The sequence below is a fragment of the Dactylosporangium sp. NPDC000555 genome (assembly GCF_040300025.1).
Taxonomy (GTDB): domain Bacteria; phylum Actinomycetota; class Actinomycetes; order Mycobacteriales; family Micromonosporaceae; genus Dactylosporangium.
The window spans coordinates 2,089-48,322 of the sequence record NZ_JBEPDB010000073.1 but is presented as its reverse complement, the minus strand read 5'-3'; the positions used below and the strand labels follow the sequence as shown (position 1 = coordinate 48,322).

The 46,234-nt window shown below is 72.0% G+C and carries 43 protein-coding genes and 2 pseudogenes; 18 read left to right on the top strand and 27 right to left on the bottom strand.

The features are described from left to right. Positions 1–371: 371 nt before the first annotated feature. Positions 372–1,118, bottom strand: coding sequence for an SDR family NAD(P)-dependent oxidoreductase (locus ABT297_RS32705; protein ID WP_350556274.1), 747 nt, complete (start codon positions 1,116–1,118; stop codon positions 372–374). A gap of 121 nt (positions 1,119–1,239) precedes the next feature. After that, on the bottom strand, positions 1,240–1,824 hold the full coding sequence (locus ABT297_RS32700) for a TetR/AcrR family transcriptional regulator (protein WP_350556273.1): 585 nt from the start codon (positions 1,822–1,824) through the stop codon (positions 1,240–1,242). A gap of 71 nt (positions 1,825–1,895) precedes the next feature. Between ABT297_RS32700 and ABT297_RS32695 the strand changes: the two genes are divergently transcribed. Then, positions 1,896–2,756 (top strand): DUF72 domain-containing protein, encoded by an 861-nt coding sequence (locus ABT297_RS32695; RefSeq protein ID WP_502885686.1) that lies wholly within the window; start codon positions 1,896–1,898, stop codon positions 2,754–2,756. A 65-nt stretch (positions 2,757–2,821) separates the two neighbouring features. Here ABT297_RS32695 and ABT297_RS32690 read toward each other — a convergent pair whose 3' ends face one another. The 6 genes from ABT297_RS32690 to ABT297_RS32665 form a co-directional block, all read right to left on the bottom strand. Next, complete coding sequence (locus ABT297_RS32690; RefSeq protein WP_350556272.1) at positions 2,822–4,012, bottom strand: glycosyl hydrolase; 1,191 nt, start codon at positions 4,010–4,012, stop codon at positions 2,822–2,824. Between the two features lie 70 nt (positions 4,013–4,082). Further along, on the bottom strand, positions 4,083–4,871 hold the full coding sequence (locus tag ABT297_RS32685; protein ID WP_350556276.1) for a carbohydrate ABC transporter permease: 789 nt from the start codon (positions 4,869–4,871) through the stop codon (positions 4,083–4,085). Positions 4,872–4,894: 23 nt separating this feature from the next. After that, a complete protein-coding gene (locus ABT297_RS32680) occupies positions 4,895–5,803 on the bottom strand; it encodes a carbohydrate ABC transporter permease (RefSeq protein ID WP_350556271.1) in 909 nt (302 codons plus the stop codon). Further along, positions 5,803–7,224 carry an N-acetylglucosamine/diacetylchitobiose ABC transporter substrate-binding protein gene (ngcE, locus tag ABT297_RS32675; protein WP_350556270.1) on the bottom strand — a complete coding sequence of 474 codons (1,422 nt, stop codon included), beginning with the start codon at positions 7,222–7,224 and terminating at the stop codon, positions 5,803–5,805. Before ngcE ends, ABT297_RS32680 begins: the two co-directional genes overlap by 1 nt. Positions 7,225–7,240: 16 nt before the next feature. Continuing rightward, the gene (locus ABT297_RS32670) at positions 7,241–7,993 is read right to left on the bottom strand and encodes a sugar isomerase domain-containing protein (protein WP_350556269.1); all 753 of its coding nucleotides are present in this window, start codon (positions 7,991–7,993) and stop codon (positions 7,241–7,243) included. Beyond that, a complete protein-coding gene (locus tag ABT297_RS32665; protein WP_350556267.1) occupies positions 7,990–8,907 on the bottom strand; it encodes a MurR/RpiR family transcriptional regulator in 918 nt (305 codons plus the stop codon). Before ABT297_RS32665 ends, ABT297_RS32670 begins: the two co-directional genes overlap by 4 nt. Positions 8,908–9,003: 96 nt before the next feature. Here ABT297_RS32665 and ABT297_RS32660 point away from each other — a divergent pair, with 96 nt between their 5' ends. After that, on the top strand, positions 9,004–9,909 hold the full coding sequence (locus tag ABT297_RS32660; RefSeq protein ID WP_350556266.1) for an N-acetylglucosamine kinase: 906 nt from the start codon (positions 9,004–9,006) through the stop codon (positions 9,907–9,909). A gap of 16 nt (positions 9,910–9,925) precedes the next feature. On the opposite strand, the gene ABT297_RS32655 is transcribed toward ABT297_RS32660, so the two are convergent. Both ABT297_RS32655 and ABT297_RS32650 read right to left on the bottom strand, forming a co-directional pair. Continuing rightward, positions 9,926–11,173, bottom strand: coding sequence for an RNA polymerase sigma factor (locus ABT297_RS32655; RefSeq protein ID WP_350556265.1), 1,248 nt, complete (start codon positions 11,171–11,173; stop codon positions 9,926–9,928). A gap of 22 nt (positions 11,174–11,195) precedes the next feature. Further along, positions 11,196–11,549: a YciI family protein gene (locus ABT297_RS32650; RefSeq protein ID WP_350556264.1), complete on the bottom strand. Its 354-nt coding sequence runs from the start codon at positions 11,547–11,549 to the stop codon at positions 11,196–11,198. A 101-nt stretch (positions 11,550–11,650) separates the two neighbouring features. Here ABT297_RS32650 and ABT297_RS32645 point away from each other — a divergent pair, with 101 nt between their 5' ends. Then, positions 11,651–12,733 carry a glycosyltransferase gene (locus tag ABT297_RS32645; RefSeq protein WP_350556263.1) on the top strand — a complete coding sequence of 361 codons (1,083 nt, stop codon included), beginning with the start codon at positions 11,651–11,653 and terminating at the stop codon, positions 12,731–12,733. Positions 12,734–13,015: 282 nt separating this feature from the next. On the opposite strand, the gene ABT297_RS32640 is transcribed toward ABT297_RS32645, so the two are convergent. After that, on the bottom strand, positions 13,016–13,693 hold the full coding sequence (locus ABT297_RS32640; RefSeq protein WP_350556262.1) for a TetR/AcrR family transcriptional regulator: 678 nt from the start codon (positions 13,691–13,693) through the stop codon (positions 13,016–13,018). Between ABT297_RS32640 and ABT297_RS32635 the strand changes: the two genes are divergently transcribed. Together ABT297_RS32635 and ABT297_RS32630 are read left to right on the top strand one after the other, a co-directional pair. Next, complete coding sequence (locus tag ABT297_RS32635) at positions 13,692–14,030, top strand: rhodanese-like domain-containing protein (protein ID WP_350556261.1); 339 nt, start codon at positions 13,692–13,694, stop codon at positions 14,028–14,030. The two genes, ABT297_RS32640 and ABT297_RS32635, sit on opposite strands and share 2 nt — an antisense overlap. Before the next feature lie 358 nt (positions 14,031–14,388). Then, positions 14,389–14,772 carry a hypothetical protein gene (locus tag ABT297_RS32630; RefSeq protein ID WP_350556260.1) on the top strand — a complete coding sequence of 128 codons (384 nt, stop codon included), beginning with the start codon at positions 14,389–14,391 and terminating at the stop codon, positions 14,770–14,772. Here the strand turns inward: ABT297_RS32630 and pepN are convergent. The 5 genes from pepN to ABT297_RS32605 all read right to left on the bottom strand — a co-directional run bounded on the left by pepN (position 14,754) and on the right by ABT297_RS32605 (position 21,923). Beyond that, complete coding sequence (gene pepN, locus ABT297_RS32625) at positions 14,754–17,228, bottom strand: aminopeptidase N (protein WP_350556259.1); 2,475 nt, start codon at positions 17,226–17,228, stop codon at positions 14,754–14,756. The genes ABT297_RS32630 and pepN overlap by 19 nt on opposite strands. A 166-nt stretch (positions 17,229–17,394) precedes the next feature. Continuing rightward, positions 17,395–18,060 carry a DUF2306 domain-containing protein gene (locus tag ABT297_RS32620; protein WP_350556258.1) on the bottom strand — a complete coding sequence of 222 codons (666 nt, stop codon included), beginning with the start codon at positions 18,058–18,060 and terminating at the stop codon, positions 17,395–17,397. 71 nt (positions 18,061–18,131) lie between these two features. Further along, positions 18,132–18,794 (bottom strand): response regulator, encoded by a 663-nt coding sequence (locus tag ABT297_RS32615; RefSeq protein WP_350556257.1) that lies wholly within the window; start codon positions 18,792–18,794, stop codon positions 18,132–18,134. Then, positions 18,766–20,163 (bottom strand): MFS transporter, encoded by a 1,398-nt coding sequence (locus tag ABT297_RS32610; RefSeq protein WP_350556256.1) that lies wholly within the window; start codon positions 20,161–20,163, stop codon positions 18,766–18,768. The genes ABT297_RS32615 and ABT297_RS32610 overlap by 29 nt, the downstream gene beginning before the upstream one ends. A gap of 281 nt (positions 20,164–20,444) precedes the next feature. After that, a complete protein-coding gene (locus ABT297_RS32605; protein ID WP_350556255.1) occupies positions 20,445–21,923 on the bottom strand; it encodes a multicopper oxidase family protein in 1,479 nt (492 codons plus the stop codon). A gap of 153 nt (positions 21,924–22,076) precedes the next feature. Here ABT297_RS32605 and ABT297_RS32600 point away from each other — a divergent pair, with 153 nt between their 5' ends. After that, positions 22,077–22,748: a permease prefix domain 1-containing protein gene (locus tag ABT297_RS32600; protein WP_350556254.1), complete on the top strand. Its 672-nt coding sequence runs from the start codon at positions 22,077–22,079 to the stop codon at positions 22,746–22,748. Positions 22,749–22,755: 7 nt separating this feature from the next. Here ABT297_RS32600 and yidD read toward each other — a convergent pair whose 3' ends face one another. After that, complete coding sequence (gene yidD / locus ABT297_RS32595) at positions 22,756–23,157, bottom strand: membrane protein insertion efficiency factor YidD (RefSeq protein WP_350556253.1); 402 nt, start codon at positions 23,155–23,157, stop codon at positions 22,756–22,758. 32 nt (positions 23,158–23,189) lie between these two features. Further along, positions 23,190–23,771: a TetR/AcrR family transcriptional regulator gene (locus ABT297_RS32590; protein ID WP_350556252.1), complete on the bottom strand. Its 582-nt coding sequence runs from the start codon at positions 23,769–23,771 to the stop codon at positions 23,190–23,192. Between the two features lie 117 nt (positions 23,772–23,888). Between ABT297_RS32590 and ABT297_RS32585 the strand changes: the two genes are divergently transcribed. Continuing rightward, the gene (locus ABT297_RS32585) at positions 23,889–25,262 is read left to right on the top strand and encodes an MFS transporter (RefSeq protein WP_350556251.1); all 1,374 of its coding nucleotides are present in this window, start codon (positions 23,889–23,891) and stop codon (positions 25,260–25,262) included. An 82-nt stretch (positions 25,263–25,344) separates the two neighbouring features. On the opposite strand, the gene ABT297_RS32580 is transcribed toward ABT297_RS32585, so the two are convergent. Further along, positions 25,345–25,767, bottom strand: coding sequence for a hypothetical protein (locus ABT297_RS32580; RefSeq protein WP_350556250.1), 423 nt, complete (start codon positions 25,765–25,767; stop codon positions 25,345–25,347). A 401-nt stretch (positions 25,768–26,168) separates the two neighbouring features. Here ABT297_RS32580 and ABT297_RS32575 point away from each other — a divergent pair, with 401 nt between their 5' ends. Beyond that, a complete protein-coding gene (locus ABT297_RS32575) occupies positions 26,169–27,452 on the top strand; it encodes a helix-turn-helix domain-containing protein (RefSeq protein WP_350556249.1) in 1,284 nt (427 codons plus the stop codon). Continuing rightward, positions 27,449–29,854: a VIT domain-containing protein gene (locus ABT297_RS32570; RefSeq protein WP_350556248.1), complete on the top strand. Its 2,406-nt coding sequence runs from the start codon at positions 27,449–27,451 to the stop codon at positions 29,852–29,854. The genes ABT297_RS32575 and ABT297_RS32570 overlap by 4 nt, the downstream gene beginning before the upstream one ends. A gap of 118 nt (positions 29,855–29,972) precedes the next feature. Here the strand turns inward: ABT297_RS32570 and ABT297_RS32565 are convergent, their stop codons facing one another. The 4 genes and pseudogenes from ABT297_RS32565 to ABT297_RS32550 form a co-directional block, all read right to left on the bottom strand. Then, a complete protein-coding gene (locus ABT297_RS32565; protein WP_350556275.1) occupies positions 29,973–30,446 on the bottom strand; it encodes an HIT family protein in 474 nt (157 codons plus the stop codon). 122 nt (positions 30,447–30,568) lie between these two features. Next, positions 30,569–32,590, bottom strand: a pseudogene (gene thrS, locus ABT297_RS32560) (threonine--tRNA ligase); the annotation flags it as partial. Positions 32,591–32,643: 53 nt separating this feature from the next. Then, a complete protein-coding gene (locus tag ABT297_RS32555) occupies positions 32,644–33,225 on the bottom strand; it encodes a phosphatase PAP2 family protein (RefSeq protein WP_350556247.1) in 582 nt (193 codons plus the stop codon). Beyond that, positions 33,222–34,073, bottom strand: coding sequence for a sigma-70 family RNA polymerase sigma factor (locus ABT297_RS32550; protein ID WP_350556246.1), 852 nt, complete (start codon positions 34,071–34,073; stop codon positions 33,222–33,224). Before ABT297_RS32550 ends, ABT297_RS32555 begins: the two co-directional genes overlap by 4 nt. Before the next feature lie 84 nt (positions 34,074–34,157). On the opposite strand from ABT297_RS32550, the gene ABT297_RS32545 reads away from it, so the two are divergent. Continuing rightward, positions 34,158–34,517 (top strand): DoxX family protein, encoded by a 360-nt coding sequence (locus ABT297_RS32545; RefSeq protein ID WP_350556245.1) that lies wholly within the window; start codon positions 34,158–34,160, stop codon positions 34,515–34,517. A gap of 118 nt (positions 34,518–34,635) precedes the next feature. Here the strand turns inward: ABT297_RS32545 and ABT297_RS32540 are convergent, their stop codons facing one another. Next, positions 34,636–35,670: a DUF695 domain-containing protein gene (locus ABT297_RS32540; RefSeq protein ID WP_350556244.1), complete on the bottom strand. Its 1,035-nt coding sequence runs from the start codon at positions 35,668–35,670 to the stop codon at positions 34,636–34,638. Between the two features lie 216 nt (positions 35,671–35,886). After that, the gene (locus ABT297_RS32535) at positions 35,887–38,055 is read right to left on the bottom strand and encodes an elongation factor G-like protein EF-G2 (protein WP_350556243.1); all 2,169 of its coding nucleotides are present in this window, start codon (positions 38,053–38,055) and stop codon (positions 35,887–35,889) included. Between the two features lie 193 nt (positions 38,056–38,248). Here ABT297_RS32535 and pgsA point away from each other — a divergent pair, with 193 nt between their 5' ends. The 7 genes from pgsA to ABT297_RS32500 all read left to right on the top strand — a co-directional run bounded on the left by pgsA (position 38,249) and on the right by ABT297_RS32500 (position 43,827). Next, on the top strand, positions 38,249–38,908 hold the full coding sequence (gene pgsA, locus ABT297_RS32530) for a phosphatidylinositol phosphate synthase (protein WP_350556242.1): 660 nt from the start codon (positions 38,249–38,251) through the stop codon (positions 38,906–38,908). After that, a complete protein-coding gene (locus ABT297_RS32525; RefSeq protein WP_350556241.1) occupies positions 38,905–39,825 on the top strand; it encodes a phosphatidylinositol mannoside acyltransferase in 921 nt (306 codons plus the stop codon). The genes pgsA and ABT297_RS32525 overlap by 4 nt, the downstream gene beginning before the upstream one ends. A 9-nt stretch (positions 39,826–39,834) precedes the next feature. Then, on the top strand, positions 39,835–40,968 hold the full coding sequence (locus tag ABT297_RS32520; protein WP_350556240.1) for a glycosyltransferase family 4 protein: 1,134 nt from the start codon (positions 39,835–39,837) through the stop codon (positions 40,966–40,968). Between the two features lie 10 nt (positions 40,969–40,978). Next, on the top strand, positions 40,979–41,449 hold the full coding sequence (locus tag ABT297_RS32515; protein ID WP_350556239.1) for a hypothetical protein: 471 nt from the start codon (positions 40,979–40,981) through the stop codon (positions 41,447–41,449). 100 nt (positions 41,450–41,549) lie between these two features. Then, a complete protein-coding gene (gene pdxS / locus ABT297_RS32510; RefSeq protein ID WP_350556238.1) occupies positions 41,550–42,449 on the top strand; it encodes a pyridoxal 5'-phosphate synthase lyase subunit PdxS in 900 nt (299 codons plus the stop codon). Continuing rightward, on the top strand, positions 42,446–43,069 hold the full coding sequence (pdxT, locus tag ABT297_RS32505; protein ID WP_350556237.1) for a pyridoxal 5'-phosphate synthase glutaminase subunit PdxT: 624 nt from the start codon (positions 42,446–42,448) through the stop codon (positions 43,067–43,069). Before pdxS ends, pdxT begins: the two co-directional genes overlap by 4 nt. A 2-nt stretch (positions 43,070–43,071) precedes the next feature. Further along, complete coding sequence (locus tag ABT297_RS32500) at positions 43,072–43,827, top strand: YebC/PmpR family DNA-binding transcriptional regulator (RefSeq protein ID WP_350556236.1); 756 nt, start codon at positions 43,072–43,074, stop codon at positions 43,825–43,827. A 76-nt stretch (positions 43,828–43,903) separates the two neighbouring features. Here ABT297_RS32500 and ABT297_RS32495 read toward each other — a convergent pair whose 3' ends face one another. Together ABT297_RS32495 and ABT297_RS32490 are read right to left on the bottom strand one after the other, a co-directional pair. Beyond that, on the bottom strand, positions 43,904–45,148 hold the full coding sequence (locus tag ABT297_RS32495) for a hypothetical protein (protein ID WP_350556235.1): 1,245 nt from the start codon (positions 45,146–45,148) through the stop codon (positions 43,904–43,906). A gap of 20 nt (positions 45,149–45,168) precedes the next feature. After that, entirely contained in the window at positions 45,169–46,023 is an 855-nt protein-coding gene (locus ABT297_RS32490; RefSeq protein WP_350556234.1) for an inositol monophosphatase family protein, read from the bottom strand. Between the two features lie 95 nt (positions 46,024–46,118). On the opposite strand from ABT297_RS32490, the pseudogene ABT297_RS32485 reads away from it, so the two are divergent. Continuing rightward, positions 46,119–46,234, top strand: a pseudogene (locus ABT297_RS32485) (YebC/PmpR family DNA-binding transcriptional regulator); the annotation flags it as partial.

The window sequence follows — 46,234 nt, the reverse complement described above, 5'->3', positions numbered from 1 at the left end:
GGCGACGCCCGTGGTGTCCCCGCCGCCGCCGGCCCCGCCGCGCGCGTCTGCGGGCGTCTGCGGGCGCTGCGCGCGTGTCCGCGGGTCAGCGCGCCGACAGACGGCAGGACCGCTCCACGAGCCCTCAGCGGCCGCCACCGGGCCCAGCCGCGACAGCGCGAGGCTCGGGACACCCTCGCCGAGGCGTTGCGGTGGTGGGCGCGGGCACCCCAGCAGGCCCAGGAACCGCGCAACCCCACGCCACGAGCACGGCACCACCGAGACCGACGCCATGCGCAACGCAGCGGGCGCGGGCACCCCAGCAGGCCGAAGACCGCGCCACCCCGCGGCACGATCACGACGCCGTGCGCAAGGTGGTGGCGCGGGCGCCGTCAGCGGCCGGGGTCGGCGCCGGCGTTGACCTGGATGATCTGGCCCGTCACGTGGCCGGCCGACGGCGACGCCAGCCAGAGCACCGTGGCTACGACGTCCTCCACCGAGTCGGCCCGGCCGTTCGGTGTCCGGCCGGCCGGCGTGTCGCGGCGCTCGTCGCTCACGCGGCCGGCGAGGAACTCCGTCTCGTCGATGAGGCCGGGGGCCACCACGTTCACGGTTGCGCCCAGGCGGCCCAGCGAGCCGGCCAGGTCGATCGCATACGGGTGCAGCGCGGCCTTCCCCGCCGTGTAGGAGCCCGAGCTCGAACCTCGCATCGCCGCGATCGAGCTGACCAGCACGACCCGCGAGTCGCGGGACAGCAGGTCGCGCAGGGCCTCGGTGAACAGCGCCGCGGTCAGGACGTTGGCGCGGAAGCTCGCGGTCCAGTGCCACGCCGCCCACGCCACCGCGCCGGCGCGGCCATCGCCCTGTGGCAGGCCGTCCGGCGGGCTCAGTTCGGCATTGTTGACGAGCACGTCCACGCGGCCGTATCGGCGCTCGACCTCGTCGGCCACGCGCAGGGCGCCCTCCGGCTCGGCGAGATCGGCCACCACGGGTACCGCATCGATCTCCCTGGCGGCGACGTCGAGCGCCTCCGCGCGCCGGCCGACGACGACTACCTCATCACCCTCTTGGCGGAACCGCCGCGCGACCGCGCGCCCGATGCCTGTCCCGCCACCGCCGACCACCACGATCCGTGCCACGACGCCTCCCCCGTGTCGTCTGGCTCACACGGAGCAAGGCTAGCGCCTGGTTCATGACTGAGGCGGGGCTGCGGCGGGCCAGATTCCGCCTGGCAGCATCCCGCGCAAGATGAACCAGGCGCTAACGCGGTGAGATGCCCTCGACGGCGAGCGCGAGCAGCCGGCGAAGCAGCGCGGGGCCTTCTTTCGACCCGTCGCCGGACCGCTCAACCGAGCGTTCACTGGCCCAGGCGACCCCGCCGGCCAGCGCGATCAGCTCGTTGGGGGTGACGTCGGCGCGCACCTCGCCGGCCGCCTGCGCCCGCTCCAGCAGCCGCGCCCCGGCCGCCCGCATCGCGGCGCACGACTCGTGCAGCGGCGACCCCTCGTCGTGCAGCGCCGCGAGCACCGACTCGGGCAGCCCCCGGTACTCGCTCGAGCCGCTCGCCATGCGCCCCAGCCACTCGACCAGAGCGGAACGGGCGTCGGCGGCGGAGTACAACTGGACCGCCTCCTCGCGAAGACGGTCGAACCCGTCGCGCATCAGCGCCTCGAGCAGCGCCTCGCGGGTCGGGAAGTGCCGGTACAGGGTCCCGATGCCGACCCCGGCCCGCCGCGCGACGTCGCGCAGCGAGGCCTCGGTACCGTGTTCGGCGAAGGCCTCCCGCGCCGCGGCGAGCACGAGCTCGTAGTTTCGCCGCGCGTCCGCGCGCACCGCCTCGCCCACCGCCGTACCCTCCGATCCGGAGCGCCGCTCCGAACATTCAGCCTACCGACCAGCACCCCGGAGACGACACCGTGACCCCACCGCCGCTCCACGTCGGCTGCGCGATGTGGACCCTCAAGGCCTGGCAGGGCCGCTTCGTGGCGCACCCGCTGCCGGCGGGCGAACGCCTGCGAGCCTATGCGGGCTGGTGCAACGCGGTCGAGGGCAACACGACGTTCTACGCGACCCCGTCCCGCGAGACCGCGGCCTCGTGGGCGCAGCAGACCGATCCGGCCTTCCGCCTCCTGCCCAAGCTGCCGAGGGCCGTCACGCACGAGCACCGGCTGGCCGGGGCCGAGGAGGAACTGCGCGCCTTCCTGCACGCGATCGAGCCGCTGGGGCCGCGCGCCCACGCACTGTGGATCCAGCTGCCGGGCTCATTCGCCCCGGCGGATGTGCCCGCGCTGTCCGCCTTCCTGCGCCGGCTCCCGGCGTCGTACCGCTACGCCGTGGAGGTCCGCCACCCCGCCTTCTTCGCCGACGCGCGGGCGACGCGGGAGCTCGAGGCGGTCCTCACCGCCGCCGCGGCCGAGTGGGTCCCGTTCGACACGACCTCGTTCTTCCAGACCCCGCCGACCAGCGACGCGGAGCGCGACGCCTGGACCAAGAAGCCGCGCACGCCGCTGCGCGAGGAGGCGCTGACCGGCCATCCGATCGTCCGGTACCTCGGCCGCGACGATCCCGCGCGGACCGTCGAGGGCTGGCGGCGCTGGGTGGGCGTCACCGCGGCGTGGCTGCTCGAGGGCCGCTCGCCGACGGTCTTCATCCACACCCCGGACAACGCCGACGCGCCGGAGCTGGCTCGCCGCTTCCACGACGAGGTACGCGCCCGCGTGCCCGGTCTCCCGCCACTGCCCGACCCGGAGCCGATCGAGCCGCTGACGCTCTTCTGAACCGATCCGCGAAGGGGCCGGCGCCCCGGGTGAGGGGCGCCGGCCCGGTCGGGGTTACCGCGGACTCAGCAGTGGCCGAGGTCTTCCCAGTTGGCGGTCCAGCCGGGCTCGGAGCCCTGGGTCCACCACTTGGCGCGCCACAGGTGCTTGCCCTGGCCCGATGGCGGGCCGTTCGGGTCGCCGTTGGCGCTCTTCTCGTGCTTGACCGTCTGGCCGGCCGGGTACGCCGCGCTGATCGACCACTCGGGAGCGGTGGAGCAGTCGGTGGCCGGCGGGTTGGACACCGACGGCGACGCCGACGGGGAACTGGACGGCGACGCCGAGGTCGACGGCGACGCGGAGCCGGACGGGGTCACGCACGGGCCGGACGAGTCCACCGTGTCGGTGAACGTGTTGCCCGCGCTGCGGTAGGCGGCCGCCTGGGCCGTCGCCTGGCTCGGGGTGAGGACCTGGTTCTTCGCGTACAGGACCCAGTCGACCTGCTGGATGTAGGTGCTCAGGCCGCCGGTGTGCGCCGCGGTGTCGATGAACCACAGGTTCCAGTTGATGGTCATCGTCTGGCGCGGGTAGAACTTGCCGGAGTGGTCGCCGACCTGCCGGCCGTCGATGTAGTAGATGACGTGACCGTCGGAGACGGTGGCGACCAGGTCGTGCCAGCCGTCGAGGCTCTGCCGCTGCTCCGAGTGCACGTTGTCGGCGTACCACGGTTCGTTGCGGTACGTGTACCAGGTCGTCTGGTAGTTGATCGGCCCGGTCTCGCCCCACCCGCCGTTGGGCAGGTACTCCGAGAAGTCCAGCTCGCTGTAGGTCGGGTCGAGATCGCCGTTGAGCGGGCTGATCGTGAAGAACGTCTCGTTGATATGGTCGCCGTCGTTGCCGCTCTGCGGCGTGTCGGTGAAGCGGATCCGGCTGGCGTAGGTGCCCTCGAGGTACCGCTTCTGGCTGCTGTAGAGCTCGGCCTGGTTGGTTCCCCCGCCGGTGCCGTCCGTGGACGCGGTCAGCTGCATGACCTTCTGACCGCCATTGGTCGGGAAGGAGATGCTGTTGGCCGACCAGGTGGCGCCGGGCACGCCCGGGCCGCCGGAGTAGGTGCGCGGCACCCACCCGTGCGCGGTCAGCGCCGGGTCCGCGGACGAGCTGTAGTTGAAGTCGTCGAACAGGTATCCGCAGTTGTTCGCGGCGGCGCTGGCGGTGCCGACCGTCGCCGCGGTGATGGCGGCCGCGCCGATCGCGCCGACGAGCGCGATGCCGGACACAGCCGCCAAAGATCGACGTTTACCGATTGACATGAGCGGAGTCCTCCCAATTGCGAGGGGATGGGGGGAGTTACTTGACCGCGCCGGCGGTCATACCGGCTCGGATGTGGCGTTGGAAGGCGACGTAGGCGGCGAGCACCGGCAGCATGGCGATCGTGAGGCCGGCGAACAGTCCGCTCCAGTCGCTGCGGTAGCCCTGGCTGACCGACAGGGAGGCCAGGCCCTGCGCCAGGACGTACCGGTCCGGGTCGGGATTGAGAACCAGCGGCAGCAGGTACTGGTTCCACAGCCCGAGGAAATTGAAGATGCCGATGGCAACCAGGCCCGGCCGGGCCATCGGCAGCATGACGCGGAAGAACACCCCGGCGTGCGAGCAGCCGTCCATGAACGCGGCCTCGGCCACCTCGCCGGGCAGCGTGCGGAAGAACGAGTGCAGGAAGAACACGGTGAACGGCAACGCATAGGCGGCGTACACCAGGATCAGCCCCTGGTACGTGCCGAGCAGGTGCAGCTGCTGCACCACGAAGAACAGCGGCACGAGGGCCAGGAACACCGGGAAGAACATGGCCACGACGAACGTGTAGTAGACGATCCGGTTGCCGCGGAAGTCGTACCGCGCCAGCGTGTACGCCACCAGCGAGCCCAGCAGCATGGTCAGCAGCAGCGCGCCGCCCACGACGACGAGGCTGTTGAGGAAGTACCGGCCGATGTCGGCCTGGCTCCAGGCGCGCGACCAGTTCTCGAAGTGCGGCGTCGTCGGCACCGACCAGGGGTTGTTGAGGATCTGCTCGTCGGTCTTGAACGAGCTGAGCACCGCCCACAGCAGCGGCAGCGCGGTGACCACGCCCCAGCAGAGCATCGCCAGGTGGGGAAGGACCCGTTTCACGCGAGTTCGGTCCTCTCCTTGCGGCCCGCCCGCAGCGCGAGGACGGCCAGCGTCAGCGTCGCGAAGAACAGCGCGACCCCCATCGCCGAGGCGTAGCCGAACCTGCCGAAGGTGAAGGCGTTGCGGTAGAGCGACAGCCCGATCACCTCGGTGGCGCCGTCCGGCCCGCCCGGTCCGACGGTCATGACCTGCACGATGGCGAACCCGTCCAGGGCCGCGATCCCGAGGTACACGAACGCCACCTGCACGGTGTCGCGCACCAGCGGCAACGTGACCCGGCTGAAGGTGGCCCAGCCGCTCGCGCCGTCCAGCATGGCCGCCTCGAACAGCTCCCTCGGGATCGATTCGATCGCCGCGCTGAACAGCACCATGTAGAACCCGACCGACGACCAGACCAGCACTGCCATCACGGCCGGCAGCGCCAGGGACGGCTCGGCCAGCCAGCTGCGGGCGAGCGAGGACAGCCCGGCCCCGCGCAGCACCGCGTTGAGCAGGCCGTTGTTCGGGTTGTAGATGAACTGCCACAGCACCGCGATGACGACCAGCGACAGCAGCTGCGGGAAGAAGTACACGATCTGGTAGACGCGGGAGCCCGCGATGCCCTTGCGGCCGTCACGGCCGCCCAGGTGCAGCATGCTCGCCAGGAACAGGCCAAGGGCGATCGTGGCCAGCGGCACCACCACGAGCATGACGGCGTTGTTGCGCACCGCGTCGAGGAACAGGGAGTCGCCGCCGAGGCGGGCGTAGTTGCCCACCCCGACGAAGTGCGCCTCGCCGGCCACGCCGGTCCAGTCGGTGAGCGAGAGGTAGAACGCCTGCGCGTACGGCGACAGCACGAAGACCACGTGTAGCACCAGGGCCGGCACGAGCGCACCGAACAGGAACCGGAGCCGACCGTGCTTCATCAGCGGGTGTACTTCTTGACGCTGGAGTCCTTCGCGAGCGCGTCGGCGGCCTTCTGGATGCGCTCGGCCCACTCGGCGGGCGTGGCGCGCTTGTTCACCAGCTCGCCGGTCGCGTCGTCGACGGCCTTGGCCAGCGGCGCGTACCAGGTGCGGAAGCGGTAGGTGAAGGCCTCCTTGCCGGCCGCGGTGACCGCGTCGCGGGTCGAGCCCAGGCCGCTGGAGAGGGTCAGCCCGTCGGTGGCCCCGGCCACCGACGGCAGCGTGCCCGCGCTCTGCGCGAACGCCTTCGCCGACTGCTTCGAGAACAGGATCCGCAGGTACTCCATCCCGCCGGCGGGGTTCTTCGCCTTCGCCGGCACCAGGAACGACTCGGAGCTGGCCGCCTGCACCGCGGCCGCGCCCATCTTGTCGCTCGCCGTACGCGACGGCACGGCCCCCATCACCATGTCGAAGCCCTTGGGCGCGACGTCCTTCTGCTCGCTCTCCAGCCACGAGCCGCTCGGGATGAACGCGGCCTTGCCCTGGCACCAGGCGGCCTGCGCCTCGGTGTGCGACAGCGCCTCCGAGCCGCTCATGATGTAGCCCTTGCCGGCCAGCTCCGCGAACGCCTCCGCGGCGGCCTTGAGCCCGTCGGCCTTCCACGCGTTGGGCTCCAGGTTGTCCACGGCCTTGACGAGGTCCACGCCGCCGGTCTTGGCCGCCATGCTCAGCAGCGGGTCGTTGATGTACTCCGGATACTTGCCCTGGTAGGTCCACGGCGCGACGCCGGCCGCCTTGATGGTGGCGCAGAGCGTGAGCATCTCGTCCCAGGTCTTCGGGTAGGTCCAGCCCTTGCTCGCAAACAGCGGCTTGGAGTACCACAGGCCCCACACCGTGTAGGTGAAGTTCAGCACCAGGACCGACTTGTCGAAGGTGCCGTCGTCGACCACGCCCGGCAGCAGCGTGTCGCGCACCTTGGTGTTCGGGTCGTCGAACGAGGGCGCGTCGAGCAGCTCGGCCAGGTCGGTCAGCTGCCTGGCCCCGACCAGGGTGGCGAGGTCCAGCCGGCCGGCGCCGGTGTTGTCGACCACGTCCGGGGGCGTGTTGGCGACGAAGCGCGGCTGCAGGGCCTCGCCCACCTTCTGGATGCCCTTGTGCTCGATCGGCGCCTTCGGGTACCTGGACTTGTAGAGCTCCTCGGCGTGCTTGGCGTAGTCGTCGCCGTAGCCGCCCTTGAAGACGACGACCTCGAGCGGGGCGTCGTCCTTGACGCCGAGCGGGTTGTCCGCGCTCTTCGCCCCGGTGTTCGCGGCCGGCTTGTCGTCGTTGCCGCCGCTGGTCACACAGGCGCCGAGCAGCGGCGTCGCGACGGCGGCCCCGAGGACGGTTTGCAGGACGGCGCGCCGGCTGGGATAGGTTGACACGGAAGGTGAGGGGTTCATGACGGGCTCTCTCCCTTTATGCGGTACGCCGGATGCGCCCGGCGTACCGCGCCTCGAGTGCTGCGTTGTGCTCCCGTCCGCCTGGCACGTTGTCGGACAGGTAGACCGGCGGCGTGATGCCGAGCGCCAGCAGGCGCGCCACCACCTCGGTAACGATCTGCTGCGCCAGCAGCGCCGCGGTGATCGAGGAGACGGCCCCGACCGCGCCACCGCCGGGCAGCGGCAGCGACGCGTCGCCGTAGGGCGCACCGTTGTCGAGCACCACGTCGGCGAGGTCGCCGAGTTTCAGGCCGCTCTCGTGCCGCGAGTCCACGCGCGAGGAGTGCTGCAGCGACGTGATCGCGATGAGCGCGTGGCCCCGCTGCTTGACCAGCTGAGCCATCTCCACCACGGCGCCGTTGACGCCGGAGTTGGAGGCGATGACGAACGTGTCGTCGGGCTTGACGGGGGCGAGGTCGTAGAGCCGGTGCGCGACGCTCGGCGTGCGCTCCAGCCGCGGGTCGGCCAGGGCGCTGACGGGGTCGCCGCCGTAGAGCACGATGTCGCGCAGCGCGATGCGGTTGGTCGGCACCAGGCCGCCGGCCCGGCCGGCGATCTCCATGGCGAGCGCCTCGGAGTGCCCGCAGCCGAACGCCTGGATCACCCCGCCCGCCCGCACCGTCGCGGTCATCAGGTCGGCGGCGTGCGCCACCTTGTCGCCCTGGGTGGTCCCCACGCGCTCGATCGCGGCGCGGATCACCTCGACGTAGTCGGCACTGCTGATGGTCACAGCGGTTTGTCCCTCCGTGGTCGCTTGCGGTTGTTGGTCGTATCGGGCACCCGGTGCGCGTCGACAGCGCGCACGGTGAGCTCGAGGGCCTCGGCGGTGCGCTCATAGGTGCGCTGCGCCACCGCGACGTAGATGAGGTCCAGGACCAGTAGCTGCGAGTGCAGCGCGGAAAGGGCCGCGACCCGGAAGGTGGTCTCGTGGACCGAGGTGGTGAACACGACGTCGGCCACCTCGGCCAGCGGCGTGCGCCCGAACGACGTCACCGCCACCGTCATCGCCCCGTGGTCGGCGGCCTCGGCGAGGGTCTCGATCACCTCGCGCGTCCGGCCGGAGTGCGACAGCCCGATGGCGACGTCGCCCGGGCCCAGCAGCGCCGCGTTGGTGAGCGCGGTGTGACTGTCCGAGCGATACCACACCGGGACCCGGATGCGCTCGAGACGGAAGGCCATCTCCCGGCCCGCGGTGCCGCTGGAGCCGAGCCCGAAGATCTCCACCCGCCCGGCGCCGGCGATCGCCTCGGCGACCCGCTCGACCGCGCCGACGTCCAGCCCGGCCGCGGTCGCCTGGATCGCCCTGGTGTCCGCCGCGGTGATCACCCCGAGGACGTCGCCGAGCGGGTCCTCCGGCGCGATGTCCCCGCTGATGTCGGTCTCCCAGCGGGCCTGCTCGGCCCGCCCGGTCTCGGTCGCGATCGCCACCCGGAGGTTCGCGTATCCCTTGAAGCCGAGCGTGCGGCTGAACCGTGTGACGGTGGCCGTCGAGGTGCCGGAGCGCTCGGCGAGGTCGACGATGCTCGCGTGCGCCGCCGTCTCCGGATCGCCCAGGATCGTCTCGGCGATCTTCGCCAGGGCGTCCGGCATCGTCGGCCCCTCGATGCGCAGCCGCCCGAGCAGCCCGCCACTCTCACCCGTCACGTTCGGTCATCCTTTTCATCGTGTCGTCTTGGCGATGAAAATTACGACCACTTGAACTTCTAGTCAATAAGCATTTTCTATGCTTCCATCGACGCCATGGCTGACGTGGTGGGCCCGGCGGCGGGCTCCGTGGTGGTGGGCATAGACGCGGGCGGCACCGCGTCGAGGGCCGTGGTCACGGACGTGTCGGGCGTCGTGCTCGGCCGCGGGACCGCCGGCCCGGGCAACCCGTCGGCCGGCGGACCGCCGGCCGCACGCGCCATCGGGTCGGCGCTGCGGTCGGCGCTCGGCACCCTGGACCCCGCCTCCGTCGTCGCCGGCGTGGTCGGGGTCGCGGGGGTCAGTGCCCTGACGGACCCGGCGGTCGCCGCCGCGTTCGCCGCCGAGTGGCGGTCGCTGGGCCTGCGCTGCGAGATGGCGGTGGTCGGCGACGCGGTGACGGCGTTCGCCGCGGGCGGCAGCTGGCCGTCGGGGGCGGTGCTCATCGCCGGGACGGGCGCGGTCGCCGCCCTCGTCGAGGGCCTGGAGGTCACCCGGGTCGCCGACGGGCTCGGCTGGCTGCTCGGCGACGAGGGCTCGGGGGTGTGGCTGGGGCTACAGGCGACCCGGCTGGCCGCGCACCGCTGGTCCGCTCCCCTGGCCCGCGAGGTGGCCGCGCACGCGGGCGTCGCGACACGCTACGACCTGGTCCGCTGGGCGGGCGCCCTGCCGCCGTTCGGCGCCCTGGCCCCGCTGGTCTGCGAGCTGGCCGACGCGGGCGACCCGGACGCCCGAGCGATCGTCGCCGACGCGGCCGCGCGGCTGGTCGCGACGCTGGACTCGCTCGCGGCGCCGGCCGCCCCGGTGGTGCTCGCCGGCGGACTGCTGGTCGCCGACACGCCGGTGCGCCGCGGGGTCCTCGCGACCCTCGAGGCCCGCGGCACGACGCCGGGCACGGCGGGCGACCCCGCGCTGGGTGCCGCCCGCCTCGCCGCGAGGGGCCGCGACGCCGCGCACTCGTAGCGCCTGTCTCAACCACTCAAACGCAGGCCTCGGCGCGGGTGAGCAGGAGCGTGCGCTCGCGCTCGTTGCGGGTCATCGCGGCGGCGCGCTCGAACTCGGCGCGGGCCTCCGCGTGGCGGCCGAGACGGAAGAGGAAGTCGCCGCGGACCGAGGGCAGCAGGTGGTACCCCCGCAGCGACGGCTCCTCCAGCAGCGGATCGAGCACCGCCAGGCCGGCCTCGGGTCCGTCGGCCATCGACACCGCGACCGCGCGGTTGAGCTCGACGATCGGCGACGGGGCCAGGGCTGCGAGCCGGGCGTAGAGCTCGGCGATGCGCGCCCAGTCGGTCTCCTCGGCGGTGCGCGCCCGCGCGTGGCAGGCGGCGATCGCGGCCTGCAGCGTGTACGTGCCGCCGCCCAGCTCCTCGGCGCGGGCGAGGGCGGCCAGGCCGCGACCGACGAGCAGCCGGTCCCAGCGGCGGCGATCCTGCTCCAGCAGCATGACGGGCTCGCCGTCCGGGCCGCAGCGCGCGGCCGAGCGGGACGCCTGGATCTCCAGCAGGGCGATCAGGCCGTGCACCTCCGCCTCGGCCGGCATCAGCCCGGCCAGGATCCGGCCGAGGCGCATCGCCTCCTCGCACAGGGCCGGGCGCATCCAGTCGTCGCCGGCCGTCGCGGAGTACCCCTCGTTGAAGATCAGATAGATGACCTCCAGCACCGAGGAGAGCCGCTCGGCGCGGGCCGGCCCGGTGGGCAGCTCGAAGGGCACCTTCGCGTCGGCGAGCGACTTCTTCGCGCGGCTGATGCGCTGGCCCACCGTCGCGTCCGGCACGAGGAAGGCCCGCGCGATCTCGTCGGTGGACAGGCCGCCGAGCATGCGCAGGGTCAGCGCCACCCGGGCCTCGGGCTTGAGCACGGGGTGGCAGGCGGTGAAGATCAGCCGGAGGAGGTCGTCCTCGATGGGGTCCTGTTCGAGTACCGCGTCGAACTCCGAGGCGTCCGTGTGCTCGTCCACCGCCAGCGCCGGCAGGTGCCGCTGCAGCACCTGCCGGCGGCGGATGGTGTCGATCGCGCGGCGCTTGGCCGTGGTCGTCAGCCAGGCGCCGGGATTGCGCGGAACACCCTCGGACGGCCACTGCTCGAGCGCCGCCACCAGGGCGTCCTGCGCCAGTTCCTCGGCGAGGCCGACGTCGCCGACGAGCCGGGCGACGCCGGCGATCACCCGCGCCGCCTCGATCCGCCAGACCGCCTCGACAGCACTTTTCGCGTCGGTACCCGTACTCACGGGCCCAACATAGTGCGCCCGGCTACTCGAACTCGGCGACCCTGCGCACCTCGACCTCGATGTCGTGGTTGAACAGCGCGGCGAAGCGCGTGGCCCACTCGACCGCCTCGGCCTGGTCGCGCACCTGCAGGATGGCGAAACCGCCGATAACCTCCTTGGCCTCGGCGAACGGCCCGTCGACCACGGTGGTCTGCCCGTCCTTCTTCGTGATGACGGCCGCCCCGCCCGAGCTGGGCAGCAGCCCCTCCGCCGCGAGCAGCACCCCGGCCTTGCTGACCTCCTCCATGTACGCCCCGACCGCCGCGAAGTCCTCGGGCGTCGCCTGCCACAGCGCGGCGTTCGAGTCGTCGAGCTTGTGCATCAGCATGTACCGCATCGTCGTGTTCCTCTCGGTATGGTGGCTGACCGTTGCTCAGCCTTCACTACCGCGTCGAGCGGCGCCCGCCGTCTTCGACAAACTCCGGAGAGGAATTTTCGATGCGCGTCCTGTTCGCGTTCGCGGGTGGCAACGGCCACCTCCAGCCCCTGCTCCCGCTCGCCGACGCCGCCGCGGCCCGCGGCCACACCGTCGCGTTCACGGGCAGACCGGCCCTGCTCCCCAAGCCCTTCGAGGGCTTCCCCGGCGGCGACGAGCCGGACGGCGAGCGCCGCCCGCTGCTCCGCGTCGACCGCGACCGCGAGGAGCGCGAGTTCCGCGACGGCTTCGGCGGCTGGATCGCCCGCGAGCGCGCAGCCGCCACCAGGGAAGTTGCACAGCGCTGGCGCCCCGACGTCATCGTCTGCGACGAGACCGACTTCGGCAGCATGATCGCCGCCGAGGCGCTGGGCATCCCGCACGCCTCGGTCGTGGTGCTCGCCGCCGGCACGTTCGGCCGCCCCGACGGCCTCGCCGAACTCCTCGACAAGACCCGGGCCGCCCACGGCCTGCCCGCCGACCCATCGCTGGCGATGCTCGACCGCCACCTGGTGATCTCCCCGGTGCCGGCGAGCTTCCGGGCCAGCCCCGGCGCGAAGCCGATGCGCCCGATGCCGCTCGTCCCGCCCGCGCCGACCACCCCGCCGACCGTCTACTTCACGCTCGGCACGATCTTCAACACCGAGTCGGGCGACCTCTTCGCGCGCTTCCTCGGCGGCCTGCGCGACCTGCCGATATCGCTCGTCGTCACCGTCGGCGGCGGGATCGCCCCGGCCGAGCTGGGCCCGCAACCGCCGAACGTGCGCGTCGAGCGGTACATCCCGCAGGCCGACCTGCTGCCACGCTGCTCGGCGGTCGTCTCGCACGCGGGCTCGGGCACGGTGGTGGGCGCGCTGGCGCATGGGCTGCCGATGGTGCTCGTGCCGATGGGCGCCGACCAGCCGGCCAACGCGGACCGCTGCGAGGCGCTCGGCATCGGCGTCGCGCTGGACGCGGTGGACAGCACGCCGACCGAGGCCGCCGAGGCTCTGCGGGCGGTGCTGTGGCAGCCCTCCTACCGCGAGGCGGCGCAAGCCCTACGCGCCGAGGTCGCCGCCATGCCCGCACCAGCGGAGGTACTCCCCCTGCTGGAGGCCTTGCGCTGACCCTCCTCGCCGCCGGCTGCTCGGTAAGCGCGACGACGAGGTCCAACATGGCGCGCCGCTATAGCGTGGAGCTCCAACCCGGCCGCCGATCGACGCGCGACCCACTCAAGGTCTCCCAGACGGCCTCGTCCGTCGGCGATGGCTATCACGGGCCGGCTCAGGGGCTGTCGATGGCGCCGGTCAGGCGCAGAACTCCTCCCAGCGACGCGCGTGTGCTCGGCCGAACCAACTCGATCGGAGGACGCCCAGTAAGCGTGTAGACAACATACCGACTGAGCAGATTCAGGCGGTAAGAGCGTCGACGAGGTCCAATATGGCGCGGCGCACCCGGGTGTGGCCCAGTTCGGCAGCTACAGCGTGGACGTGTTCGGCGGCGAGCGCGGCGAGCAGGGTGTGTGCGTCTGCCTGCGGATCGGCGCGGCCGGACAGTAGTAGTGAGACGTGACGGTGCCAGAAGCGGTATGCACCGATCCGGTAGCGCGCGCCAGGTGAAGCGGTCTCCGACATTCGTACCAGCGGCAGGTGGGCCAGCAGGTAGTCGAGGTAAGCGGCCACGAACGCCCGGAGCCGTTCACGCGGGGTCGGGTCATCATCGGGTTTCCCCGGTCCCAGCGGCGCCGAGCCGAACAGGATCGACTCCTGCAGGGTGCGTTCCTGTTCGTCAAGCAGCGCGACGGCCAGTCCGGCTTTGTCCCCGAACCGGCGAAACAGCGTGCCCTTGCCGACTCCCGCGGCAGCGGCGATCGCGTCCATGGACACCGCATCGACGCCGTGCTGGCGGAAGAGCGCAGCCGCCGCGTCCAGCACGACGGCCCGGTTGCGGGCCGCATCGGCCCGCTCGGTGGGTGGTGAGGTGCGCAACATCAGCAGCTCATCGATCGGACTAGCAGAACCGGACCGCAGTCCGGTAATGTCTTGAGGCACAACCGGACTATAGTCCGATTTCTTGGAGGCTGCCATGACCACCCTCATCGACCGCGAACAGCTGCATACCGAGATCAAGGCCGGCGTCGTCACCGTGGTTGACGCGCTCGGTGGCTACTACTACGCCAAGCAGCACCTGCCCGGCGCCATCCCGCTCGTCGAGAACGACGTTGCGGAGCTCGCCGGCTCGCTTCTGCCGGAGCGGGCCGCCCCGATCGTGACCTACTGCTCCAACCCGGCCTGCCCGAACAGTCAACGAGTGGCCGACAAGCTCATCGCCCTCGGCTACACCAACGTGCGCAAGTACCGCGAGGGCATCGAGGACTGGGTGGCAGCCGGCCTACCCACCGAATCCGGCCAACTCACCGGCTGATCCACCCCAGACAGGCGGGAACGCCCAGTCCCATCCCCGGCGTTCCCGCCTGACCGGCGCCATCGACAGCCTCCGAGCCGGCCCATGATCCGCAGCCGACCGGCGCGGACCGCACTGCGTCGATGTCCGCAGACGCACGCAAGACAACCGGTCGCGCCTCCGTCACGGCGGAGGAGTCCATGGAGCTGGCCCGGCTAGGACTGCGCGGACTGACTCTCGGCTGAGAGCCGCGTCGGGCGGCGGCACCGCCACGAACGACGCCTGACAGGCTCTCAGCGGCGATGGCCGGAAGCCGACCGATTGATCGACATCACAAAGGGAGACCTCGAAGTCGGGTCGAGTCCGATACGGTGAGCCGATGCAGCGGCTAACCGATGCGACGGTGCTGGCGGTCGGCAGGCTGACTTTGGCCGCGACCGAATTGGAATATCTCCTTGCCTGGATCGGCGCCGATCAGGCAGGCGGCGATCCCGCGGCGGTGTTCGTTCTTCCCGGCGAGTCGTTGCGGGCCGCGCGCGGGTCGGTCCAGTTCGCGCCTCCGGAGCATCGTGCGCAGTTCATCGGATTGGTCGAGGCCGCCGCGATGTACTTGACGCAAAGCCAAACGGCCCTGCGGGCAATGTGGTTCGAGAGCGGCCGCGTGAACGCGGCGACGTTCGACGAGATCGCCGGGCTGCTGCTGCGATGTCGAGACCAGTTGCAGGCGCTCCTCGACGAGGTGAATCACGCGCCGACCGCTTGACCTCCGCCCGCCGCAACTCCAGAAGCGGGCCAGCGGCGCAGTTCGTTAGCGGCGTCGGAGAGTTCCCGGCGCAGGCGCGGGTCCAGGTCCGTGCGGGCCAGCATGCTTTCGGCCAACCCCAGGGCCCGCCCACTGTACAGCGGGAAAGCCAGCCGGACGACCTGCAGCGCCGCGAGCGGGTGGCGGCCCTCCAGCATGGCCGGGAGATCGGCGAAGTAGCGCTCCACGTAGGCGTCCGTCAGCGCCTCCTGGCCGGGCTGACGGAACGCCCCCGCGTTCGCCACGGCGAGGCGCGGGTTCGGGTCGTGGACGAGGGCCTGCCAGGCGCGAGCCTTCGCCTCCGCCGACGGGAGCGCGGCCCGGCACGCGACCGCCCGCTCCACCCCCTTCGCGCTCGGGTCCAGGCGCTCCCCGGCGGCGATCTCCGCCTCGCCCGCGGCACCGAGCGCGACCAGGCGCAGCAGCAGCGACCAGCGCAGGTCCGCGTCGACGACGAGGCCGTCCGGCGCGCCGGGACCGTCGAGCCAAGCCCGCAGCATCGGTACGTCGCCGAGACCCGCGACGCTGACGAGCGCCCGGGCCGTCGCGAGCTGCCGGCCGGTCCCCGGCGCGGCACTGGCGAGCGCGCCCGCGCAGACCTCGGCGAGCGGGCCGAACGGGACGAGGCCGCGCCGCGCGAGGGCGTCGCGGGCGAAGGCGAGGACCTCGTCGAAGACGCCCTCCTGCCGCTCGGTGGGCAGCGCGGCCACCAGCAGCGCGAGGAACTCGGCGGCGGGCAGTTCGCCGTCGCGGACGCCGTCGATGACGCCGGTCCAGACCACCGCACGGGCGAGCGGGTCGTCGAGGTCGGGCAGGACGGCGGGCAGGGCTGCGCGACCGAAGGGGTCGAAGCGGATCTTGGCGTAGGTTTCGTCGCCGTCGTTGAGCAGCAGCACGGTGCCGGCCGGGGCGGCGGCCAGGCCCGGGATCGTCGCGTGCGTGCCGTCGATGGTGAACGGCACGCGCAGTACCGAACCGTCCGAAGCGTAGGCGGAGACCGTGAGGCGGTGCGGTCGCAGCGGGCGGCCGGTCTGCTCCACCGCGAGGCCGGCGGCGCGCGAGGGCACCGGCCGCAGGGTGTTGACGCCACTGCTGCGCAGCCAGAGCTCGGCCCAGCCGGTGAGGTCGCGGCCGGCCGCGGCGCCGAGCACCGCCAGCAGGTCGGTCAGGGAGGCGTTGCCGAAGCGGTACCGCCGGAAGTACTCCCGCAGCCCCGCGAGGAACGCGTCGTCGCCGACGTGCGCGGCGAGCTGGCGCAGCACGGCGGCGCCCTTGGCGTACGAGATCCCGTCGAAGTTCTGCAGCGCGACCGCGGTGTCGGCGACGCCGTCGGGGGCGACCGCGTGCGTCGAGGGACGCTGGTCGGCGAGGTAGCCCCAGCGCTCCCGCCAGATCGCGAAGTCGGCCGCGGCGTCCGGGTGCCGGCCGGTCTCGGCCGCTACCCGCCAGCCCATGTACTCCGCGAACGCCTCGTTGAGCCAGACGTCGTCCCACCAGCGCAGCGTGACGAAGTCGCCGAACCACATGTGCGCCATCTCGTGGGCCATCACCACGAACCGGCGGTGCCGCTCACTGTCGGTGGCCCGGGCGCGGAACAGGAACTCCTCCCGGTAGGTCACCAGCCCCGGGTTCTCGACGGCGCCGCCGGAGAACTCGGGGACGAATGCCTGGTCGTACGCGCCGAACGGGTACCGCACTCCGAAGAGCTCGTGGTAGCGATCGAAGCTCGCCGCGGTCGCGCCGAACAGCTCGCCGGCGTCGGCGTCGAGGTAGGGCGCCAGGCTGCGCCGGCACAGCAGGCCGAGCGGGATGCCGTCGTGCTCGCGCTCCAGCACGTGCCAGGGGCCGGCGACGAGGCTGAAGAGGTACGTCGACAGCGGCGGCGTGGCCTCGAACTCCCACCGTCCGCCTGCGCTCCCGGTCAGGCCCGCCCGCAGCGGCGCGTTGCCCCGCACCGTCCACCGCTGCGGCGCCAGCACGGTGAGCGCGATCGGGGCCTTGAGGTCCGGCTGGTCGAAACAGGCGAAGATCCGCTGCGCGTCGTCGAGCGGCGCATGCCCGTACAGGTAGACCTCGCCGTCCTCGGGATCGACGAACCGGTGCAGCCCCTCGCCGCCGCGCGAGTACGGCGCGACGAACTCGACCTCGAGCCGGTTCTCGCCCGCCAGACCGGTGAGCGCCAGCCGGTTGTCGTCGCGGCCGACGCCGTCCAGCGCCGCCCCGTTGAGCTCCGCCCTGACGATCCGCCCGCCCTTGATCTCGGCGAACGTGCCCGCCCCGGGCTCGGCACAGCCGAACTCGACCACGGTCCGGGACACGAACTCCTCGTCGCCCGTGAGGTCCAGATCGACGGCGTAGGAGTGCACGCGCAGCAGCCGCGCGCGGCGGGCCGCCTCGGCGCGGGTCAGACTCGGCATGTCAGCACGGTACCCGCCCGAACCATGACCCCCGGAACAGCGATCCGGGACATTGTTCCCGGGCACTCGGGACGCGGCAGCGGTGCGGCCCGGGTCGGGACGCCGGGACCGTACGGGCATGACCACTGCGATCAGCTGCGGGTCGCCGACCGCGCCCAGGCCATCGTCATCGCCCGCGACGCCGGCCTGAACGAATGATCCACTCGGCGACGCCGAGGTTGACGAGCCAGCCCGCCAGCAGGGCCACGGCGCGCCACGGGGTGTAGCGCGGGTCGGCCTCGTCCAGCGCGATGAACAGCGGCACGCTCGTCAGCGCCTGGGTGCCGGCGCCCATGCCGATCGCGTAGCCGCGCAGCATCCAGGCGCGGTGTGCGCGGAAGTCGCGGCGGCGCGCGGCCAGGAAGCCCAGAACCAGTGCGGCGAACATGGCGGTGCCGAAGACGTACCGGAAGACGCTGAGCGCGGTGTTGTCGGTCGTTGGCAGCGGGTAGAACGCGGTCATCCACAGGCCGGAGGCGGCCACGGCCAGGCCGCACACCACCAGCACCCGGCCCGCCGCCCGGTGCCAGCGGCGGTGCCGGGCGCGCAGGCCCGGCGCGAGCTGAAACGCGCCGAGCACGGCGAAGGTCACCGCGCCGATGATGTGGATGATCACCGGGACCGGCATGTCGACGAAGCGGGCGTTGCCGGGGGTGCGCTCGGCGCCGCCGGTGAGCTCGGCCACGCGAAGGCCGCCGGCCGCGGACGGGACGAATGCCAGCAGGAGCAGGCCGGCGATGATGGGCCAGTCGCGGCGCCTGTGGCCGCGCTGCGGAGCGGTGACGGTCGTCATGAGCACCGATGGTGAGACCGAAACCGGCGCGGCTCATCGGAACTTGGGCCGCAGCCGGGCCGCACCAAAGTTCAGGTGCCCGGTCGGACGCGATTCGTCTCGTACGCCCACATCGCGATCTCCACCCGGTTGCGCACGCCCAGCTTGAGCATCAGCGCGGTGACGTGGGTCTTGACCGTGCTCAGCGTAATGAACAGCTCGTCGGCGATCTCGTTGTTCGTGCGGCCCCGCGCCACCCGGGCCAGGACCTGCTCCTCGCGGTCGGTCAGGGGCTCGACCGGCTGGCGGGGCGGCGCGGACGGTCCGGTGTCGGCGAACGCCCGCAGCAGGCGGGTCGTGACGCTCGGCGCGATGAGCGCGTCGCCGTTCGCGGCGGCATGCACGGCCTGGGCGAGCAGGGCGGGGCCGGCGTCCTTGAGCAGGAAGCCTCGCGCGCCGGCGCGCAGGGCGGCGTACACGTACTCGTCGAGGTCGAACGTGGTGATGACCACGACGGCGATCGGATCCTCGACGGCCGGGCCGGCCAGTTGCCGGGTCGCCTCCAGCCCGTCCATGCCGGGCATGCGCACGTCGACCAGGCACACGTCGGGGCGCAGGCGGCGGGCCAGTTCGACGGCGCGCCGCCCGTTGGCGGCCTCGCCGACCACCTCGATGCCGGGCTGCGCGTTGAGGATCATCGTCAGCCCGGTGCGGACGATCTCCTGGTCATCCGCGACCAGCACCCGCACGGTCACCGGCCAATGCTACGGGCGGGATGGCACCCCCAGATCCGCCGAAAGTACGACCGGCGACGAGAACCCCGGCGAGCGCGGGGACGAGCGCGACGCCGAACGCGGCGAGATATGCCGCCGGGCCGGCATCGACGAGCGCGGCGAAGAGGGAGCCGCCGATGGCGAGCGCGACGGTGGTCAGCAGCGCGTCGGCGACCTGCAGCGCGGAGCTGTTCACGCCCTGCTCGGACGGGGCGGAGTAGCGCAGGACGAGCGTCGCCGTGGCCGGGGCGGCCAGGCCCATGCCGAATCCGCCGAGGCACCAGCCGGCGACGACGACGGCCACCGGTACGCCCGCGAACGCGACGGACATCGCGGACAGCACGCCGGCCGCGATGCCGGCCGCCCCGAGCCGCAGCCGGGCGGCGTCCGACAGCCGCTGCGCCTGCCGCGCCTGGACCCATGAGCCGGCCGACCAGAACAGCGCGCCGGCGGTCACGGTGAGGCCGGCGAGCGCGGGGCTCAGGCCACGCTCGCGGGTGAGCATCAGCGGGATGAAGACATCGGCCTGCACGAACGCGGCGCCGGCCAGGCCGCGCAGCAGCACCACGCTCGGCAGGCCGCGGGCGGCGGCGAGGCTGCCGGCCGGCAGCAGGCGCGAGCCGCACACGAGCGCGACGACGAGGCCGGCGGCGAGCACCGCCAGCCCCTGGGGTGAGAACCGCTGCCCGCCGACGTACAGCGCGAGCACGCCGGCCGCGGTGCCGGCCGACAGCAGGAACCGCTTGTTCGTCGAGGTCCTCGCGGCATCGGGCGCGACGCCGCCGACCGTGCGCACGCGCGGCCAGATGAGCAGCATTGACGGCACCGCGGCGAGGACGACGAGCAGGAAGACCCAGCGCCAGCCGACGTACTGCACGATGACGCCCGCCACCGCCGGCCCCGCGATCGCCGGCAGCACCCAGGCCGCGGCGAGCGCCGAGAACACCCGGGCGTGGGACTCCACGGGATAGGCCCGTCCCACCACCACGAACAGCGCCACGTTGACGAGCCCGCCGCCGAAGCCCTGCACCAGCCGCCCGGCCACGAGCGCCCACATGTTCGGCGCCATCCCGGCGATCAGCAGCCCCGCGCAGAACAGCGCGACGCCGGCCGCCGCCGGGCGGCCCGGGCCGGCGCGGTCGCTCCACGCGCCGGCCAGGACCATCCCGACCACACTGGTGGCCAGGGCGCCGCCGAAGGCGAAGCCGTACAGGGCCAGGGCGTCCCCGTGCGCGTCCAGGGCCCGGGCCACGGACGGCATGGCCGCGGTGACCGCCACCGCCTCGAAGGCCACGAGCGTGACCAGGGTCACCATGCCGACGGTGAGCGTACGTCTGTCCTCGTTCTCCACGACCGCAACCTCGCACCTCAACAACACTTGAGGTCAAGTCCGCGGACGGGTACCGAGAGAGACCTCCCCGTCGCGCTCCGCGCGCATCTCGGCACGACCCGGTGATCCCGGACACCTCGATCCGTCGATCCCTTGACATGGGAGCGTTCATCGATGTGTCATGCCGGTCACAGAGCGGTTCTCGTTGGGTTGCCGCCGCCGCAAGACGACGCACACGGGGACGACGGAACGCTTGCGAGACGTGCCGGGCCCCGCGCCGCCACGGGGGGCCCGGCACCCTCTCAGTCGTGTTGCAGCCCGTGTGGCAATCGAGGCGTGTCGCCCTTCTCCACGATCACGAACTGCCCCATCATGCCCTCGTCCTCATGCTTGAGAACGTGGCAGTGGAACATGTACGCCGTGGTCGGATCGGCGTAGTCGGCGAACCGGGCGATGATCGAGTACTGCCGCTTCGACTCCAGGAAGATCGTGTCCTTCCAGCCTCCGAGCTCCGGCGGCGGCGCGGCCCCGTCCACCGACAGCACCTGGAACTGCACGTCGTGGATGTGGAAGCTGTGCGGCGTGTCGTGCCCGTTGGACACGTTCCACACCTCGGTCGTGTCCTTGACGATCACCGCGTCGACGCGACCCATGTCCATGCCCTGGCCGTTGATCTCGCGGCCCTTGAACTCGAACGTGCGGATCTGCGCGGCCCGGCCCGGGTCCAGCCGGGGCGTGGCGACCAGGGCCTGCGGCAGGGTCGCCGGGGTCAGGGTCGCCGCGGCGCGCAGCTGCAGGATGTCGAAGGAGTCCTGGCCGCCGTTGAACTTGCTCTGCAGGTCCGATCCGAGCGGCCGGACGCTGCGCAGCGTCACCCGCTCGCCCGGCTTGAGCGCCACCACGATCTCGGCGCGCTCGCCGACGGACAGTCGCACGTTGCTGGTCATGTGCGGCCGGTCGATCAGCCCGCCGTCGGTGCCGACCAGCGCGAAGGGACGGTTGTCGGCGAGGGCGAAGTTGTAGACGCGGGCGGTGGAGGCGTTGAGCAGCCGCAGGCGGACCAGCTCGGAGCGCACGTCGAGGTATGGGCCGGGGGTGCCGTTGACCAGGATCTCGTCGCCGAGCACGCCGATGTCGCCGCCGAAGCGGCCGGACATGCTCAGCTGCGCGCCGTCGAAGTCCTTGTCCTGCACCATGACCGGCACGTCGTCGACGCCGTAGTCGTGCGGCAGCGCGCGCTGGGCGGGCTCGTCGTCGTCGACGATGAACATGCCGGCGAGCCCCCGGTACACCTGCGTCTCGGTGCGCTCGCTCGGGTGCGGGTGGTACCACAGCGTCGCCGCCGGTTGATCGACCGTCCACGCCGCCTGGAAGGAGCCGCCGGCCGGGATCGGGCGGTGCGGCCCGCCGTCGACCTTCGCCGGCAGGTGCATGCCGTGCCAGTGCACCGTGGTCGGCTCGGCGAGGGCGTTGCGCACGTTCACCACGACCCGCTCGCCGCGCTTGGCCCGCAGGGTCGGGCCGAGATAGGCGCCGTTGTATCCCCACGTGCGGGTCGAGCCGTGCCCGAGGTCGCTGTCGCCGGGCTGCGCGCGCAGCTCGAAGACCCGCCGCCCCTCGCCGTCGACGCTCGACGCGGCCAGCGGTGGCACCGACAGCGGCCGGGTGAAGTCCACCCGTTGATCCAGCGGCGGCCGGGCGAAGAACCAGGTGATAGCGGCGACCCCGCCCCCGCAGCAGAGCAGCAGCAGGCCGAGGCCGCCGAGCAGCCACTTACGCACGATCGTTCCTCCTACACGTAGCTGAACTACATGTAGACTCTCTTCTACTCACGCCGCGGGTCCAGACCCGAGCCGGCAACCCGGGGAAACCTCAGGGTCCACCTCAGGGTCTATTCGGACCGCGCCGCGCGCCCCTGCGGTCATACTGAGTCGGTGGTTACCGCCGACCCCATCGACGCCTACATCACCGCCATGCACGGCGCCCTCCGCGGCCCGCGCGCGGCAAAGGCCGACCTGGTCGCCGAGGCACGCGACGGCCTGATCGACGCCGCGGCCCGCTACGAGGACGACGGCCTGGACCGCGCCGCGGCCGAGCGCGCGGCGGTCGAGGAGTTCGGCTCCGTCGCCGACCTGGCCCCCGAGTTCCAGCGCGAGCTGGCCCTCGCACAGGGCCGGCGGACCGCGATCCTGGTCGGCGCCGCGATCGCGACCCAGTCGGTGATCTCCGAGCTCGCCTGGCGGCATGCCGCGACGGGCTGGACGTGGCAGCCCGGCGGTGCCTACGCGATCCTGGCGAACACCGTCGACTACGTCGCCTACGCCGTGGTGGCCGCCGCCCTGCTCGTCGCGGTGGCGTGCGGCATCGGCAGCCGATACGTGGACGTGGGCCGCGCGTTCGTGCGCGCCACCGGCATCGCCGCGCTCGGCGTCGTCGTCTTCTTCGTGCTCGGCGGGGTCGCGCTGTCGGCGTTCAGCCCGATGTGGAGCGGCCACACCGACGGCACCTCGCCGCTGTCGATCGCCGCCTCGACGCTCACGATGACGCTGCCGGCCTGGATGGCGTACTCCGGCCTGCGCTGCATGCGCGCCTCGACGACGGACTAGCTAGGCATCACGGCACCGGGTCGACGGTGCCCCGCAGGGTCGAGGGGTTGCAGCGGCGGATTCGCGCCGCGGTCAGCCGGGATCCCTCCACGAGGCCGTAGCGCCGCACCGCCTGCAGGCCGTAGTCGCTGCAGGACGGGACCTGCCGGCAGCGGGTGGGCAGGTGCGGGGAGAGGAAGCGCTGGTACCCCCGGATCGCGGCCATCCCGGCGCGGCCCGGACGGCTGGCGGCGCCGCGCGGCGGGCGGCTCGGCGCCGAGACCGCCATCAGCGACAGCAGCGAGCCGAGCATGAACGGGCCGCAGTCGCAGAAGTCGAGATCGCAGTCGGGCCCGCAGTCGCGGTCACGCCGGCGGCGGCGCTCCTGCCGGCGCGTCCGCCGGTTCGCCCGGATCTCCCTGATTCGCATGGCGGCGATTTTCGGCAGCCATCGCGCGGTCATCAAGCTTTGGTCGTGGTTCCGACCCCGTCCATGAGCAACCGGATCAGGCGCTCTGCGCGCTCGTCGCCGGCCGGGCCCGGCTCCACCACCATGCCGGCGCCGTGGCCGATGCGCAGCAGGTCGCTGCCGTCGATGTCGGTGCGGGCGACGCCGGCCTTCTGGGCGCGGGTCAGCAGCGTACCGACCGACCAGCGCAGCATGTCGTGGGCGCCGATCATGAGCTCGTCGTCCTTGTCGTAGATCGCCTTGAGGGCGTCGGACAGGCCACGGTACCGCCGCAAATGCTCGATGAACGCGCGCAGCCACGCCTCGAGCGCCGCCACCGGGTCCGGCTCACCCTCCACCAGGCGCGCGGCCTCGTCGCGCAGCAGCACGATCCGCTCGTGGAACACGGCGTCCAGCAGGTGCTGGCGGGTGGGGAAATGGCGGTACAGCGTGCCCGGGCCCACGCCGGCGCGCTTGGCGATGTCGTCCAGCGACGCGTCCGCGCCCCGCTCGGCGACGGCCTCGCTCGCCACGGCGATGAGCCGGTCGTAGTTGCGGCGGGCGTCGGCGCGCTGCGGCCTGGCGATGGGCGGCATGCAACCCCCTTGCTAAGCGGAGACCGTCTCCGTATTGTCCAAAGAGCGGAACCGGAGACCGTCTCCCGTTAAGCGTAGTTCCGCGCACTCATCATTGCCCAGGGAGGCCGCTCAACCATGCCCAGGCAACGCCTCGCCCTCGCCGTGATCGTGTCCTGCCAGCTGCTGCTCGGCATCGACGCCACCATCGTCAACGTCGCGCTGCCCGGCATCTCCACGGCGCTGCGCTTCGCCCCGGCCGGTCTGGCCTGGGTCCTCAACGCGTACACGATCGCCTTCGCCGGCCTGCTCATGCTCGGCGGCCGGCTCGGCGACGTGCTCGGCCGGCGCCGCATGTTCGTGACCGGCGTGCTGGTGTTCACGGCCGCATCGCTCGCCGCCGCGCTCGCGGAGCGGCCCGGCTGGCTGCTGGCCGCCCGCGCCCTGCAGGGCGCGGGCGCGGCGCTCGCCTCGCCCAGCACGCTCGCGCTCATCACCGGGACGTTCGCCGAGGGGCCGGAGCGCAACCGCGCGCTCGGCGTCTCCTCGGCGGTGATCAGCGGCGGCGCGTCGCTCGGGCTCGTGCTCGGCGGCGTGGTGACCGCCGCCGTCAGCTGGCGGTGGGTGTTTCTGGTCAACGTACCGATCGGGATCGTCATCGTGCTGCTCGCGCTGCGCCGCCTGCCCGAGACCGAGCGCCACGCGGGCCGCTTCGACGTGCCCGGTGCGCTGACCGTCACCGCCGGCATGCTGGGCATCGTGTACGGGCTGATCCGGGCCGCCTCCGCGGGCTGGGGCGACGCCCGGGTGCTCGCGGGCCTGCTCGGCGGCGCCGCCGTCATCGGCGCGTTCGTGGCGATCGAGGCGCGCACCGCCGCGCCGATCGTGCCGCTCGGGCTGTTCCGGGACCGGCAGCGCGCAGCCGGGTACGCCGCGCTCCTGCTCATCGGCCCCAGCCTGATCGGCCCGTTCTTCTTCCTGACCACCTACCTGCAGCAGGTGCGCGGGCTGGGTCCGGTGCCCACCGGCCTGGCGTTCCTGCCGATGACGGCCGGTCTGTTCGCGGCGGCCCGGCTCGTGCCGCGGCTGCTGGCCCGCTTCGGCCACCGGCTCGTGATCGGCTGCTCGCTCGTCACGCTCGTCGCCGCCGGGCTGCTGCTGTCGCGGGTCGGGCCCGCCAGCCCCTACGCCGCCGTCCTCGGGCCGCTGGTGCTCGTCGGGGTGGGCGGGGGCTGCTCGTTCGTCCCGCTGTACAGCCTCATCCTGTCCAGGGTGACCGGGCGCGAGGCCGGCGCGGCGTCCGGGGTGCTGCAGACCACGCAGTGGCTGGGCAGCTCATTCGGCCTGGCCGTGATGGTCGCGGTGGCCGGCGCCTCGGTCACCACCGGTGCGCTGGGTCGCGCCTTCATCTCCGCGGCGGTGCTCGCCTGCGCCGCCCTGGTGCTGCTCATGGCCGTCCTGCGCCCGACCGCGGCGAAGGCCTCAGAACCTGCGACAACGCACTCGGGCTGAATGTTGTGGTGGGCGCCGGCCGGCGGAGGCTGATCCGCCGGCCGGGCCGAAGCCACACCCATGAACGTTCAGTGCTCTTGCGTCAGTTGGAGGCGATGCCGAGCCCGCCGGCGCCGCCGTGGAACTGGGTGCCCTGAGCGAAGGCGGTGTCGAAGCGGGCCTGCAGGGCGTCGAGCTCGCCGAAGCTGGCCTGGTGCGAGTTCTCGCTGCCCTCGGCCGCGAACACGTGGTCGTCGACCTCGGCGCTGTGGCTGTAGTTGGTGAAGTCGGTCGACTCGTAGTGCACCCCACCCGGCTGGCTGAACTCCACGTGGTGACCCTGCGCGAAGTTCGTCGACTCCGCCGCGTGGTGATCCTGCTCGTACACCCCGAACTGGCTGTTGTAGTCCGCCTCGGAACCCTGCGCCTGGTGCAGCTGGTCCAGCGCGCCGTGCTCCTGACCGGCCTCGTAGTGGCCGTAGTCCACGTCCTGGCCGCCGTCGTAGCCGGTGTCGATGTCGCTCATCTGTATCCCCTTGAAGTCTTCGTCCTCGCCGTTGACAAGAACGTTAGGGCTCGCGAGATCGCGTTTGCTCCCGGAAAAGTGCCACCCGGGACGACTGCGCCACTGGGCCATCCGACACTGTCGCATGACACTGTCATCTGACAGTGTCATGAGTGGGATGCGTCGTTATAAGCGGGATGCGTCGCACTGGGCCGCTGGTCTGGGGAGCCGCGGGTCTGGGAGGCGGTCCAGCCATGCGCCCGGCTGCCCTGCGCCCGGCTGCGATGCCGCACAGCAGCACGGAGCGCAGTATGAAGCGCAGTATCGGCGGCGCTGGCAGGCATTAACGTGCTGAGATCGCGCCATCACCGCAGTGGCGCCGATATTGACAGTGTCACGATGACAGTGTCATTATCGAAGGCATGGTCGCTACGGGATGGACGCTCGAGGAGTTGACCGGCAGAGTTGCCGCTCTGCTCGCTGGCACAGCCTACGCGGGGGCGCCGAACGGGCGGGTGCAAAAATTGCCCGACGCCCGAGCGGTTCGATGGTATTCCACCATCGGGCTCGTCGACCGACCCTACATGCGCGGGCGGACCGCGCTGTACGGGCCGCGGCACCTGTTGCAGCTCGTGGCGATCAAGCGACGCCAGTCGCAGGGGTACAAGATCGCCGAGATTCAGGCCGAGCTCGCCGAAGCACCGGATGACGTGCTCTTGCGCATCGCGGACCTGCCGCCAGGGGTGTCCTTCCGGATACCGCGCACTGCGACGGAGCGGCTGGCGGCGATCATGCCGCACTCGGCCGGCCCGCCGCCGCGGCGGTTCTGGACGGAGCCGCCGAGCGAGTACGTGCGGCCGCGGGAGCCGGTGCCGAACGCGGCGACCGAGGACGCGGGCTTGGCGACCGAGGACGTAGGCCCGGCCGCCGGCGACGTGGACTCGGCGGCCGGAGCTGCGCGCTCGGCGACCAGAGGCGCGGGCCCAGGGGCCGAGGACGTGGACTTGGCGGGCGGTGACGTGGGCTCGGCGCTCGGCGATGCGGGCCTGACCACCGGTGACGTTGACTCGGCGGCCGGAGCAGCGCGCTCGGCGACCAGCGATGCGGGCCCGGTGGCCGGTGACGTGGGCCCGGGGGTCGGAGCCGTGAGCTCGGCGGTCGGAGGCGCGGGCCGGGCGGTCGGAGGCGCAGGTTTGGCGGGCGGCGACGTGGACGCGGCGGTCGGGGGCACCACGGAACGGCTGCTGACCGGGGTGCCGCTCGGCGGGGGTGCGGTACTGCTGCTGCCCGCGACGCCCGCCACTGAAGACCTGCCACTGATCCGGGCCGCGGCCCGGGACCTGATGGACCTTCTCGCCGCCCGCGGCCTCGCCGGAGTGACGCCGGAGCAGATCCCCGAGCGGACGTCGAGAACGAAAGAGCCGCCAAAGGCGACAGTGTCACCGAGGGCGAGAGCGGCGCGAGCGACGAGAGAACACACCGAGGCGCAGACCCAGCCGCCGCAAGACGCGACACCAACGACCGAGGCACTGCAGTCGGCGGGGGACCACGACCCGGCGGCGACGACGCGGAAGGCCGCGACGACGCGGAAGGCCGGGGTGGCGCGCGGGAGCGGGGTGGGGCAGCAAAGCGGCACGCAACGGGACGACTTCGACGAAGACCCGAAACCAGCCGGTCCGAAGCAGAAGAGAGGAAGCGCCGCATGAGACTCGCGACGATGACCGACGACGAGGCGCGAGTGGTCGCCGCGCCCACGGACGAGGCCGGGCTGGGTGCGCTGCGCACCGAGCGCGGCAACCTTCCGCTCGACCGGCTCGAGGTGCGGGCCTCGATCACCGGGCTGGTCGCCCGCACCGACCTCACGCAGGAGTTCGTCAACGTACACCGCGAGCCCCTCGAGGCGACCTACATCTTCCCGCTGCCGGACCGCGCCGCCGTGGTGCGGATGGCGATGACGGCCGACGAGCGCGTCGTGGAGGCGGAACTGCAGGAGCGCGGCGCCGCCCGTGAGGCGTACGACACTGCCATCGCCGCCGGGCAGCGCGCCTCGATCGCCGAGGAGGAGCGGCCCGACGTGTTCACCATGCGGGTCGGCAACATCCTGCCGGGCGAGCGCGTCAGCGTGCGGCTCTCGCTCGTCGGGCCCCTGGCCTTCGAGGACGGCGAGGCGACGTACCGCTTCCCGCTCGTCGTCGCCCCGCGGTACATCCCGGGCGGCCTGCTCGACGGTGACAGTGTCGGCGACGGGTTCGCGCTGGACACCGACGCCGTGCCGGACGCCTCGCGGATCAGCCCTCCGGTGCTGCTGCCCGGGTTCCCCAACCCGCTGCGGCTGTCGATCGACGTCGACATCGACCCGGCCGGCCTGCCGCTCGGCGACGTGAGGTCCAGCCTGCACGCCGTTTCCGAAACCGAAAACCGGGTGTCGGTACTGCCGGGAGACCGCGCCAACCGTGACTTCGTGCTGCGCCTGGCGTACGGGGCGGGCACGCAGAGCCTCGCGCTCGCCCCGGACGCCGAGGGAGACGAGGGCACCTACCGGCTGACCGTGCTCCCGCCGGCCGCCGACGCCCCGCCACGGCCCAAGGACGTGGTCCTGCTGCTCGACCGCTCCGGCAGTATGGGCGGCTGGAAGATGGTCGCCGCCCGGCGCGCCGCGGCCCGGATCGTCGACACGCTCGATGCGCACGACCGCTTCGCCGTCCTGGCCTTCGACGACCGGGTCGAGACGCCCGAGTCGCTGGGGACGGGACTGTCCGGCGGCAGCGACCGGAACCGCTACCGTGCCGTAGAACACCTGGCGCGGATGGACGCGCGCGGCGGCACCGAGCTGCTCCAGCCGCTGCTGGACGGCCTGCGCCTGCTCGGCGAGGACGAGACCGAGACGCGCGACCGCGTGCTGGTGCTCGTCACCGACGGGCAGGTCGGCAACGAGGACCAGATCCTGCGTACCGTGTCGACGGCGCTGCGCGGCGTGCGGGTCCACACGGTGGGCATCGACCAGGCGGTGAACGCCGGGTTCCTCGGCCGGCTCGCGATCGCTGGTGGCGGCCGGTGCGAGCTCGTCGAGAGCGAGGACCGGCTGGACGAGGCGATGGACCACATCCACCGGCGCATCGGCGCGCCCGTCGTCACCGGTGTGACGATCGACGCCGAGGGCCTCGAGCTGCTCGACGGCACCCGCACCCCGGCGCGCCTGCCGGACGTGTTCCCGGGCGTACCGTTCGTGGTCGCCGGCCGGTACCGCGGCCCGGTCGCCGGCGCGCTCACCGTCGCCGGCACCACCCGCGACGGCCGGGCGTGGTCGGCGAAGGTCACGGCGGAGCGGCACGACTCCACGGCGCTGAGCGCGGTGTGGGCCCGGGCGCTGCTGCGCGACCTCGAGGACCAGTACGTCACCGGCACCCACGAGACCGCCCCGCTCGAGAGCCGCATCACCGGGACGTCGCTGCGCTTCGGCGTGCTGTGCCGGTTCACGGCGTTCGTCGCGGTGGACAGCCGGATCGTCACCGACGGCGACGAGCCGCGGAAGGTGACCCAGCCGGTGGAGAGCCCGGCGGGCTGGAAGGTGCCCACGCCGGTGCCGCCGCCGCCCCTGCACCCGACGTCCGCGTACACCCTGACGAGCGCCGCGCTGCCCCCGACGGCCGGCGGGCCCCCGCGCCCGGCGATGCCGATGGCGATGCCCGCCCCGCAGCGGTACGGCGGGGGCGCCACCCTCGGCCGCAAGTCGGCCGGGCGCGGCAGCTCGCGCATGATGCGGCCGGCCGGGGCGCCGACCTCCGCGCCGCCCCGCATGGCGCGTGCCCGGGTCGAGGAGGAACGCACGGCGGCCGTCGACGTCCGGGAGCTCGCCGCGCAGGAGGCGGCGCGGCTGCGGGAGGCGGAGGGCCGGCCCGAGTACGAGCGGCGCGAGCTGCTCGAGGACCTGGGCTCGCGGCTGGCGGCGCTGGGGCTCCCGCAGCTGCGGGAGCTGGCGGAGGCCCTGACCCCGCAGGCGGTCGCGGCCCGGCCGTTCGCCGAGCTGTGGCAGTTCGTGCTGGAGGAGCTGGACAAGGCCGCGAGCGCCGCATCGAAGCCGTCGCGCGGCGAGTTCTGGAAGCACTGATCGTCGCACTGGCCCGCGCGGGAGGCCAGGGGTCCGGACCGCCGAGGAGGAGGTCCGGGCCCCTGATCCGCCGGTGAAACCTATGCCGGTGCGGGCCGCAGCGCAGGACGGCGTGCCCTCAGGTCGACGGCCAGACCTCGGCCAGGAGCTTGCGCGTGTCGGTGAGCAGCTGCGGCAGCACCTTCGTGCGGCCCACCACCGGCATGAAGTTGGTGTCGCCGCCCCACCTCGGGACGATGTGCTGGTGCAGGTGCGCCGCGATCCCGGCCCCGGCCACCGCGCCCTGGTTCATGCCCAGGTTGAACCCGTGCGCGCCGCTGACCTTGCGGATCACCCGCATCGCCGTCTGCGTGAACGACGCCACCTCGGCCGTCTCCGGGCCGGTCAGGTCGGTGTAGTCGGCGATGTGCCGATACGGGACGACCATCAGGTGGCCGGGGTTGTACGGGTACAGGTTCAGGATCGCGTAGACCACCGAGCCCCGCGCCACCACGAGACTCTCGTCCTCCGGCAGGCCGGGTGCCCGGCAGAACGGGCACCCGGTCGGCTGGTCGTGGTCGTCGGCGCGGTCCTCACCCCTGATGTACGCCATGCGGTGGGGCGTCCACAACCGCTCCAGTTCGTCGGGTTCGCCGGGGTTCGTCACGCCGGCGACCCGAGCGAGGCCGTGTCGGCGGCGGCCGGCGAACCGTCCGGGGACACGTCCGCGGCGGGGGCCGACGGGCCGGCGTTGGTGCGGGACCGGACCACCGACACGACGTGCGCCACCGCCTCGTCGAGCGGGACGCCGTTGCGCTGCGAGCCGTCGCGGTAGCGGAAGCTGACCGTCCCCGCCGTGACGTCGTCGTCACCGGCGATCGCCATGAACGGGATCTTCTGCTGCTGCGCGTTGCGGATCTTCTTCTGCATGCGCTCGTCGGAGTGGTCGACCTCGACCCGGATGCCCTCCTTGCGCAGGCGGTCGGCGAAGTCGAACAGGTAGTCGGTGTGGTCGGCGCGGATCGGGATGCCGACGACCTGGACCGGGGCCAGCCAGGCCGGGAAGGCGCCCGCGTAGTGCTCGGTCAACACGCCGAAGAAGCGCTCGATCGAGCCGAACAGCGCCCGGTGGATCATCACGGGCTGCTGGCGGGAGCCGTCGGAGGCCTGGTACTCCAGCCCGAACCGCTTGGGCTGGTTGAAGTCCACCTGAATGGTCGACATCTGCCAGGTGCGGCCGATCGCGTCCTTGGCCTGCACGGAGATCTTCGGGCCGTAGAAGGCGGCGCCGCCCGGGTCGGGAACGAGCTCCAGGCCGGAGGCCTCGGCGGCGGAGCGCAGCGCCTCGGTCGCCTCCTCCCAGTCGGCGTCGTCGCCGATGAACTTCGGCGAGTCGTCGCGGGTGGACAGCTCGAGGTAGAAGTCGTCGAGGCCGTAGTCGCGCAGCAGGTCGAGCACGAACTGCAGCAGGGAGCGCAGCTCGCCGGGCATCTGCTCCTTGGTGCAGTAGATGTGCGAGTCGTCCTGCGTCATGCCGCGCACGCGGGTCAGGCCGTGCACCACGCCCGACTTCTCGTAGCGGTACACCGTGCCGAACTCGAAGAGCCGCAGCGGCAGCTCGCGGTAGGAGCGGCCGCGCGCCCGGAAGATCAGGTTGTGCATCGGGCAGTTCATGGCCTTGAGGTAGTACTCCGCGCCCTCGAGCTCCATCGGCGGGAACATCGTGTCGGCGTAGTACGGCAGGTGGCCCGAGGTCTGGAACAGGTTGGCCTTGGTGATGTGCGGCGTGTTGACGAACTCGTAACCCGACTGCTGGTGGCGCTGCCGGGAGTACTGCTCCATCTCGCGGCGGATGATCCCGCCCTTGGGGTGGAACACCGCGAGGCCGGAGCCGAGCTCGTCAGGGAAGCTGAACAGATCCAGGTCGGCGCCGAGCTTGCGGTGGTCGCGCCGGGCCGCCTCCTCCAGCAGCCGCTGGTATTCCTTCAGCGCGTCCCGGGTCGGCCACGCCGTGCCGTAGATGCGCTGCAGCTGCGGGTTCTTCTCCGAGCCGCGCCAGTAGGCGGCGGCGCTGCGGGTCAGCTTGAACGCCTGGATCAGCCGGGTGCTGGGCAGGTGCGGGCCGCGGCACAGGTCGGACCAGCAGACCTTGTCCGACTGCGCGTCGAGGTTGTCGTAGATCGTCAGCTCGCCGCCGCCGACCTCCATCACCTCGGACGTGTCCAGCGCCTGGCCACCGCCGGCACTACCGTCGGACTTCACGTCGACGAGCTCGAGCTTGAACGGCTCGTCGGTCAGCTCCGCCTTCGCCTGCTCCACCGAGTCGAAGCGGCGGCGGCGGAACCGCTGGCCCGACTTGATGATCTCCTGCATGCGCTTCTCGAGCTTGCTGAGGTCCTCCGGGTGGAACGGCTTGTCGACCTTGAAGTCGTAGTAGAAGCCGTTCTCGATCGGCGGGCCGATGCCCAGCTTCGCCTCGGGGAAGACGTCCTGCACCGCCTGGGCGAGCACGTGCGCGGTCGAGTGGCGCAGCACGTTGAGCCCGTCGGGGCTGGACATGTCGACGGCCTCGACCTCGGCGTCGGCCTCCGGCGCCCAGTTGAGGTCGCGCAGCCGGCCCTCGCCGTCGCGGACCACGACGATCGCCTTGGGGCCGCTGGCCGGCAGCCCCGCCGCGGCGACCGCGGCCGCCGCCGTCGTGCCCGCCGTGACCACGATGCGCGGTGGGGCTTCGGAATTCGAGCGCGCTGCGGACACGGGCTGCTCCCAGGGGTCGGTAGGTCGTTTTCACCCCGATGCTATCCACCCGCTCAGCGCAGCGCGGAGAACACCCCACCGGCCACCAGAGCGCCCACGGCGGTGCCGACCACGACCTGCGGCCACGTGTGGTCCTTGAGCTCGACCCGGGACCACCCGATGGCGCCGACCAGCGGCACGACGGTGAGCAGCGGCCAGCCGTACACCAGCGCGAGGATGACCACCGAACCCGCCGCGACCGCCGCGTGGACCGACATCTTCCACCAGTGGTTGACCGCCGCCGCGACGACCAGCCCGACCCCGCCGGCCACCACCGCGGCCACCAGCGCCCGGTGCGCGCCGGCGAGCAGCAGCACCGCGAACCCGGCCAGCACCGAGCCCATCGCGACCAGCAGCGGGACCAGCCGCTGCCGCCGGTCGCCGATGTGGTGGTCGGTGAGCCTGCCGGTGCGCACTCCGCGCAGGATGTAGAGGAACGGCAGGACGCTCTCGAACAGCGCGGCCACCGCGCCGAGCGCCAGGCCGCGGGCCAACCCCGGCTCGCTGTGCACCCCGAGCAGCACCAGCAGTACCGACACGAGCACCGCCGGCGCGAACGCCTCGGTCAGCCACCTGGCGGCCCGTTGCCTGATCATGGCCGCATCCTGTCGACCGCGATCGGCACCCGCCGCCCCGCCACCACATCGACGGCCGTGATCCGCCCGCCCTCGACGGTGAGCCGCAGCACTGCCAGCAGCCGCCCGCCGGGCGCCACGACCAGGCCGGGCGCGCCGTCGACCAGCGCCACCTGCGCGGCCCGGGTGCGGGCGGCGAAGGCGCGGGTCTCCTCGGCCACCGCCCGGGCGCCGTGGACCAGCGCCGGCACGCCGGGCGGCAGCAGCGCCGGGTCGGCCCGGCGCACCACTTCCGGTGCGAGCAACTCCAGCAGCGCGGGAATGTCGCCGGACCGGGAGGCGGCCAGGAACGCCTCGGCGAGCCGCCAGGTCGCCGCGTCGGCCCGCACGGCCGCCGGGTCGCCGCCGTTGACGCGCTCGCGCGCCCGGCTCGCCAGCTTCTTCGCCGCGTCCGGGGATTTCCGCAGTACCCGTGCGATGTCCCCGAACGGCACGGAGAACAGGTCGTGCAGGACGAACGCGACCCGCTGGTCCGGGGAGAGCCGGTCGAGGACGACCAGCAGCGCCAGCCCGACCCGCTCGGCCAGCACCGCCTCGTCGGGGGACGGCGCGGCCGGGGGCTCCGCGGGCAGTGCCACCTCGGCCCGGCGGCGGCGTGCGCGCAGCAGATCGAGGCACTCGCGCGCGGTCACGGTGGTGAGCCAGCCGGTGAGATTGTGCACGTCGCTCAGGTCGGCCCGGGCCGCCTTCAGCCACGCCTGCTGCAGCGCGTCGTCGGCGTCGTCAAGGGAGCCGAGCAGCCGGTACGCGACCGCGCGCAAATGCGGCCGGTCGTGCGCGAACCGCACCTCCAGCTCTTTTCCTTTCACAGGGTCACCTTTCGCACTTTCCGGACGTCATGGGGGGCGACCAAGCCGATGCCCGTGTGCCACTGCGGAACAGGAGACCGTCCGATGAGCCTACAGACCCTTTACGTCGTCGTGGCGTTGACGACCGTGCTCGCCAACGCCGGCATGGCCGTCGCCGACCTCGCCGGCGCCCGGTTCGTGCTGGCCAATTCCGCCGAGGTGGGCTTGCCCCGCTCGTGGGTGCCCGGCCTCGGCGCGCTGAAGGCCGCCGGTGCGGCCGGGCTCGTGCTCGGCCTGGCCGGGCTGCCGCTGATCGGCCTCGCCGCCGCCGCGGGCCTCGTGCTCTTCTTCATGGGCGCGCTGGCCAAGCACGCGCTGGCCGGGGTGTACCACAACATCGCCTTCCCCGGCGCGTTCCTGGCACTGGCCGCGGCCACCCTGGGGCTGGGCCTGGCGACCGGTTAGCAGCGGGGCGAGGCCCTTCAGCCTGAGGCTGTCGCGGCGCCTCAGTCTGAGGCTGTCGCGGCGCCCGGGCGAGACGGCGGCGCGTGGCCGTTCGGGCGACGCCGGGTGATGGTGGCGGTCACCGGAACCGCATGATCCGCTCGAACGACGGGTCGAAGTGCCGCTCCACGCGGACGCGGCCGTCCTGCCACCAGCCGGCGGCCTCGGCGAGGTCGTCGGCGGCGGGGGAGTCGGCGTCGACGTAGTAGTGCAGCGTGCGCGTGCCGCGGCTGGTCTCGTGGGCCAGCAGCACGCCGTCGGTGCCGGCCGCGGTGCTCAGGGCGGTGTCCTCGAACTCGCGCAGTGCCGTCAGCGACTCCGTTTCGGGCAGCCCGACGGCGTCGCGGTGCCGGTACGGCAGTGTGATCGCCACGTGCGTGTCGAAGCGCGGCCAGCGCACCGGTCGCAGGGGCCGCTGCGCCGTGGCGATCACCGGGTTGCCGTCGGGCAGGTCGGCGCTCATCAGGACCCACTGCGGCGTGCTGTACTCCTCCCGCAGTGCCTCCACCGCCGCGGCGAGCTCGGCCGGGTCCGCCGCGCCCGGCGGCTCGTCCGTCTCCCAGGAGATCGCGCCGATCCACTCCTCGACGCCGTCCTCGCCGAGCAACCAGTCCAGGGTCAGGAACGTCACCTGGCCGCGCGCCTGCTCCTCCAGCACGTGGAAGCCGGGGTGATGGGCCACGACGTCGATCTCGGGCGCCTCGCCGTCGCGGGAGAAGGTGAACCGCATGCGCGCCAGGTCGAGCTTGACACCCTGGCCCAGCTCGATCGTCGCCTGGAAGATCTCCGGGCTGGGCTGCCGGGCGGTGTGGTACTCCCACGTCGCGTCCGCGGCCGGCGCGAGGGCACCCCAACGGGCGGCGACCGGCCGCAGCTGCGCGTCGCCGGCGGCGGACACGACCAGCGCGTGCCTGGCCGTCGTACCACTGGAGAACTCCCACTGCAGGGCGGGGTGGATCGCCTCGATCCGCCGGCTGAACTGCGGGGTGAGCCGCCCCCAGTCCCCGGAGGAGATCGCCGCCTCGACGGCCGGCCGGACGGTCGGCCACCAGGCCCAGAAGTCCACGATCGCGCCACCGTCCCCGGCCTTGCGCTTCGACCGCCCGAAGATCACGCCCCCACCCTAACGGCGATCCCACCCGGCACCACCGTTAGACGGAAACAACGACACCAGCCGCCAGCAGCGCGCCCAGCTCCGGCAGCCATCATGGTTGCCATGATCACGGAGTGAACATGCACAAAAAGCAGCACGTTCACTCCGTGATAACGGAGAACCCCGCGCATCGGAAAGAGCCCTGAGGGGCCGGGGCGGAGCGAAGCGAGCGCCAGGCTAGGAACTGCGCGCCCCCGCGTGCTCCTTCTTCACCGCCTCCGCCAGGTGGGCCGGCATCGGGTCGTGGCGGACGAAGGCGCGGCTGAACGTCCCCGAGCCCGAGGTCATCGCGCGCAGCTCGACGGTGTAGCGGATGAGCTCGGTCGCCGGGACCTCGGCGCGCACCAGGGTGCGCTCGTGGCCCGCCGGGTCGGGCTCGTTGCCGAGCACCCGGCCGCGGCGGCCGGACAGGTCGCTCATCACGGTGCCGACGAACTCGTCCGGTACGCGGATCGTCACCTCGTCGATCGGCTCCAGCAGCGTCGTCTGGCCCTGCTCGGCCGCCTCGCGCAGGGCCAGGGCGCCGGCGGTCTGGAACGCCGCGTCGGAGGAGTCGACCGAGTGCGCCTTGCCGTCGAAGAGGGTGACCCGCACGTCGACGACCGGGTAGCCGGCGACCATGCCGCGCTCCATCTGGGTGCGCACGCCCTTCTCGACCGACGGTATGTAGTTGTGCGGCACCACACCGCCGACGATCTTGTCGACGAACTCGAAGCCGGTGCCGCGGGGAAGCGGCTCGACCTTGATGTCGCAGACCGCGTACTGGCCGTGGCCGCCGGACTGCTTCACGTGCCGGCCGTGGCCCTGGCTCGGCGCGCCGAACGTCTCGCGCAGTGCCACCCGCACCGGCTCGGTGTCGATCTCCGCGCCGCCGCCGCGCAGGCGGTCGAGGACCACGTCGGCGTGCGCCTCGCCCATGCACCACAGCACCAGCTGGTGCGTCTCGGCGTTGCGCTCCAGCCGCAGCGTCGGGTCGCCGGCCACCAGCCGGCCCAGGTTCTTGGCGAGGGCGTCCTCGTCGGAGCGGGTGTGGGCCACGACCGCAATCGGCAGCAGCGGCTCCGGCATCTCCCAGGGGGCCATCAGCAGCGGCTCGTCCTTGCCGGAGATCGTGTCGCCGGTCTCGGCGGAGCCCGACTTCGTGACCGCCACCAGGTCGCCGGCGACGGCGTGCGGCACCTCGCGCAGGTTGGCGCCCAGCGGCGAGAACAGGTGCCCGAACCGCTCGTCGGCGTCGTGGTCGGGGTGGCCCCGCTCGCCCATGCCGTGGCCGGAGATGTGTACTGGCTGCTCCGGGCGCAGCGTGCCGGAGAAGACGCGGACCAGGGAGACGCGCCCGACGTACGGGTCGATCGTGGTCTTGACGACCTCGGCGACCAGCGGGCCCCGCGGGTCGCAGCGCAGCGGGGCGTGCGGCTCGCCCTCGACGTCGGTCACCGGCGGCACCTCGTGCTCCAGCGGCGACGGGAAGCCGTTGACCAGCACATCGACGAGCGCGTCGAGCCCGACCCGGGTCTCGGAGCAGACCGGAACGACCGGGTAGAACGTGCCGCGGGCGACGGCCTTCTCCAGGTCGTCGACGATCACCCGCGTCTCGATGACCTCGCCGCCGAGGTAGCGCTCCATGAGCGTCTCGTCCTCGCTCTCGGCGATGATTCCCTCCAGGAGGATGTTGCGGGACTCCTCGATCGCGGGCAGGTGCTCCGGGTCGGGGTCGCGCACCTGCGGCGGGAAGCCGGCCGAGTAGTCGAAGACCTGCTGGGTGATCAGCCCGATGAGGCCCTCGACGCTCGAGCCGTCGTCGCCCAGCATCGGCAGGTACAGCGGCATCACGTTGTCGCCGAAGACCTCCTGGCAGGTCTGCAGGGTCTCGTCGAAGTCGGCCCGATGATGGTCCAGCCGGGTGATCGCCACCGCCCGGGGCATCCCGACGTGGGCACACTCCTCCCACAGCGCGCCGGTCGCCGCGTCCATGCCGTCGACCGCCGAGACGACGAACAGGGCCGCGTCGGCGGCGCGCAGCCCGGCCCGCAGCTCCCCGACGAAGTCCGCGTAGCCCGGCGTGTCGAGCAGGTTGACCTTCACACCGTCGTGCAGCAGCGGCGCGCACGACAGTGTGACGGAACGCTGCTGTTTCACCGCCGCCGGATCGTGGTCGGTGACCGTGGTGCCCTCGGTCACCGAGCCGGCCCGCGAGATCGTCCCGGTCGCTGCCAGCAGCGCCTCGACCAGCGTCGTCTTGCCCGAGCCGGAGTGGCCGACGACGACCACGTTGCGTACCTGGCCGGGGTCATCAACCACCGGTGCGGTGCCGGTGAAACCCTTCTCCTGGACCTTCTGCGCCATCACGCGCCTCCCGAAAGTCTTGCGATACGTGTGAGTAGCCTCACAGTCACGACCTGTTCACCGATCCCACACCCGAAACATCACCGACACAAGACCGCCGGCGCTCCTCCCGACTCCAGGTTTACTCAAGCATCGTGAGCAGTCCCACGTGCCGGTATCCGGCAAGCTCTGCCCCCGTTATCGTGAGAGCGCCATGGCGAAGATCTTCAGCGTAGTCAGCCGTGCCGCAGTGGCGCGCGTGCTCGACCCCGTCGCCGCCGCGCTGCTGCGCGCCGGGGTCACCCCGAACGCGGTCACGGTCGCGGGCACCGTGGGTGTGCTCGTCGGCGCGCTCGGCTTCGCCACCCGCGGCCATCTCATCATCGCGCTCATCATCATCACCCTGAGCTGCTTCACGGACCTCGTCGACGGCTCGATGGCCCGCCAGCGCGGCATCACCAACAAGTTCGGCGCGCTGCTGGACTCCTCGATGGACCGGGTCGCCGACGGCGCGATCTTCGGCGCCGTGGCCTGGTACTACGCGAGCATCCACGAGCTGCGCCCGGCCGCGGCCGCGCTGCTGTGCCTGATCACCGGGCAGGTCGTCTCCTACGTGAAGGCCCGCGCCGAGGGGCTCGGCTTCACCGCGAACGTCGGGCTGATCGAGCGGCCGGAGCGGCTCGTCGGCATCGGCGTCGGCGGCCTGCTGTGGGGCTTCGGCGTGCCCTACGGCCTGGAGATCGTCATGTGGCTGCTCGCCGCGCTCTCGATCGTCACGATCGGCCAGCGGCTCGCGGTCGTGTACCGCCAGGCCCGCGCGGCGGACCCCGGGCCGGACGGGGCACCGTCCGCAGCGAAGTCCGACGCCCGGTGAGCCGCCTCGTCGAGCTCGGCTACGGCGCGGCGTTCGATCTCCTGCCCAGGCTGCCCCGGGGCATGGTCTGGCCGGCGTTCGCGGCCGCGGCGGCGCACGGCATCCGGGGGTACCGCCGCGGAAAACCGGGGAAGGGCACCGCCACCCTCGCCCGGAACCTGCGCCGGGTGGCCGGCGACCAGATGCCCGAGGAGCAGTTCACGGACCTGCTGCACCGGGCCCTGCGCTCCTACGCCCGCTACTACCTCGAGGCGTTCCAGCTTCCCGGCCGCTCCAAGGAGCAGATCCTGGCCGGGTTCCGGCTGGAGCGCGGCGAGCTGCTCGGGCAGCACGTCGCGGCCGGCGTCGGCTCCGTCGTCGCACTGCCGCACGCCGGGAACTGGGACGCCGCCGGGGCCTGGGTCGCCGCCAACGGCTGGCCGATCACCACCGTCGCGGAGCGGCTCAAGCCCGAGAGCGTGTACCTCAGGTTCCTGGCCTTCCGCCGCTCGCTGGGCATGGAGATCCTGCCGCTCACCGGCGGCGACCGCCCGACGTTCGACGTGCTGGAGGAGCGGGTCAAGGGCGGGGCCGTGGTGCCGCTGCTCGCCGATCGGGATCTCACCCCGCGCGGCGTGGACGTCGAGTTCTTCGGCGGCCGGACCCGGATGCCGGCCGGCCCGGCGCTGCTGGCCCTGCGCACCGGAGCACCGCTGTACGTGGCGAACATGTGGTTCGATGCGGATGCGGCCGCCGGCCACCTGGCCGGGCCGGTCCCGATGCCGGGTCCGGACGAGGGATCCCTCGACGTCCGCGTCAAGATTGTTACGCAGCGTGTCGCCGACCGGTTCGCCGAGGGCATCGCGCGGCACCCGGAAGACTGGCACATGCTCCAGCGGTTCTGGCTCGACGAGCCGGCCGTCAGCACCGTGGGCTAGGGAGGGCCGTTGCGTATCGGGATCGTCTGCCCGTACTCCTTCGACGTGCCCGGCGGCGTGCAGAACCACGTCCGCGACCTCGCCGAGACGCTCATCGCGCTCGGCCACCATGTCAGCGTGCTGGCGCCCGGCGACGAGGAGGGCATCACGCTGCCCTATGTCGTGCCCGCGGGCCGGACCGTGCCCGTGCCGTACAACGGCTCGGTCGCCCGCGTGTCGTTCGGGCTGATCTCCGCCACCCGGGTGCGGCGCTGGCTGTCCGCCGGCCGCTTCGACGTGCTGCACGTGCACGAGCCGCTCATCCCGAGCCTGTCGATGCTCGCGGTGCTCTCGGCCCGTGGCCCGGTCGTGGCCACCTTCCACACCGCGATGACCCGCTCGCGCGCCCTCGCCGCTGCGCAGGGCGTGCTGCAGCTGGTGCTGGAGAAGATCACCGGGCGGATCGCGGTCAGCGAGCTGGCGCGCAAGGTCCAGGTCGAGCACCTGGGCGGCAGCGCGTGGGAGATCCCCAACGGGGTGCAGGTGTCGAAGTACCGCGGCGCCGTGCCGCTCGACGGCTGGCCGGGCGAGGGCGGGGCGCTCGGGTTCATCGGGCGCTTCACCGAGCCGCGCAAGGGGTTTCGGTACCTCATGTCGGCCTTCGCCACCCTCGCGCCGCAGCGGCCCGGCCTGCGCCTGCTGGTGGCCGGGCCCGGCGACCCCGACGAGGCCCTGCAGGACGTCCCCGCGGACCTGCGCGAGCGGATCGTGTTCCTCGGCAAGGTCTCCGAGGAGGACAAGGCGCGGATGCTGCGTAGCGTCGACCTGTACGTCGCGCCGAACACCGGCGGCGAGTCGTTCGGCATGATCCTCACCGAGGCGATGGCGGCCGGGACCGCCGTGCTGGCCAGCGAGCTGGACGCGTTCCGGCGGGTGCTCGACGGCGGCGCGGCCGGCGCGCTGTTCCCGGTCGGCGACGCGCAGGCCCTGGCCCGCACCGCCGCCGGCCTGCTGGACGACCCCGCCCGGCGGGCCGCTCTCGCCGCCCGGGGCGCCCAGGTGGTGGCCGCCTACGACTGGCCGGTCGTCGCCGAGCGGGTGCTCGAGGTCTACTCCACCGCCGTCGAGGTTGCCGGAGCGACTGTGCAGGAGTCGGTCCCGTAGGCTGCGCCGCATGTGGTGGGTGATCGCCGTGGTGGCCGCGGTCGTCGTGGTGGCCACCTACCTGACGTGGCTCGCGGCCCGGGTCGACCGGCTGCACGCGCGGGCCGCCGCCGCGTACGCCACGCTCGATGCCCACCTGGTGCGCCGCGCCGTCGCCGGGGTGGCCCTCGCTGAGGCCGCCCAGCTGCCGACGCTCATGTACGCCGCGAAGATCGCCCTGGACGCTCAGCCGGACGATCGCGAGGTGGCCGAGAACGATCTCACCCGGCACCTGCGCGGCGGGCTCGGAGCGCCGCCGTCCGACGTGGTGGACTCGCTGGTCCAGATCAGCCGCCGGGTGGCGCTGGCCCGCCAGGTGCACAACGACGTGGTCCGCGACGCCCTGGCCGTGCGCCGCCGGGCCCTGGTGCGGCTGTTCCGGCTGGCCAGAAAACACCCCGTTCCTGCCTACTTCGACGTCGACGACCCATCGCTGTCGTGAGTTGTGGGCCGCCGGGTTGTCATTGGCCGTGGGGCCGCAGGGTGGTCCGGGCGTAAACTTACGGGTGAATCCCGGCTTTCCCTGTTAGGAGTGCGTCGTCGTGTCCTCACCCACCTCGCCCGTCACCGGCACCGCCCGCGTGAAGCGCGGCATGGCCGAGATGCTCAAGGGCGGCGTCATCATGGACGTCGTCACCCCCGAGCAGGCCAAGATCGCGGAGGACGCCGGCGCCGTCGCGGTCATGGCGCTCGAGCGGGTCCCCGCCGACATCCGCGCCCAGGGCGGCGTGTCCCGCATGAGCGACCCGGACATGATCGACGGGATCATCAGCGCCGTCTCGATCCCGGTGATGGCGAAGGCCCGCATCGGGCACTTCGTCGAGGCCCAGGTGCTGCAGGCGCTGGGCGTCGACTACATCGACGAGTCCGAGGTGCTCACCCCGGCCGACTACGCCAACCACATCGACAAGTGGGCGTTCACGGTGCCGTTCGTCTGCGGCGCCACCAACCTCGGCGAGGCGCTGCGCCGCATCAACGAGGGCGCCGCCATGATCCGCTCCAAGGGTGAGGCCGGCACCGGCGACGTCTCCAACGCCACCACCCACATGCGCAAGATCCGCGCGGAGGTCCGCCGGCTGACGTCGCTGCCCGAGGACGAGCTCTTCGTCGCGGCCAAGGAGCTGCAGGCGCCGTATGAGCTGGTCAAGGAGGTCGCCGAGACCGGCAAGCTGCCCGTCGTGGTGTTCACCGCCGGCGGCATCGCCACCCCCGCCGACGCGGCGATGATGATGCAGCTCGGCGCCGAGGGCGTCTTCGTCGGCTCCGGCATCTTCAAGTCGGGCAACCCTCAGCAGCGCGCCGCCGCGATCGTCAAGGCCACCACGTTCCACGACGACCCGGACGTCATCGCCAAGGTCTCCCGCGGCCTGGGTGAGGCCATGGTCGGCATCAACGTCGACGACATCCCGCAGCCGCACCGCCTCGCCGAGCGGGGCTGGTGACCGCCTCCGTGATCATCGGTGTGCTCGCCCTGCAGGGCGATACCCGCGAACACCTGCACGCGGTCGCGTCGCTGGACGCGATCGGCCGCCCGGTGCGGCGCGTCGACGAGCTCGACTCCGTCGACGCACTGATCATCCCCGGCGGGGAGTCCACCACGATGAGCAAGCTGGCGGTCGAGTTCGGGCTGCTGGAGCCGATCCGCAAGCGGATCGGCGCCGGCATGCCGGTCTACGGCTCGTGCGCCGGGATGATCATGCTGGCGTCGACGATCCTCGACGGCCGCCCCGACCAGGTGCCCTTCGGCGGCATCGACATGACCGTCCGCCGCAACGCGTTCGGCCGCCAGGTCGACTCGTTCGAGGGGTCCGTTGACATTTCGGACATCGAGGGTGGTCCGTTCCGGGCGGTCTTCATCCGGGCCCCGTGGGTCGAGTCGGTGGGGGACTCGGTAGAGGTACTGGGGCGTGTGAGGGATGGTCAGGCCGCCGGTAGGATTGTCGCGGTTCGGCAGCAGCACCTGCTCGCGACGGCGTTCCACCCCGAGCTCACCGGCGACCTACGCGTCCATCGGTATTTCGTGGAGATGGCTCGCGAGGCGGGTAACACGACGGAGGGTTAGGCATGTCGGGGCACTCCAAATGGGCGACCACCAAGCACAAGAAGGCGGTCATCGATGCCAAGCGTGGGAAGCTCTTCGCCCGCCTGATCAAGAACGTCGAGGTGGCCGCCCGCACGGGCGGCGGTGACCCGGCCGGCAACCCGACCCTCTTCGACGCCATCCAGAAGGCGAAGAAGAACTCGGTCCCCAACGACAACATCAACAACGCGGTCAAGCGCGGCTCCGGCCTCATCGGGGGCGGCGCCGACTGGCAGACCGCGATGTATGAGGGGTATGGCCCGAACGGCGTCGCCATCCTCATCGAGTGCCTGACGGACAACCGCAACCGGGCCTCGACGGAGGTGCGGGTGGCACTGACCCGCAACGGCGGCTCCCTGGCCGACGCGGGCAGCGTGTCGTACATGTTCACCCGAAAGGGTGTCATCATCGTCCCGAAGGCCGGCGAGCTCACCGAGGACGACCTGCTCCTGGCCGTGCTCGACGCGGGCGCCGAGGAGGTCAACGACCTGGGCGAGTCCTTCGAGATCATCTCCGAGGCGTCGGACCTGGTCCCGGTGCGCACCGCCCTGCAGGACGCCGGCATCGACTACGAGTCCGCGGAGTCCTCGTTCGTCCCCAGCGTCACCGTACCGCTGGACGAGGAGGGCGCCCGCAAGGTCTTCAAGGTCATCGACGCCCTGGAGGACTGCGACGACGTCCAGAACGTGTACGCCAACTTCGACGTCTCGGACGAGGTCATGGCCCTGGTCGAGGCCTGAGCACCATGCTTCGCCAAGGGGCGCCCACGATGGTGTGGGCGCCCCTTTGGCGTTTGATCAGTAGCTGGTGGACGGTTCACATGGCGGTCCGCCGCCAGGCGAGCAGAAACTCGCGATAGAGAAAGCGCTGCACGGGGCTCCCGGTGGCCTTGAGCTGCTTACCGGCCGAGCGCAGTCCGAGCCACATCCCACCGACCTTCGGTACACCCGGGACGGACTCCGCGACCGATGCCACGCCGGCGACCAGTTCGCGCTCGACGGGCGACAAGGTCACTTGACGCAGCCCGAGCCGTTCAAGGAGCTGCCGCCGGACTCCGTCGATGTCCCGAGCGATCCGCAGGTAATCCTCGTCGGTGACGCATCGCTCGATCGCCCGTCGAAGCTCGGTGCTGTGTTCGCGATATTGCTGAATACGGGCCGTCACGAGACCGATCCACGCGTCTTCGCCCAGGCTGTGCCCAGCCTCGTCCGGGTGCCAGAGCCGCCCGCCCAGCAGTGGAAGCTCCAGTTCCAGGAGTTCTGCGCGGCGACTGTGTTCGTCCCCGGCGGCGGCGCTGAGTGACGTCTTGATGCCGCGGATCAGCTGGATGGTCTCGAAGACGAACTCGTCGCTGGCGCCCCGGCTCTGCAGGTCGAACGTGATGAGAAAGTCACGTCGAAGTGGATGGGACTGGTAGATCACTTGGGCCCCGTCGGCCCTCGATCGGTATTTCAACCCGCGAGCCAGCGTGGCCATGACGTACTTGGCCTCATCTCGCGGCGCCACGCTCTCGATCACGCCACCGAGAAACGCACCGGCATGTCGTGCCCAGTGGCCGAACCCATCCTCTTCGATACCGTCAGAAGTGTTGATGCGATCCTGGTGATGTCCTGGGATTCTGACGTGTCCGGCCTGGAAGTCGGCCCAGCCCCGGATGCGATGGGACAGATCGTTGCGAGGTCTGCTCCGCAGTTGGTCGTCGACCTTCAGTGTCTGCTCGATGAAGGCGATGACACTGCGAGTGCCGGTGCCACTTTGCAGCCTGGCAAGCGCGCTCTGCTCTATTGCCAGCGCTTCGTCCCATTGGGCTGGATTCAGGTGGAGCGGCTCGATCAGTCCGGCGGACATGAGGCTGCGAAGAAGCCGCGGGCGCTCGCCGAAGTCGACCTCGCGCGGATCGGCGAGGGTGGGATGCGGTACCACCACCTTCGACATGAAGACGATGCTCTGTATCAGTTCCACGAAGCATTGACGGGCGAACGGATCCAGCGGCTTGGCGCCACGGTTCTGGGCAAGAATGAACTCTTCGGCGCCGATGATCGTGGTGACATCGATCAGCACCGTCGTGGCCCGGGGAGCCGTCACTGGATGTCCAGGAACCATCGGACTACCTCCGGCGGCCCCATGACGGTCGAATCGAGTGTTGGTTCGACCGCGTGGAGCAGATCCGCGTCGAATGGCGTCCGCGGGTTGCCGTCGAGGTCCACCCGTGTGAGGCCGAAGGCCGCCCCCAGGCACAGGCCGGCGGCTCCGTCCCAGAGCTTCTGACGTTTCCGCGCGAACAGCTCGAAGCTGGGCAACCGCAGGTCAGACACATGCGAGAGGTCGATCGCGGTCCGAACCATGTCGATGGTCTGCGAAGTGGTGCTCGTCTTCAGCGTGAAACCGGCAGCTCTCATTGCCGCTTCATAGGCGCGCGGCTGCGATCCCGAGCTCCGTGTCACGGAGGCGTGACGCCGGCCGTCCGCTGCCTGCGCGGCCGACGCCGGCTTGCCGTTCACGGTGATCTTCCGATTGGTGGCGTCGGTCACGATCGAGAGCGCGGTCCGGTCGTAGCCCAGCTCGGGCGCCAGGACGAAAGCACCGGTAGGCTCCCCTCCCTCGATGAGGCAGACGACGGCACAGAACTCGCGTCGGTCAGGTCGAACGAACTCGGCGGTACCGTCGATCGGGTCGACGATCCAGGCGCGGTTCGCCGCGCCGGTGGCCTCCGTCCGGGTGGCGTCGGTGTTGCCCGACTCTTCGGCGATGATCCACGGATTCGGGTCAAATGACCGGATAGCGTCGATAATGAGTGCCTCGATGCGCAGGTCTGCCTCGGTGAGCAGCGTTTTGTCTTCCTTCTCCGAGACACGCAATGTCGACAGTCGATCACGATATCGCGTGAACTCCGGAAGGAGCGTGCTCTGGAGCGCCTGCGAGAATTCGTGGATCATCGGGATTCCTCCGTTGGGCGACGGGGATTACGATATTGCCGAGAGGCGCAGTTGTTCATCGTAGCCGCAACGGTTGTAGGAAAGGGGCGGCTGTGCTCGTCCCCAGCGTCACGGTACCGCTGGACGAGGAGGGCGCCCGCAAGGTCTTCAAGGTCATCGACGCCCTGGAGGACTGCGACGACGTCCAGAACGTGTACGCCAACTTCGACGT

What these genes read in the sequence shown, in the direction of transcription:
- ABT297_RS32685 (WP_350556276.1), bottom strand. Translation starts at nt 4,871, where the DNA reads ATGCTCTGCTGGGGCGTGGTCACCGCGCTGCCGCTGCTGTGGGCGGTG.
- ABT297_RS32680 (WP_350556271.1), bottom strand. Translation starts at nt 5,803, where the DNA reads ATGAAGCACGGTCGGCTCCGGTTCCTGTTCGGTGCGCTCGTGCCGGCC.
- ngcE (WP_350556270.1), bottom strand. Translation starts at nt 7,224, where the DNA reads ATGAACCCCTCACCTTCCGTGTCAACCTATCCCAGCCGGCGCGCCGTC.
- ABT297_RS32660 (WP_350556266.1), top strand. Translation starts at nt 9,004, where the DNA reads ATGGCTGACGTGGTGGGCCCGGCGGCGGGCTCCGTGGTGGTGGGCATA.
- ABT297_RS32650 (WP_350556264.1), bottom strand. Translation starts at nt 11,549, where the DNA reads ATGCGGTACATGCTGATGCACAAGCTCGACGACTCGAACGCCGCGCTG.
- ABT297_RS32645 (WP_350556263.1), top strand. Translation starts at nt 11,651, where the DNA reads ATGCGCGTCCTGTTCGCGTTCGCGGGTGGCAACGGCCACCTCCAGCCC.
- ABT297_RS32635 (WP_350556261.1), top strand. Translation starts at nt 13,692, where the DNA reads ATGACCACCCTCATCGACCGCGAACAGCTGCATACCGAGATCAAGGCC.
- ABT297_RS32640 (WP_350556262.1), bottom strand. Translation starts at nt 13,693, where the DNA reads ATGGCAGCCTCCAAGAAATCGGACTATAGTCCGGTTGTGCCTCAAGAC.
- ABT297_RS32630 (WP_350556260.1), top strand. Translation starts at nt 14,389, where the DNA reads ATGCAGCGGCTAACCGATGCGACGGTGCTGGCGGTCGGCAGGCTGACT.
- pepN (WP_350556259.1), bottom strand. Translation starts at nt 17,228, where the DNA reads ATGCCGAGTCTGACCCGCGCCGAGGCGGCCCGCCGCGCGCGGCTGCTG.
- ABT297_RS32620 (WP_350556258.1), bottom strand. Translation starts at nt 18,060, where the DNA reads ATGACGACCGTCACCGCTCCGCAGCGCGGCCACAGGCGCCGCGACTGG.
- yidD (WP_350556253.1), bottom strand. Translation starts at nt 23,157, where the DNA reads ATGCGAATCAGGGAGATCCGGGCGAACCGGCGGACGCGCCGGCAGGAG.
- ABT297_RS32590 (WP_350556252.1), bottom strand. Translation starts at nt 23,771, where the DNA reads ATGCCGCCCATCGCCAGGCCGCAGCGCGCCGACGCCCGCCGCAACTAC.
- ABT297_RS32585 (WP_350556251.1), top strand. Translation starts at nt 23,889, where the DNA reads ATGCCCAGGCAACGCCTCGCCCTCGCCGTGATCGTGTCCTGCCAGCTG.
- ABT297_RS32580 (WP_350556250.1), bottom strand. Translation starts at nt 25,767, where the DNA reads ATGAGCGACATCGACACCGGCTACGACGGCGGCCAGGACGTGGACTAC.
- ABT297_RS32575 (WP_350556249.1), top strand. Translation starts at nt 26,169, where the DNA reads ATGGTCGCTACGGGATGGACGCTCGAGGAGTTGACCGGCAGAGTTGCC.
- ABT297_RS32570 (WP_350556248.1), top strand. Translation starts at nt 27,449, where the DNA reads ATGAGACTCGCGACGATGACCGACGACGAGGCGCGAGTGGTCGCCGCG.
- ABT297_RS32565 (WP_350556275.1), bottom strand. Translation starts at nt 30,446, where the DNA reads ATGGCGTACATCAGGGGTGAGGACCGCGCCGACGACCACGACCAGCCG.
- ABT297_RS32555 (WP_350556247.1), bottom strand. Translation starts at nt 33,225, where the DNA reads ATGATCAGGCAACGGGCCGCCAGGTGGCTGACCGAGGCGTTCGCGCCG.
- ABT297_RS32545 (WP_350556245.1), top strand. Translation starts at nt 34,158, where the DNA reads ATGAGCCTACAGACCCTTTACGTCGTCGTGGCGTTGACGACCGTGCTC.
- ABT297_RS32535 (WP_350556243.1), bottom strand. Translation starts at nt 38,055, where the DNA reads ATGGCGCAGAAGGTCCAGGAGAAGGGTTTCACCGGCACCGCACCGGTG.
- pgsA (WP_350556242.1), top strand. Translation starts at nt 38,249, where the DNA reads ATGGCGAAGATCTTCAGCGTAGTCAGCCGTGCCGCAGTGGCGCGCGTG.
- ABT297_RS32515 (WP_350556239.1), top strand. Translation starts at nt 40,979, where the DNA reads ATGTGGTGGGTGATCGCCGTGGTGGCCGCGGTCGTCGTGGTGGCCACC.
- ABT297_RS32500 (WP_350556236.1), top strand. Translation starts at nt 43,072, where the DNA reads ATGTCGGGGCACTCCAAATGGGCGACCACCAAGCACAAGAAGGCGGTC.
- ABT297_RS32490 (WP_350556234.1), bottom strand. Translation starts at nt 46,023, where the DNA reads ATGATCCACGAATTCTCGCAGGCGCTCCAGAGCACGCTCCTTCCGGAG.